Below are 55,899 nucleotides of genomic sequence, written 5' to 3'. Positions count from 1 at the left end.
TCGACGGCTGCGAGACGTCATCGGCCAGCACGTCACGGACCTCGCGCAGCACCTGCAGCGCGTCGCCGCGGCGGCCTGCCTGATCGAGACAGCGGGCCAGCGCGATCGCGACCAGCTCCTGCTCGTGCGGGTAGTGGTGGCCGAGATGCATGCCCTGCAGGCGTTCGACGTGTTCGGCGGCCGGGTCGTGCAGCGCGAGCGCCGCGGCCAGCACGCCGACCTGGTCGACCGCCGACACCCCGATCTTGCGCGGGAACAGCGATTCGGCGAACGGGCCCTCCGCGGCCACCGCCATCGACGCGGCGGTGCGGAACTTCTCCGCCGATTCGTCGTACTGCTCGATCCGCTCGAGCCGAAGGCCCCAGCCGAGCAGCATCTTGACCCGGTTCATCAGCTGCAGGGTGATTTCGTGCGGGCTCGCGCTTTCCCGGATCGCCTGGTGCGCGCGGCCGATCACCTCTTCGGCGGCCTCGTAGACGCCGAGCTGGTTGAGCACTATCCAGCAGTCGATGAGCGCCATCGACTGCATGCGGTTCCAGTTGCGGACGCCGACCTGGCGGTCCGGAATCGTGGAGTCGTCGAGGATCGCGAGCGCGCGGGCGATCTCGGTGAGCGCGGCGTCCTCCTGCGCGGCGAGCACGAGCCGGCGTCCGCGCAGCGCGTGCGCGTCCGCGCGAAGCAGCGACAGACCGTGCCGGCGGGTGTGCGCGAGCATCTCGTCGAGCCGGGGTTCGGCCTCGGCGGCGAGGCCGCGCGTGACGAGCCGGGAGAAAGCGGAGGCGCGCAGCAGTTGGGCGACGAGCGTGGGTTCTCCCCGGCGCAGGGTCTCCTCGAGCAGCTCGTCCATGATCTTGACGATCTCGAGCTGGTTTTCGTGCTCCTGGCGCTGAACGGCCGCGATGAGTTCCCGCGCGCGCCCCACCAGCCACGCGTCCGACATCTCGACCAGGGTCGGGCGACGGGCGCCCGCGGGGTCGCTCGGTTCCTCGCTCAGCCGCCCCCACTCCCATCGCCCTCGCCGGATGTGCAGCTCCGCCGCCAGGATTCGAACCTGAACTGTCAGAACCAAAATCTGAAGTGCTGCCGATTACACTACGGCGGATCGGTCCTGGTCAGGATAGCGATGATCGAGGACGGGGGCGCCAGGAGGGGGAGGCGTGCGCCACAAGGCCGTCCCGGGCACCGGGCAATCGGACTTTTCGGGCCTCCACAGCGCCGGAAACCTCCTGTACCGTAACTTACGACACCGTAGGTAAGGGCACCCTCTGTGCGGGTGTTGTCAGAGGAAGAAGTGTGCGTATGACGGCTACCCTCGACCGTTCCCAGTCAGCCGGAGGCCCGCCGAAGGGCCCCAAACCGATCACCGAGGGGCAGCGTTCAGTCGGCGTCCAGGTCTCGGTGTACCTCGGCGTCCTGATGCCGCTCGTGGCACTGCTGATCGCCGTGCCGTTCGCCTGGGGCTGGGGTCTGACCTGGCTGGACGTCGCGCTGTTCGTCGTCTTCTACGGCATCAGCGGGCTCGGCATCACCGTCGCCTACCACCGCTACTTCACCCACGGTTCGTTCAAGGCCAAGCCGTGGCTGCGCGTCGTGATGGCGATCGCGGGCAGCATCGCGTTGCAAGGCCCGGTGATCACCTGGGTGGCCGACCACCGGCGCCACCACGCGTTCTCCGATCGCGACGGGGATCCGCACTCGCCGTGGGCCTTCGGCACCTCGCCGCTGGCCATCGCCAAGGGTTTCTGGCACGCGCACATGGGCTGGCTGTTCGATCGCGACACGAGCAACCAGGCCCGGTTCGCCCCGGATCTGGTGAAGGACCCGGCGATCCGCAAGGTCGACGACCTGTTCTGGCTGTGGGCCGTGGTGAGCCTGTTCGGCCCGGCGCTGCTCGGCGGACTGATCTCGTGGTCGCTGTGGGGCGCGGTGACCGCGTTCTTCTGGGCGGGGCTGGTCCGCGTGTGCGTGCTGCACCACGTGACCTGGTCGGTCAACTCGATCTGCCACATGATCGGCGAGCGGCCGTTCGCCGCCCGCGACCGTTCGGCGAACTTCTGGCCGCTGGCGATCTTCTCCTTCGGCGAGTCCTGGCACAACCTGCACCACGCCGACCCGACCTCGGCCCGGCACGGCGTCAAACGAGGCCAGATCGACATGTCGGCGCGGCTGATCTGGATCTTCGAAAAGTTCGGCTGGGTGCACGACGTGCGGTGGCCGACCCCGCAGCGGCTGGCCCGGATCGCGGCTGAGGCCAAGTAGGTTTTCCTTTGCCGGGGCTGAGTATTCCCGGCGCACACACTCTCGAATGAACCCCGTCGTCCGGCGGGGTTTGTTCATGTTCGGGCCGAGCCGGCCGCGGCTCCCTGAAGCCCGCCGGAGCCAAGCCCGCTACCCTGCTGCGAATGGCGGCGAGACGACGGGCGAAACGAGAAGCGGCGGTCACCGGCGCGCGGCCGGCCGCACCGGTCGCCCGGGTGCGCATGACGGGCACCGAGCGCAGGCAGCAACTGCTCAACGTGGCGCGTGCGTTGTTCGCCGAGAAGGGTTTCGACGGCACCTCGGTCGAGGAGATCGCCGCGCGGGCGAACGTGTCCAAACCGGTTGTCTACGAGCACTTCGGCGGCAAGGAAGGCATTTACGCCGTCGTCGTCGACCGGGAGACGCAGCTGCTGCTCGACCGGATGATCTCGACGCTCCACGGCGGACATCCGCGGGTGATGCTGGAGCAGGCCGCCGTCGCGTTGCTGAGTTACGTCGAGGATTCCCACGACGGTTTCCGCATTCTCGTCCGCGATTCCCCGGTCGCCAGTTCCACCGGCACCTTTTCGACTGTCCTCAACGACATCGCCAGCCAGGTCGAGCACATCCTCGCGCAGCAGTTCGCCGCGCGCGGGTATGAGGAGAAGCTGTCCGCGCTCTACGCGCAGGCGCTCGTCGGCATGGTCGCGCTCACCGGGCAATGGTGGCTGGACGCGCGCAAACCGAAGCGCGACGAGGTCGCCGCGCATCTGGTGAATCTGGCCTGGAACGGGTTGTCGCACCTGGAAAACAAGCCCCGGCTGCTCGGCTGAATCCTTATCCGCCGGACGGCGCGTTGCTCAGATCGACTACGCAGAATAGGCTTTCGTCCGGGTCGGCGAGCACCACGAAGTCCGGCTCGGGCGGGTAATGCTCCGAGTCGACCCGTTGTGCTCCGAGTCCAAGTGCGTGCGCGCCGCCAGGGTCCGCCATGTCTCACTCGCCCATTCCGGGTCCTCGACGAGCCCGAGCGCTTCGGACCAGAACCCGCGTCGCGCGTTCGACGTCGGCGACTCCGGGCACCGTCGTCCCGAGGCGCGGCGTCAGACCAGTTTTCCTTGGGCGTGCAGGTCATCGAGGATCAGCTGGACTGTCGCCGACACCCGGTCGCGGTCGGCGTGGGCGAGCCAGCCGAACGACTCGATCTCGCTGCTCGGCTTCAGCTCGCCGGTGTAATCCGCGGTGTAGCAAGTCATTCGCACCACGACGCCGTCCGCCTTGCCGTGCGCCTGTGCTTCCCAAGCCCCGGCCAGCTGCGCGGACGCCAGATCCAGCGTGACGCTCAGTTCCTCGGCGATCTCCCGGACGAGCGTCTCGACGTCCGACTCGCCCTCCTCGCGTTTCCCGCCGGGCAGGTACCAGGTGTCCTTGCCCGCGGAACGCGCGGCGAGCAGCTGGCCGTCGACCACGTGCAGCCAGGCGACTTTGTCGATGGTGGGCATGTCAGCCACCTTACCTCCGCGCTCGCTGGTCCAGGTCCGCGAGCAGGATGCGCAGGAGATCGGCCAGCTGCTCGCGCTGCGCCAGGGACAGCGAAGACACCAAGTTTTCCTCGTGCTCCAGCAGATCTCCGACGGTTCGCTCGATCAGCTCGTGGCCGGCTTCGGTCAGTTCGACGTACACCCCGCGACGGTCCGAAGTGGACTTGACCCGGCGGACGTGGCCGTCACGTTCGGCGCGGGCGGTCTGCTGGGAGATCGCGCCAGGGCTGACCCGGCAGCGTTTCGCGAGTTCGCCCGCGCTGAGCCGGTACGGCGGCCCGGCCCGGCGCAGCGTGCTGAGCAGCGTGCGGGTGGAGGCGTCCATCCCGAGTTCCAGCATGGTCGCGCGCCGGTCGTCCTCCAGCAGTTTCGCGATGTGCCAGATCCGCGTGATCACGCCGATGGACGACACCGGCGTGCCCGGCCGCTCTCGCAGCCACGCCCGCTGAATCTCGTCCACCTCGTCGCTTGACGGGTTTTCCCCGCCGCCGGTACCGTCGTCCACAAGAGGTACTTTAGCAATAAAGGATGTGGGGATGAATCGGGACGTAGTAGTGACCGGGGGCGGTACCGGAATCGGATACGCGATCGCCGCGGCGTTTGCCCGGGACGGTGATCGGGTCACGATCACCGGACGGCGCGAGGACGTGCTCACCGAGGCGGCGACGCTGCTCGGCGCGCGTGCGGTGAGCTTCGACGCGAGCGATCCCGAGGCGGTCGAGGCGGCGTGCGACCAGTTGCCGGAACGGGTCGACGTGCTGGTGAACAACGCTGGCGGCAACACGGATTTCCTGCGTTCCGACGGCCGGGGGCTGAAAGCGCTCGACGCTGCCTGGACGGCCAACATCCGGGCGAATCTGTTCTCCGCCGCGTTCGTGACGTCGGCATTGGGGCAACGGCTGGCCGACAACGGCCGCATTGTCACCATCGGCTCGATCGCCGGGCACACCGGCGCGGAGTCGTACGGCTGGGCGAAAGCCGCGGTGGAGGTGTGGAATGCCGAAGCCGCGCGCCAATTCGGTCAGCGGGGGATCACCGCGAATATTGTCGCGCCGGGGCTGATCGTGGACACCGAATTCTTCCGCGGCAAGCTTTCCGCCGAACGCCAGGAGCGGCTGGTCGAGAACACGATGACGAAACGCGCGGGCAAACCGGACGATGTCGCCGAGGTGGTGCGCTTCCTGGCTTCCCCGGGGGCCGGACACGTCACCGGGCAGGTCGTGCACGTGAACGGCGGCGCGTACGTCGGCTGATCTCACCTCGGGGTCACGCGCAGGACTTTGTCGTTGCTGCCGTTGGAAGTCGTCACGTACAGCGAGCCGTCCGGGCCGCTCCGGGCGGCTCGCAACCGGCCGAATTTGTCGTTGAATTCCGCGGGCAGCGTGACTCCGGTGACCTTCGCGGCGGCGTCGAGGTGCAGCAGCAGGAGTTTCTGTCCCTTCAGTGCCACCACGACCAGCGCGCCTTCGTTCGCGCCCCATTGTCTGCCGGTGAGAAACGCGTCGCCGCTGGTCGCCTCGGTGATCTGGCCGGAGGTCCACAGTGGACGAATCGCGGCCGGGAACCGGGTGCTGTCGGTCATCGGCACGCTCTCGTCATAGCTGGGATCGGCGCCGCCCTTCGACGGATCCCAGCCGTAATTCCCGCCTGGCCGCAGGAGATTCACCTCGTCGTCGAACGCCGGTCCGTGTTCGGAGGTGACCACCTGCCCGGTGCCCGGCCGGATCGCGACGCCTTGCACGTTCCGGTGGCCGTAGGTGTAGATCCGGCGTTCGTTCGGGTCCGCGGACGACAGGAAAGGGTTGCCGGGCAACGGTTCCCCGGTCTTCGCGTCGATCCGCAGCACCTTGCCGCCGAGGCTGTGCCGGTCCTGCGCCACGGTGGACCGCGCCGTGTCGCCGGTGCCGACGAGCAGCGCGCAGTCGGGAGCGAGCGTCGGACGGCAGCCGGAATGCCGTCCGCTCGGGTTCACCGGCAGACCGGTCAGCAGATCGCGCACCTTGTCCGCGCTCGCTCCGTCGTCGGCGAGCCGCCAAGTGACGAGCCGGACATCCACCGCGCGTCCGTTCTCCTGGTGCGTCTGGCAGGTGGTGAACTCGCGCGACTTCGCGAAATCCGCCGCCAGGACCAAGCCCATCAGACCGCCTTCGCCCTGCACGAGGACATCGGAGAAATCGGCGCGCACGTCGGTCTTCCGGCCGTCGCGGATCAGCGCGAGCTTGCCGGGACGCTGCGGCACGAGCAGCGACCAGTCGGGCAGGAAGGCGATGTCCCAGCCGTGTTCGAGGCCGTCCGCGACCTCCTGCACGGTGAACCGGCCCGACTCCGGCTTCGCTGGGGCCGGGACACTCGCTGGCGCGGCCGAGCAGGCGGCGAGCACCAGAACGGCGGCGAGCAACGCGACGAGACGCATGGGTCCAGCATGCCCCGATTCAGCCGCCGGGACGTACCAATCCGGATTCATACGCGAACACGACCGCGTGCACCCGATCCCGCAGCCCGAGCTTGTTCAGCAACCGTCCGACGTGCGTCTTCACCGTCGTCTCGCCGATGAACAGCGTCCCGGCGATCTCGGTGTTCGACAATCCGCGGGCGATCAGGCCGAGCACGTCCTTCTCGCGTTCGGTCAGCGTCTCCAGTTTCTGCTCGTCCAGCGGCGTCCGGTGCGCGCTGAGATAGCGGTCGAGCAGGCGTTTCGTCACCGATGGCGACACCATCGCGTCGCCGCGCAGCACGCCGCGGATCGCCACCAGCATCTCGTCCGACGGCGCGTCCTTGACCAGGAATCCGCTGGCCCCGGCACGAAGCGCGGAGTAGGCGTACTCGTCGAGGTCGAACGTCGTGATCACCAGCACCGAGGTGTCCGGCAGCTCGGCGCAGATCTGCGCGGTGGCCGCGACGCCGTCGAGCACCGGCATCCGGACGTCCATCAGCACGAGGTCCGGCCGTCGCGCGCGGGCGAGTTCGACGGCTTCCGCACCGTCGCCCGCCTCGGCGACCACCTCCAGATCGGGCTGGCTGTCGACGATCATCCGCAGCCCGACGCGCACCAGTTCCTGGTCGTCGCAGATCAGCACGGACGTCATGCGGCGTCCGTCCGCAGCGTGGCCGAGACGCGGTAGCCGCCGTCCGGCAGCGCGCCGGTTTCGAGCTTGCCGTGGTACATCGTGACGCGCTGGGCCATGCCGGTGAGCCCGCGCCCGGATCCGGGCAGTCCCGCCGCGACCGGTTGGCGGCCGCCGGAGTTGGTGACCTCGACGTGGATTTCCGGACCGGCGAAGGTGACCCGGACGCGGCCGGTCGCGTCCGGCGGCGCGTGTTTGAGCATGTTGGTCAATGCCTCCTGGACGATGCGGTACGCCTGGAGCGCGACACCGGCGGGCAGGTCGGCGATGTCGCCGTTGACTTCGAGGGTGACTTCGCGGCCGGACTGCGCGACGAGTGTGCGCAACTGGTCGAGTGTCGGCTGCGGAGCGCGCGCGGGTTCGCCGGCGTGCATCACTTCCAGCAGTCGCCGAAGCTCGGCGAGTGCGGAACGGCCGGTTTTGCTGATGGTGTCGAGCGTACGGTCGACAGCGTCCGGGTCGTGGTGGCGCGCGAGCTTCGCTCCTTCAGCGTTCAGGACGATCACGCTCATGCTGTGCGCGAGTACGTCGTGAAGCTCGCGCGCGATCCTTGTGCGCTCTTCGGCGACTGAAGCACGACTGCGCGCTTGTTCCTCGGACGCTGCCAGTTCAGCTCTCAGTCGTTCTTCTTCGGCGAGTTGTTCCTTCGTGCGGAAGAATGCGCCGAGAGCCCAGGCCGCCAGGTAGAGCGGCAGTGCGCCGATAACGGTGAGCGTCGGGTTCAGGGTGTTGGTGCCCCAGGTGAATCCCCAGAAGGCGTCCAGGCCGGCGATAGCCACCGCGAAGCCGATGAACCATCTGTCGCCGGCTTTGACGAGCGTGTACAGCACCACCGCCATCGCGAGGTCGCTACGGCCACGGTCATACGCCCATACCTCGTTCGTATAGACGAGCGCTACTCCGATGAGGATCAGGAGCGCGACAGTGCGCGGGTAGCGGCGACGCACCAGCAGAGGGAGCAGAAACAGCATCGAAACCATGCGCAGCAGCCAGGTCTGCTGATCCGCGATGTTGGGTCCGAAGGTGATGAAGACGGCGTACAGCGGCAAGTCCAGCAACCAACGCTGCTTGCGCCCCCACATAACCAGTCTCCGCACGAAACGAACGTAACGCGAGATCGTCGTCGCGCGCGTCGTTCCGGAGGATGGCCGTGGTCCTCCGAGCGAACGACTTTTCCCGCCGCCCGAGCCGATCCGCGACGACCGAAGCGCTTCCTACGGTCGAAAACATGTCGATTACCAGGGAGTTCTTCCGACACCCGATGCGGACCGGCGCGATCGCCGCCAGCTCTGCACGGCTGGCCGGAGTGATGACGGCAGGGCTGGGCGTCGAGAGCGCGCACAGCGTGGTGGAACTGGGGGCGGGAACGGGAGTGTTCACCGAAGTACTGCTTCGCATGCTTCAGCGCGACGCGCACTTCACCGCGGTGGAAATCAATACGCACCTCGTACAGGAGCTACGCGAACGCTTCCCGTCGCTAAATCTTGCGGAGGGCTCTGCGGAACACGTCGCTGCGTACGTGACGATGCCGGTCGACGTGGTCGTCTCCGGCCTGCCGTGGACAGCCATGCACGCCGCGCCACAGGCTGCGGTACTGAACTCCGTCTGCGAGGTGCTTTCCCCGCAAGGCCGCTTCACCACCTTCGCGTACGCGCACACCTCCTGGACCCCGCCAGCACGTCGGTTCGCACGGTTGCTGCGAAGCCGCTTCGCGGTCGTCGAACGCACCAGTGTGGTTTGGCGGAACCTGCCGCCGGCGTACGTGTACCGCGCGGCTTTGCCGGTGCGGTCGGGACTGGACCGCTATGGACAGCCTGCTTCAGTCGCTTCTTGAGGCTCCCGCGCCGCTGGTCTACCTGATCTGCGCGCTGGTGATCATGGCCGAGACAGCGCTGTTGCCCGGCATCGTGTTGCCGACGCTGTCCACCTTGCTGCTCATGGGTTTCCTTGTGCAGCGCGGGACTTTACAGCTGTGGCCAGCGCTCACGGTCTGCGTCGCGTCGGCGCTCGCGGGGGATCAGCTTGCGTACTGGGAAGGTCGACTGTGGGGACCGAGGCTGCGTCGGTCCCGCGTAGGGCAGCGGATCGGCGAAGCGAAGTGGGACAAGGCCGAAGCGACCGTCGCGCGTTACGGCGTGCCAGCAGTCGTCCTAGGGCGGTGCCTCGCTGGCGTACGCACTCTCGTGCCGCGTGTCGCCGGTTCTGCTGGACTGTCGTACCGACGCTTCTTCATCGGAAGCCTGTGCGCGGCGGTGCTGTGGGCGGGCGTGGAGCTGACGATGGGTCAGGTCACCGGTTGGGTTGCGCCTTGAGCAGCTCCGCGGTCGAAGCGTCGGCGGGCAGGAAGGTTTCGAGACTCAGCTCGGCGACCGTTACGTCGACTGCGGTGGCGAACTGCGTGATCGCGGTGAGCAGCCGCAGTTCGCCCGCCGAGCTGGACAGTCGCAGCGGCACAGCGAAACCGAGGTGGTCGCCGGACGGTTCGCCAGGCGTCGGCAGGTAGCCGGTGAGTTCGTCCAGCAACGCCTGATGCCGTGGATCGGGCCCGTGAGCCAGACCTCGGCGCGGGCGTTCGAGCACGTGCTGCGCCCAATCGGCGAAGTTCTGGATCCGCGGTGCCATCCCGCGCGGGTGCAAGGCCAGCCGCAGCACGTTGATCGGCGGTTCGAGCAGCTCCGTCGCGACGTCCTCGGTGAGCAGATCGAAGCCGTCGTTCGCCGCGACGAGATCGCCGTAGCGATTCACGACCAGCGCCGGGTACGGCTCGTGCCCGGCGAGCAACGCGCGCAGCGACTCCAGCACCGGCGTCAACGCGGGGTCGTCCAGCCGCGTTTCGGGATAGACCGGCGCGTATCCGGCGGTCAGCAGCAAGGCGTTGCGCTCGCGCAGCGGCAGGCCGAGCGCCTCGGCGACGCGCACCACCATGCCGCGTCCGGGGAGCGAACGGCCGCGTTCCATGAAGCTGACGTGGCGTTGCGTCGTCCCGGCTTTCAGCGCGAGATCGAGCTGGCTGAGCCGGCGGCGGGAACGGGCGTCGCGCAAGGCGTCGGCGAACGAAGTGGGCACCTGCGCGATTCTTGTCGGTCTCCGCGTCCGCTTGCCATTCCCTCCAGGGAATTGCCGGTACACCGGGCTGAGCTGGATCGTCGACGGCGTGGAATTCGGACTTCTTCTTCCCGCCGGACAGGCGCAGCTCGAAGCAGGCGGCACCCCGCGTGCCCTCGTCGCGTTAGCCCGCGAAGCCGAACGGCTCGGCTTCGCGTCGATCTGGGCCGGTGACTCGCTTTCCCGGCCGCGGATCGAACCGCTCACCCTGCTCACCGCGGTCGCGCAGGCGACCGAGCGCGTCACCGTCGGGACCGCTGTGCTGCTGCCCGCACACCGCAACCCGGTGCAGACGGCGATGACGCTGGCCTCGGTCGACCTGATCTCCGAAGGACGGCTGGCAGTCGGCGTCGGCGCGGGTTTCCCCGGTTTCAGCGAGCGGGAGTTCGACCTGGCCGGGGTCGATTTCCGGACGAGGTTCTCGCATCTGGACGACGTCGTCACGCTCTGGCGTGAGCTGTGGACCGGGCAGCCGCGCTCGTTCCACGGCAAGGTGCTGAACTACGACTGGCTGCCGCCAGCCGTTCGGCCCGCGCGTGTTGGCGGCCCGCCGATCTGGCTGGGCGGCGCGACGCCAGCCGCGCTACGCCGCACCGCTCTGCGTTACGACGGCTGGCTCCCGTACCCGCCGGACCCTGCGGATTACGCGTCCGGCCTCGCGACGATCCGCGCCGCCACTGATCGCACGGTCACCCCATCGCTGTTCCTGACGGCCTACGTCGACCCCGATCCGCGCCGAGGTCAGCGCGTCCTGGAGGACTACGCGCAGGCGACTTATCAACGGTCGCTGGCGCAGATCAGCACCGTCCAGGCGACCGTGACCGGCCCGGTCTCGGAGGTCGCGGCGACCGTGCGCCGATACGCCGAGGCCGGAGCGGAGCACGTGCTGCTGCGCGTCGGCTCGCTGGAACCCGGTGCGGTCGAGCGGCAGCTGCCCCTGTTGGCGGAGGTGATCGCCGGGGAGCGGAAACCTGTCGGTGCCGCGACGTAGGCTGGGATGGTGACCGACGCTGTACTGTCCGGACTCCTCCAAACCATCCTTCCCGACCCGGCGCTGCGCGGCGTTGTCGAGCGCGCCGGCGCCCCGCTGCTCGAACTGCAAGGCGCTGTCGCCGTACGGCAGCTCGTGGCCGCCGCGCTGGCCGAAGACCCCGAGCGCGGCGGCGCGGGCCGTCCGGTGCTGGCCGTCACCGCCACCGGGCGGGAGGCCGACGAGCTGACCGCTTCGCTCAGCGCGCTGCTCGGGCCCGGCCGCGTGGCCGACTTCCCGTCCTGGGAGACGCTGCCGCACGAGCGCCTTTCGCCGCGCGCGGACACGGTCGGGCGGCGGCTGGAAGTGCTGCACCGCCTGCACGCCGGCGACGACGAGCTGCGGGTCGTGGTCTCGACTGTGCGCAGCCTCATCCAGCCGATGGCTCCCGGGCTCGGTTCGCTCGCGCCGATCGACCTGGTCGTCGGCGAGGAGCAGAGCTTCGAGGACCTGCTCGAACGGCTGGTCGAGCTGGCGTACACGCGCGTGGACATGGTCGAGAAGCGCGGCGAGTTCGCGGTCCGCGGCGGCATCCTCGACCTGTTCGGGCCCACCGCGCAGCATCCGGTCCGCGTCGAGTTCTGGGGCGACGAGGTCAGCGAGATCCGCGCGTTCGCGGTGTCCGACCAGCGCTCGCTCCCCGGCGAGATCCAGCGGGTCACCGCGCCGCCGTGCCGAGAGCTGCTGCTCACGCCGGAAGTCAAGACGCGCGCGGCCGAGCTGGCCACCACGTACGAGGCCGACGCGCACCTGGCCGAAATGCTCACCAAGCTGTCCGACGGCATCCCGGTCGAGGGCATGGAGGCGCTCATCCCGGTGCTCTGCGAGGGCGAGCTGGCCCTGCTCACCGACGCGATGCCGCAAGGCAGCCACGTGCTGCTGGCCGATCCGGAGAAGATCCGTGCCCGCGCGGCCGACCTCGTCCGAACCGGACAGGAGTTCCTCGAAGCCTCCTGGACCACCGCCGCGGCGGGCGGACAGGCCCCGATCGACCTCGGCGCGTCGGCGTACCGCGATCTGTCCGAGATCGCCGCGCACGCGCAGGACACCAAGCGCCCGTGGTGGACGCTCACCCAGCTGACCAGCGAAGACCCGGACGTCTACCGCGTAGCCATCGAGCCAGCCCCCGCCTACCGGGGCGAGCTGGAACGCGCGATGACCGACCTGCGCGCGCACCTCGCGTCCGGCGGCACCGGCGTGCTCGTCGTCGCCGGGCAGGGCACCGCCAGCCGCGCGGTCGAGCAGCTGATGGCGGCCGAGGTCCCGGCGAAGCACGCCGAAGTGCTCGCCGACGTGCCGCCCGCCGGGGTCGTCACGGTCACCTGCGGCGGGCTCGCGGAGGGCTTCGTCTCGCCGGAGCGCGCGCTCGTGGTGCTGTCCGAGGCGGACCTGACCGGCCGCGGCGCCACCGCTGGCTCGTCCACAAAGGACTTGAACGCCAAGATGCCGTCGCGCCGCCGCGGCGCGGTCGACCCGCTGGCGCTCAAGGCGGGCGACTACGTGGTGCACGACCAGCACGGCATCGGCCGGTTCGTGGAAATGGTGCAGCGCACGGTCGCCGGCGCCACCCGCGAGTACCTGCTGCTGGAGTACGCCTCGTCCAAGCGCGGCCAGCCCGGCGACCGGCTGTTCGTGCCCACCGACCAGCTCGACGAGGTGTCCCGCTACGTCGGCGGCGAGCTGCCCACGCTCAACAAGCTCGGCGGCTCGGACTGGAAGAACACCAAGGCGCGCGCCAAAAAAGCGGTCAAGGAGATCGCCGCCGAACTGGTGCAGCTCTACGCCGCCCGCCAGGCCGCGCCCGGCCACGCGTTCGGCCAGGACACGCCGTGGCAGTCCGAGCTGGAAGACGCCTTCCCGTTCACCGAGACCAACGACCAGCTCGCGGCCATCGACGAGGTCAAGTCGGACATGGAGCGCGGCGTCCCGATGGACCGCGTGATCTGCGGCGACGTCGGCTACGGCAAGACCGAGATCGCGGTGCGCGCGGCGTTCAAGGCGGTGCAGGACGGCAAACAGGTGGCCGTGCTCGTGCCGACCACGCTGCTCGCGCAGCAGCACCTGAACACCTTCACCGAGCGCATGCGGTCGTTCCCGGTCACCATCAAGGGCCTTTCGCGGTTCACGCACAAGGCCGAATCGGACCGGACCCTCGAACAGCTCGCCGAAGGCGAGGTCGACATCGTCATCGGCACGCACCGGCTGCTGCAGACCGGCATCCGCTACAAGGACCTCGGCCTCGTGATCGTGGACGAGGAACAGCGGTTCGGCGTGGAGCACAAGGAACACATCAAGGCGCTGCGCACGCACGTGGACGTGCTCACCATGTCCGCGACGCCGATCCCGCGCACGCTGGAGATGTCGCTGGCGGGCATCCGCGAGATGTCGACCATCCTCACCCCGCCGGAAGACCGGCACCCGATCCTGACCTATGTCGGCGCGTACGACGACAAGCAGGTCGGCGCCGCAGTCCGGCGCGAGCTGCTGCGCGACGGCCAGGTGTTCTACGTGCACAACCGGGTGTCGTCGATCGAGAAGGCGGCGAAACGGATCCGCGAGCTGGTGCCGGAGGCGCGCGTCGTCACCGCGCACGGGCAGATGAACGAGGACAAGCTCGAAAAGATCATCCAGGGTTTCTGGGAGAACGAGTACGACGTCCTCGTCTGCACCACGATCGTCGAGACCGGCCTGGACATCTCCAACGCCAACACGCTGATCGTGGAACGCGGCGACATGCTCGGGCTCGCGCAGTTGCACCAGCTGCGCGGCCGCGTCGGGCGTGGCCGCGAGCGCGGATACGCGTACTTCCTGTACCCGCCGGAAGCTCCGCTCACCGAGACCGCGCACGACCGGCTGGCCACCATCGCACAGAACACCGAACTCGGCGCGGGCATGGCGGTCGCGATGAAGGACCTGGAAATCCGCGGCGCGGGCAACATCCTCGGCGCGGAACAGTCCGGGCACATCGCGGGCGTCGGGTTCGACCTGTACGTGCGCCTCGTCGGCGAAGCGGTCGAAGCGTTCCGGCGGCACGCGGGTGCGGAGCCCTCGGAGGACGAGGAACTGGCCGAAGTCCGCGTCGACCTGCCGGTGGACGCGCACATCCCGCACGACTACGTCCCCGGCGAACGGCTGCGGCTGGAGGCGTACCGCAAGATCGCGTCGGCTCCGGACACGGCGGCCCTCGACGCGGTGCGCGAGGAACTGGTCGACCGCTACGGCCAGCCGCCCGCCCCGGTCACCCGGCTGCTCGCGGTCGCGGCGTTCCGGCACACTTGCCGGGCCGCCGGTGTCACGGAGGTCGCGGTGCAGGGCAACACGATCCGGTTCGCCCCGCTGCCGTTGATGGACTCGCAGCTGGTGCGGCTGAAACGCTTGTACCCCAAGGCGATGTACAAGGCGATCACCAACACGGTGTCAGTGCCGAAACCGACCGAAGGGCCGGCAGGCGGCCGGATGGGTGCGCCGGTGCTGCGGGATCAGGAACTGCTCGACTGGTGCACGAAGTTGTTGTCCCAGTTGACGAAAACCCCTGCGGCGGTGTGAGTGCTATTCCGTCACTAGCTTGGTGAACGCCTTGGCGGCGGCCCCGGGGGTGCGTCCCGCCGGGGTGGCCAGTGCGATGGGCCAGTCCAGGTCGGCGTCGGCGATCGGCAGTGCGACGAGGTCGTCGTCGGCCGGGAGGATCGCCCGGGGCAGCAGTGCCACGCCAAGCCCCTGCCGGACGAAATCGGTACCCGCGGTGATGTCGTTGATCTCGATGGCGAGGTGCCGTCGTACCCCGGCGGCGGCGAACGCGCGGTCGGTCACGGCGCGATTTCCGTAGCCGAGCGGGAAATCGATGAACGGTTCCTCCGCCAGGTCGGTCAGCGCCAGGTCGTTCCGGTGGGCGAACGGATGATCTCGGGGAACCACGAGATCGAGCGGCGTGGACGTCAGTGTCCGCAGCTGCACCGTGGCTGGCGGGCGAGATCGAGCCGCCCTTCGGCGATCGCCGCGATCAGCCCGGGCGATCCGCCTTCGGACGACGCGGTCGCGAGGTGAACCGACACGCGCGGGTGCTCGCGGTGGAAGCCGCCCAGCAACGCGGGCAAGTCGATCAGCCCGAGGGAACTCATCGTCCCGATGCGCAGCCCGCCCCGGACCGCGTGCACGGTGTCGCGAGCATTGGGCGGCATCGAGCGCGGCGCGTGCTTTCGGCAGAAGCGCGAGGCAGGCCTCGGTGAGGCTGACGCGCCTGGTCGTGCAGCTCTCGTTCCAGCGAAGCGATGGTCGCCGACACCGTGGCCCGCGCGAGGTGCAGCCGGGTCGCGGCACGGGTGAAGCTGGCTTCCTCCGCGATCGCGACGAAGCACTCGAGCTGCCGCAACTCTATGGCCGATTCATAGCACTGCTCGATCAATGCGACCACTAATCTTTGTTGGACTCGATCAGCGAGCGGGGGAAGGTGGGGCGCAGAACCGAATTCCCCGCGGAGGCACCCCTTGACGGTCCTGACCACCGGCGCTCGTGGCGGTATCGGCGCGATCCTGCTGCGCTGCTTGCCCGACGTCCGAGCTGCCAGCCGCGCCCCGGAACAGCATGTTCCTCTACGCCGAGCCGTCCGGCGTCGAGGAACTGCTGAACGCCGCCGTTTCGGCCGGAGTCCGCCGGCAGTGCTGCTCTCCTCGGACTCAGTGACCTTGCCCGACGCCGAGCACAATGCGTTGGCCCGCCACCATTCGCTGGTGGAACGGGCCCTCCTGTCCGCACCGCTGACCTCGCCGAACTAGCGCTGTCCACCGACGAATTAGCCAGCGAGACGATCAGCTTGGGCGGGCCGGAGGTGCTCAGTTTCCGGGACCAGGCAAAGATTTTGGCGGAAGCGCTCGGCCAGGAGATCGAGCTGCGCGATCACCGGACGCCCTGGCCGCATTTTCCGCCAGTGGGCGACGGAGAACCTCGCCGCGTTCCGATGACCGCCCTCAATTCGCCGGGCAGACCTCGAACCCCGGCGGTTGCGCGGTAGCCAGCCGCAACGACACTTCCTCCTGCGGCGTCGGCAACGCACCGCAGCCGGACATCGGCAACGGCCGGGGACGCCGCGGCACCCGGGCTCCCGAACCGCCGCCGCGACCCGGGTACACGAGCAGTCCGCGTTCTGGATCCGGTACCGCGTCGAGGGCGCCGGTCACGGCGGGCAGTTGCCGGAAGCGATCTCGTTCTTCTTCCGAGGAGAACTCGATCTCCAGCGTCACGCCCCAGCGGTGAACGTGCCACGTCCACTGCTCGGCGCCGTTGGTCAGCGCGGCCTCGGTCAGACGGTCGCCGTGAGCGCGTTGCCACGCGCTCGCCGCGAAGGCCCCGTCGAGGACTTCGATCGACAACCAAGAGTCCATATGTCGACAATAGCCCGCTGAATGCCTCGATGGTGTTGCGTTTCGAGGGCATGTGAGAGGGTAGGACCTGTGATGCGGATCATGGGGTGCCGTCGTGCGCTGGGCGCCGTTCTCGCCGGAGCTTTCCTTCTCGCCGGATGCGGTACCGGCTCCAGTCAGGTGGGCACCGCCGCGGTCGTCGACGGTCAGGTCACCACCATCGACCAGGTCCAGGCGCTGCTCGACCGCGCCGTGCAGGAGCAGCCGTACGCCCGGCAGCTCGCCACGCGGCACCAGCTCGACCTGGTCGGGCGCGAGATCGTCCGGCAGACGCTGCTGCACGAGGTCGTCGTAAAGGCCGCGCAGAAGGAAGGCATCTCGGTCGACGAGGCCACCGTCACCGAGGCCATGCAACAAGATCCGCTCGCGTCGCCGGTGCCCGAGTCCGTCACGCAGGACCAGTCGGCGGCCGTCACCCAGCTCGTCTGGCGGCTGCGCGATCACCGCGAAGCCGTCACCGATCAGTACTTGCAGCAGCGGATCGCGCTGAAGTACCTGCCGACGCTCGCGGTGAACTTCGACTACACCAGCATCGGCGCGCCGACCTCGGAGAGCCAGGCCCCGTCGATCGACCCGAAGGCCGCGCGCGGCCAGGCCATCGCCAAGGCCGAGGAGTACGCGGCCAACCCGGGTGCGATCCAGGCCGACATCCGCGGCGGCGCGCAGGGCAACGTCGGCCAGCAGGCTCCCGCGCTGTCGTCGCCGCAGGACGCCGCGACCGTGCTGTTCGGCGTGCCCGCGAACACCGCCATCGCGTTCCAGCCGAACCCGGCGAGCGCGCCGACCTGGTGGGTCACCGCCGTGGTGCGGAAGCGGACGACCGATTCGAAGGTCGCCACCGACCAGGTCCAGCAGCCGACGGCGGCCCAGCTGGGCGCGATCGGCGTGCGGATGCTTCAGCCGTATGTTGGCAAGGTGGACTTCAAGATCAACCCGCGCTACGGCGTGTGGGACCCGGTCGGCATGAACCTCGCTCCGAGCGCGGCCGAGGTCACGGGCGTGGCCGTGCCGCTGCGCGGCGGCGGTGCCCCGGCGCAGCAGTGACCGGCACCGTAGTCCTGGTCCACGGCGCGACGCTGCCCGCGGCCGCATTGCCCCTGCTTCGCACTAGTGCCGTGTATGCCGCGAGCGACGTCGATCCCGCGCAGTTCGGCGTCCCGCCAGTAGGCCAACCCTCCGCGGACATCGTGCTGCTCGCCGCCTCCCGCGCGGAACCGACCGCCGCAGCGATGCTCGCCGACGGTGCGCAGTTGATCGAAACGCCGGTGCCCCCGCTCGTGGAAGCGGTCGAGGTCATGGACCGCCTGCGCTCCCCGGGCGGCTGCCCGTGGGACGCCCGGCAGACGCACGAATCCCTGCGGCAGTACCTGGTCGAGGAAACGTACGAACTGCTGGAAGCCATCGAGGACAACGACCGGGCGGCGTTGCGCGAGGAACTGGGCGACGTCCTGCTGCAGGTCTTGTTCCACGCCCGCGTCGCCGCCGAACACGGCCGCGCCCCCTTCACCATCGACGACGTGGCCGGCGACCTGGTGGACAAACTGGTCGGCCGCCACCCGAACGTCTTCGCCGACGCGGCCCGCATCGCCACGGCCGAGCACCAGGAGCTGAAGTGGGAAGAACTGAAGCAGGCGGAGAAGCAACGTAAGTCCATTGTGGATGGTGTGGCGCTCGGTCAGCCCGCCGTCGCCCTTGCCGGAAAACTGGGCCAGCGCAGCGGCCGGGCCGGGATCCCGCTGGACCTGTTCCCGCAGGACTCCTCGGCCCCCGCCCAGCTGTTCCGGACGGCGGCGACCGCGCGCCGAGGCGGGTTGGACCCAGAGGGTGAGCTCCGCGCGGTAGCGAAGCAGTTCGCCCGCGACATCCGCGCGGCGGAGACGGCGGCACGGAAAGCCGGGGTGGAACCGGCGACCTTGGAGGCTGAGGGCTGGCGGAAGTTCTGGCCTTCGGCTTGAGCCGGTTTTGTTGCGCCGCTTAGGTTTCTGTGGCTTGTGGAGTTGACGGCTGTCGAGGGTTTAGTCTGGCCCCGCGCGGGTTCTGGCGTGCTGCTTGGTCTCTCGAGTCTGTGCTCGATTCTTGTGCTCTCGCTTGCCTTCCGCGAGTCGCTGCGCTTTCGTGTGCACTGGCCGATTTGCGGAGCGCGGAGCACCCGCGCTGGCCATCGTTCCTCGCAATGACGGGCACTTCGCGCTGGCGTTGATGGGCGCTCGCGCTGGCTGACGGGCACTTCGCGCTGGCGCTGATGGGCGCCCGCGCTGACCGACGGGCACTTCGCACAGGTTGGCATTGCCCTGCTCGCCACCCCGGCCGCACCTTCCTCCATCGACTCTCGCTGGCCGCTCTCACCCGATTGACGGAGCCGTCCCCCATCCGCCCCCGCCCCCTCCGTCCCCCGGGCACGATTGCGCCCGGCGTCCGGATCACCCCGGCTCCACAAATGTGACCCAAGTCACTCATTTTTGAGAACCGGAAGCGCGGAGGTGGCGTCTTGCCTGGTGTGAGACACAAGCCACCCAGGGAGCCGGACGAGGAGCATCTCCTCCGGCGCACCGCCCGCGGTGACCGTGCGGCGTTCGAAGAGCTCTATCGCCGCACGTCGCCGTGGCTCGCGATTCGCCTGCGGCACCGCTGTTCCGACGACCAGATGGTCTCGGAGGTGATGCAGGAGACCTACCTCGCCGTGTGGCGCGCCGCGGGTTCGTTCGCAGGCGTCGTCGCCGGTGGCTCAGCCGTGGGCTGGGTGTGGACGATCGCGGTGCGGCGGCTTATCGACGCCTACCGGCGGCGTGCGCACCACGCGCATCCTCCGCCCGCGGCGCAGGAGGCGCTGTCCGCACCGGCCGCCGAGGAAGAGGCGCTGGCCGGCACGGTCGGCGATTCGGTGGGCGAGGCCTTGCGGAGTCTCGCGCCGGAGCTGCGCGAGGTCCTGCAGGCCATGGTGCTCGACGGATTGTCGGTCCGGGAGACCGCGATCCTGCTGGACCTGCCGGAGGGCACGGTCAAAACCCGGGCCCGCCGTGCCCGGATCGCGATGCGGGAGGCGTTGTCGTGAAACCAGGACTCGCCGAAGGAGGTCAAGCCGTGAACCACGTATCCGACCGGATGCTCGCCGGTTACGTCGCCGGTCGCGAACTGCCGGGGGACGAGGCATGGGCGATCGAAGGGCACCTGGAAAAGTGCGCGCAATGCCGGGCGCGGCTCGCCGGCGCGTCCACCGCCGAGGTGGCCGGTCTGCTCGGCACCGTCTGGGCCGGGCTGGAGCCGGACCTCGCCCGCGCGCCGCAGCCGATGCCGCGGCGGGCCGCCGGGTGGCTGCGGTGCTGGGCGACCCCGGTGATGGTCCCGTGGCTGGTGATGGTCCTCGTGGTCGGCGCGCTGTCGGTCTACCTCGACCGGTCGCTTCGCGACGGGCTGTCGTTCGTGCAGCTGCTTTCCCCCGTGCTGCCGGTCTTCGGGGTGGCGGCGGCGTGGTCGCGCGGGCTGGATCCGTCGTACGAACTCACCGCGGCGACCCCGCGGGCCGGGCTGGAGCTGATCCTGCGGCGGACCACGGCGGTCGTGGTGCCGGTGCTGGCGGTGCTGCTCCTCGCCGGCTGGCTGGTCGGCGCGCGGATGGGGTTCGGGCTGCTGCCGAGTCTCGCGTTCACCACGGGGACCCTCGCGCTCGGCACGTTCATCGGCGTCGCCTGGGCGGCGTCGATCCTGATCGGCCTGTGGCTCGGCGCGCTGGTGGTGCCGAGCATCGCGTTCGGGGGCTCGGTACTGCTGGAGGCCGCCGCCTGGCCGGGCTGGCTGGCGGCCGCCGTCGTCGCGGCCGTGTTCGTAGTGCTTCGCCGGAACACCTTCACGCGGCTCGCCGCGCATCACTGACGGAAACGAGAGGGGACACCGATGCGGGCTATGGAAGCCGCCGAGGTCGCTCCGGCGACCTACGCCTGGGAAATCCAGGCACAGGGACTGAAAGTGCGGGTCGGCCGCAACCGGATGGCGGTCGACGGCCTCGACCTCACGCTCGGCACGGGGGTGCACGGGCTGCTGGGGCCGAACGGCGCGGGCAAGACCACGTTGATCCGCACGCTGGCCACAGTGCTGCGGCCGACGGAAGGCGAGCTGGCGCTGCTCGGGGCGCCGATCGGGGGGCGCTTCGACCAGCGCGCACTGCGCCGCCGGATCGGGTACCTGCCGCAGACCTTCGGGTACTACAAGCGGTTCACCGTCCGTGAGTTCGTCGAATATATGGCGTGGCTCAAGGAAATGCCGAAACAGGAGGTGCCGGGGGCGGTACAGCGCGCGATCGAGCGCGTCGGTCTCGCCGAGCGCGCCGAGGACAAGATGAAGACCCTGTCCGGCGGAATGGTCCGCCGCGTCGGCATCGCGCAGGCGATCGTGAACGATCCGGTGCTCCTGTTGCTCGACGAACCCACGGCCGGGCTCGATCCGGCGCAACGGCTGCGATTTCGGGAGCTGCTGCAGGAAATCGGCCGGGACGCGTGCGTCGTCGTGTCCACCCATCTGGTCGAGGACGTCGCCGCGGCCTGCTCGGACGTCGTCCTGTTCGCCGCCGGGAAGCTGGTTTTCCAAGGCACGCCGGCCGATCTGGCCGGGGCGGGCAGTGAGGCGGACGTCGGCGACAGTGCGATCGAGCGCGGCTATTCGGCGCTGCTCGGGCACGCCAAGGGGAAGGGAGCCTGGTGATGAGCGCGTTCCGGATCGAACTCCGGCGCACCGTCGCCCCGTGGCTGCCCGTCGTGTTCCTGGTGGTGGGGCTGGGGTTTCTGCTGTTCTCCCGAGGGCCGTGGAGCCACGGTTCCGCGGCCTGGGACGCCACCTGGCTGACCGCGGTCGGCTGGTCTCGCTACCTGCTGGTGCTGTTGTGGCCGATCATCGTCGGGACCGCGGCGATCCAGGGGATGCGGGACGCCCGCGCCGGCGTCGGCGAGCTGTTCCGTTCCACGCCAAGGCCCGCCGGGCAGCGGGGCAGGACGCTCGCGTCCGCCGTCGGGCTCGCCGCGGTGGCCGGCTATCTGGTGCTGGTCGCCGCCGGGGGCGGGCAGGCCGTAGCCGACGGCGGGATGTTCACCGCGGCGTGGATGACGCAACTGCTGCTCGGAGTGCTGTCCGTGGTCGCCGGGGTGGCGCTGGGGCTTGGCCTCGGGCGGCTGCTGCCGTATCCGATCACCGCTCCGGCGCTCGCGGTGCTGGCCCTGGTCGGCGGGCTGGTGCTGCAGGTGTCGGGCGAGACCGAACGGGTCCCGAATCCGGCCGCGTTGCTGGGGATCGGGCAGTTGCAGCCGCGAGGTCCGTTCGACGTGCCAGCGCCGGCGGTGCAGATCGGGCAGCTGGCCTGGTTGCTCGGGCTCTCCGCGGCCGGATTCCTGGTGCTGTTCGCCAGTTCGGCGCGAGTCAAGGTGCTCGCGCTGCTCCCGGTGGCGGCCGGGCTGGCTGTGGCCTTGCCGTTGTTCCCCGCAGCGCCGGAGAACAACTACACCGTCGACAAGACGGCCGCCGCTCTCGTGTGCGACGGCCCTGTGTGCGTCACGCGGCTGCACGAGGATTGGCTGTCCACTGTGGCCGGACCGGGCAAGGAAGCCTTGCGGCTGCTGGAGAAACTGCCGCAACGTCCGAGCCGGGTCGAGGAATCGACAGTGTCGTTCCGGAACACCAAAGTGGGTCCGCGAGATCCATCCCGGCTGCTGATGCAGCAGGACTCCTATGCGTTGTATGACAAAAACGGTCACCGCCTCACCATGGCGCTGCTGAATGGTGCCGGGACGCTGCCCTGCCACGCCCCGTCCTACGGCGGCGAGAAGAACGACCGGGAGGACGCCGCGCGCTGGGTCATGGCGCAGTGGCTGGCAGGCTCGTACGCGCCGCCGACCTCGTACTCGCAGCCTCCGCTGCGGACTCGAACGGACCCGGCGTGGTCCGCGCTCAAGGTCGTGCCCGAGGCGGAGCAGACCGCTCGGGTCGCTGCGGCCCGGCAGTTGGAGCTGTCCTGCACTGGTGACCCGCTGAAGGTCCTGATGGAAGGTGCGCGCTAATGCGGTGGATAGCGCTGTACGCGCGTTCTCGCCACCTCACGGCGGCATTGGCAGCGGTGTTGCTCTGTGCCGTCGTTCTCCCGCTGCTGCTGGGAGACGGCTGGTCGATGATCTTCGCGACAATCACCCTCGGCGCCGCGGTCGCGGTGGCGGGCGTGGGCCTCAGCGGACAGGACCTCGATCTGGACCGCACGGCCTCCTTCCTCTGGCCGCCCCGGAGGCTGTCGCACCTCTTGTTGATCGGTGTGGTGGGCAGCGGAGTAATGCTCGCGGCACAAGGCCTCGCCGACCTCTCGACGGACACCGCCTGGACCCTCCGCACCACGGCCGGGCTTCTCGGTCTGACCGGTCTGGCGGCCACGCTGTTCGGCGGACAATTCGGCTGGACGCTGCCGATGGGCTGGGCGATGACGGCGGTGTTCGTCCCGAGTGCCGTTGGCCGGGCCTACGACGTCGTGGCGTGGCCGATGGCGACGGCGGACGCCGAGGCGGCGTGGTGGACGGCCGGGTTGCTGTTCGTGGCGGGCACGACGGCGTACGCGATGGTGGGTGCTCGGCGTTGAGAGCCCGTGGACCGGTGAAGCGAGCCGCAGCCCCGTCCCTCCCCCGGGCAGGGGCGGGACTGCGGACTGGCGCGGCTTCAAACGTTCCGGTTGTTCGGCTTCACCTCGAGCGGTTCGCGGTCGGGGTCGTCGATGCCCATGCTGATGATGCGCTGCGGGTGGATGCGGATGACGGCGCCGTCGAGGTGGCCGTCCGGTGCGAAGGCGTCCGGCACGGCTTCCGCCCGGCCGCGGATCTCCAAGCAGCGGATGCGCATCGGCGTCGTCGAGGGCTGGTCGTCGATCACGATGGCGACCTGGCCGTTGGCCTCGACGTTGCGGTATTTCCGGCTCTTGGTCAGGTGGTACCCGGTCACGTCGATGGTCCGCGTCTCCGGATTCCAGGCGAACGCGACCGGGCTGACCTGCAGGGTTCCGTTCGGCTGCTGCGTGGCGACCCGGGCGAGGGGCTGGTCGGCCAGGTAGCTGAGTTCTGCGTCGGTGAACATGCACCTACTGTGCAAGTTCAAGTTTGCTTGAAGTCAAGCGCACGCGGGGGATCACCTGCTCGGCGAACCGTCGCATCTCCGCTTCGAAGGGCTGAAATTGCAGCATAAACGTCTCGATTCCCAGGTCAGCCCACTCGCGGATCCGCTGTGCGACGGTGTCGTAACTGCCCACCAGCCCGGCCGCGGTGCCGCCGTTCGTGCCTATGTGCGGGTACTTCGCGAACGTCTGGAACATCACCGCTTTCGGATCGGCGTCCGCCACCAGCGCTTCCCAGCGCGCCTTGCCCGCCTCGGCCAGTTCCCACAGCGTCGCCAGTTCCGCTTCGGCCTCGGCGTCGGTTTCGCGGGCGACCACGAACGCCGACAGTCCAAATCGGACCGGCGGGCCGACCCTCGGGCGCGCGGCGACGTCGTCGATCAGCCGGGCGACGTTCTCCCGCGGCTGCCCGTTGATGAACCACACGTCGGCCTTGTCCGCCACCAGCGCTCGCGCCGGGTCCGACTCGCCGCCGACATACACCGTCGGCGAAGAACCAGCGGGCCGCAGCTGGTACCCGTCGACCTGGAAATGCCTGCCCTCGAACGAAACCCGCTCACCGGCCAGCAAACCGCGCACGACGCTGATCCACTCGCGGCCGTACTCGTACCGTTCGTCGTGCTCGGCGAACGGAATGCCGGCTCGCGCCAATTCCGGCTTGTACCAGGCGTTGACCAGGTTCAGCCCGAACCGGCCGCCACTGATCTCCTGGATCTGCAGCGCCTGCTTGGCCAGCACCACCGGATGCACGAGATACGGCTTGATCGCCGCGATGATCTCGATCCGCTCAGTGAGCGCGGCGAGCGCCGCTGCGGACGTCCACGTTTCCAGCTGATCCAGCTCGTCGCCGAACGGGTTCACCACGTGCTGCGCGATGAGCGTCGAATCGAAACCGAGCCGGTCGGCCTCGACGATCAGCCGCCGGTTGCGTTCCCAGCTCGCGTCCACCGGATCGTCCGGATGATCGAACGGGCCCCACGACCCGTAGACGACCGCCCACACCCCGAACCGCGGCTGTGCCACAGCGACCACGACCGAACTCCTCACCTCGCACGGATGAACGCGGTCACCGTCGCTTGCCCGGAAGGCGCCGGCAACCGGTCCCACGCAGTGGCGGGGCGGCGAGGTTTGTACTGGTCAGGAGAAGAGCCCGGTACCCCAGTCGCTGGTCGGGGTAAGGCCCGGCGGGATCGCGAAGTGTGCGGAACCGGTGTGCTGCAGGTACTCCATCATCGCGTCCTTCGACGACAGCACCTGCTGCATCGGGACGTACTGCGTGCGCGTATCCCGGTTGAACGCCAGGAAGAACAGCCCCGCCTCGAGGTGGCCGACACCGTCGGAGCCGTCGACGAAGTTGTAGCCGCGGCGCAGGATCTGCACGCCCTCGCGGGTCTGGCGCGAGGCCAGCCGGATGTGCGCGTCCTCGGCGATCAGCGGGGTCCCGCCCGCGCCGCCGACCTGCAGGTCGACCTGGTCGAACTCGCCGGTCTGCCCCAGCGGCGCACCAGTTCCCTTGGTGCGCCCGACAATCTGCTCCTGTCCGGCGAGCGTTTCGCGGTCCCACGTTTCGATGTGCATCCGGATCCGGCGCGCCACCAGGTAGGTGCCGCCAGCCATCCACGCCTGTCCGTCGCCGGCCTGCGCCCACACCTGGTCGCGGAGCACGTCGGTGTCCTCGGCCTTGACGTTGTTGGTGCCGTCCTTGAATCCGAACAGGTTGCGCGGCGTCTGCTGCGAGCGCGACGTCGACGAACTGCGGCCGAACCCGAGCTGCGACCAGCGCACCTCGGTGACGCCGAAGCCCAGCCGCACCAGGTTGCGCACCGCGTGCACCGCGACCTGCGGATCGTTCGCGCAGGCCTGGATGCACAGGTCGCCGCCGCTGCGAGCCGGGTCGAGCTTGTCCTTCGGGAACGCGGGCAGGTCGATCAGCTGCGGCGGACGTTTCGCGGCGAGGCCGAACCGGTCGTCGAAGAGCGAGGGGCCGAAGCCGATCGTCAGCGTCAAATCGGAGGCGGGCAGGTCGAGCGCCTCGCCGGTGTCGTCCGGCGGGGCCTGCGCGGACCCGGCGAGCGCGCCGTTCGGGCCGACCTCCTGGCCCGCCGTCATCCGCCTTGCCGCGGCCGTCCAGGTGCGCAGCAGTTCGCGGAGCTTCTTGGCGTCCTTCGTGGTCACGTCGAGCGCGGCGAAATGCAGGTTCGGCTGTGCCGGGGTGACGATGCCCGCCTGGTGCTCGCCGTGGAAGTCGACCTTGGACGTCGCGGCCGCGGCAGGGGTGTCGCCGCCGAGCCGGTCGAAGCCGACACCGGCCGCCGCGCCCGCGCCGGCCAGCGCGACTCCGGCGCCGGCCAGCCCGAACAGCTTCCGGCGGGAAACCTGGGTTCCCTCCTCAGTCACTTGGCCACGACCTCCGCGACCTTGCTGAGCGGCTCGCTCAGCGCGTCGACCGCCGAGGCGAACGCCTTGATCTGGTCCTGGGAGAGCTCGTTGTAGTACTTGAAACCGTCCCCGGAGCGGGTCTTGTCCAGCAGCCCCTGCACGTTCGCGAACTCCTTGTCCAAAGTGGACACCAGAGTCGCGTCGCGCTCCTGCAGGATCGGCCGCAGCGCAGCGATCGCGCCCTTGGAACCGTCGAGGTTGGCCTGGAAGTCCCACAGGTCGGTGTGCGAGAAGGTCTCCTCCTCGCCGGTGATCTTCTTCGTCGCGACCTCGTCGAGCAGGCCCTTCGCGCCGTTGGCCAGGTCCAGCACGCTCAGCTGCAGCGTCTTGGTCTTGGCGACGAGTGCCTTGACGTCGGTGAGCAGCTTGTCCGCGATCTGCGGGCTGTCCGGCTTCAGGCCGGTGGTCCACAGGTCCTTCTCCAGCCGGTGGAAGCCGGTGAACTGCTGGCCCGGCTCGACGTCGGCCTCGCGGGCGTCGATCGACGGGTCGAGATCGCCGAACTTCTCCGCGACCGGCTCGATCCGCTCGTAGAACACGCGGGTGCGCGCGTACTCGGCCTTCGCTTCGTCAGTCTTGCCTGCCTTCACCGCGGCGACGAACTTCGCCGTTTCGGCCTCCAGCGCCGAGCTGTTGTTCTCGACGTAGGCGGCGTAACCCTTGGTAGCAGCGGCTTTCTGCGCGTTGGCGTTGCTCGCGCCCTGCGCGCCGCCGGTGACGGTGAAGTCGCCGCGGATGCCGTTGCCGACCATGCCGGGCTTGCAAGCGGTCTGGTACTTGCCCGCGTCCGGGACCTCGACGATGAGCCGCCGGTTCAGTCCTGGCGCGATGTTCTCGACCTCGCCCATGATCCGGTCGCCCTCGGCGTAGAGGTAGAACTCGGTGACCTTGCTGCCCTTGTTGGCGATCTCGAAGGTCAGGTTGCCCGCGGCCGCGGTCGTCGCCGACACCGAGCAGGCGGTGTCGGACGCCTCGACCTTGATCGGCCCGCCCGAGGCCGCGCCGGAGGGACCGGACGCGGAGTTCGTGCTGTCGCAGGCGGTCAGCGCGACGAGGGCGCCGAGGCCGGTGAGCACAGCCGTCGAGGTTTTGCGGAACTGGGGCACGGTCACTCCTTGACGGCGGCCGGGGCGGCGGGTGCCGCTTCGGTCTTGTTCTTGCGGGCAGGCTTGAGGAACAGCGGAAGCACGATCGCCACGTACGCGACCCACGCGATCGCTTGCAGCACAGTGGTTTGCTGCGAATAGTTGAAGATCCCCTTGAGCAGCGCGCCGTACCACGAGGTTTCCGGCAGCGTGCTCGACGCGTCGAAGGCGAGCGTGGTCAGGCCGGGAATGAAGCCGGCTTCCTGCAGGTCGTGCAGGCCGTAGCCGAGGACACCGGCGGCGACGAACACGAGCAGCACGCCGGTGATCGTGAAGAACTTCGCCAGGTTGAACCGCACCGCGCCGCGGTAGAGCAGGTAGGCGAGCACGATCGCGGCGGCGATCCCGATCACGAACCCGATCAGCGGCTGCAGGGTGTCGGACTGCGCGGTCTGCACGGCCGAGTAGAAGAAGACGGCGGTTTCGAGCCCTTCGCGGCCCACCGCGAGGAACGACAGCAGCAGCACCGCCGCCGGACCGACCTTGAGCGCGTCCTCCATCTTGCCGCGCAGTTCGGCCGCGATGTGCCGGGAAGCCTTGCGCATCCAGAAGATCATCGCGGTGACGAAGATGACCGCGACGATGGAAAGCGTGCCGCCGAGCAGTTCCTGATGCTCGAAACTCAGCTGCGCGGTGCTGTAGGTGAGGATCGCGCCGACGCTGACCGACAGCAATACGGCCGCGCCGACCCCCGGCCACACGAACCGCAGCGCGTGCCGTCGCTCCGTTTTGACCAGGAAGGCGACCAGGATGCTCACCACAAGCGCGGCTTCGAGGCCTTCGCGCAGCCCGATGAGCGCGCTTGAAAACACCACTGTTCAGCCCTCCTTCGACTACCTGACCTGATGTTTTTAGGTAAGGCTTGCCTGTAAGTCCAGAGGGAGTTTCGCTGAACGGGTCCGGCAAAACGGGCAAAACGACGTTCTGCGGGGAGTTAGGTTAGGGTAACCGCAGGTCAGGGCGTCGCCGAGGAGTCACGTAACGAATTGTGTGACCTGGGCGGCTCAAGTGCCGAGTTAACCATCCGCTTGCCATTCGCCCAGTCCAGCGTCCCTCAGCCGGGTTCATCAGTAACCTGTCCGGGTGGCCGATACCACTCAGCCGACCATCGCCCCGTCTCCGGCGGGCCCGCCGCGCCGCTACCCGAGCCGCATCGCGTTTGCGCTGGGCCTGGTGCTGACCGGGGTCGTGCTGGTGGTGACCATCGGAATCCAGAATCCGAACCCGCCCGCCCCTCCCGCCGCGGCCGGTCCGCCCCCCGTTTCGGCCAAGCCGGAACCGCGTCCGCAGCCCGGCACCGAAGCTCCCCGGGTCGGCTTGGCCGCCCCGCCGGACCGCCCGCTGGTGTCCGATCAAGCGGAACTGGACGCGTGGGCGACCCGGGTCGCCGGAAAAACGCGATTGGACGCGCGAGTGCTCGCCGCGTACGGCCGCGCGGAAATGTGGATGCAGCGGCAGAAACCGTCGTGCCACCTGTCGTGGGCGACGCTGGCGGCGATCGGAAACCTGGCCTTCGGAACGGAAAAACCCGGCGAGGACGGCACCATGGCGGTGAACCCCGGCCCGGCGGAAGGCCCGGACACCGACCAGGGAAAACTCGACGGCGACCGCACCGCCGACCACCGCGTCGGCCCGCTGCGGATCATGCCCGCCGCCTGGCACAAACACACCCAGCGAGCAAACGGCGACGGCAAACCCGCCGACCCCCGCAACCTCGACGACGCGGCCTTCACGGCCGCCCGCTACCTCTGCTCCGGCGACGACGACCTGGGCGCTCCGGGGGGTTGGTGGAAAGCGATGCTGTTGTACAACCCGGCGGTGAACTACGTGCAGGACGTCTTCATCGCGGCGGATTCGTTCGCGGCGGAAAGCGTGGCACCCTGAGCGGGGTTGGTCGGGCTGGCCAGCGGTTGGCCAGCGGCTGGTCGGCGAGATGGCCTCACCTGGCTGACGGCACGGCTTGACCTGCTCGGTGGTCGGCGAGATGGCCTGACCTGGCCGGTTGGCGACGGCGGCTTGGCTCGATCTTCGGCCGCGTTGATTTTTGCGGCTGTACTTGGCTTTTTCGATGTGCAGCTAGCGATGTGCCGTTACGGCTCGCCAGTGCGGCGGACTGGGTCGATGGCTTGCCAGGGGTCTGGTCGCCTCGAAGTCCGGTCCGCCCGGGTGAGCGGCTGAATCCGCAACCCGTTTCCAGCCTGACCAACGGCCCGACCCGGCCCGATCCAACGAGGTCAGCAGTCAGTGGGTCGTCAGCGCGGCGCTCACTCGCACCGGCTTCTGCGGCAAACCCTCGGCGCGCACCGGCTGCTTGCGCGGCTGGACCGGGTGGCGTTCGTTCAGTTCCACGAGCGTCGGCGCCAGCGCCATCAGCACCAGCACAATCAGCCCGGCGGTCGCTCCGATCACGGTCAGCGCGGTCATGTCGGCCTCCTCTAATCGCTCTCTGTGATGACACCAAGGATCGCGCTTCGCCCGGTCTGCCCGGATCGGCCGACCGGCCGAGCCGAGGCGCCGGATGGCCAGGCTTCCCCGCTGCCCTGTTCACTTCAGAAGACGCGCCGGAGCCGTGCTGGATCCGGCGGTTGCCCGGGAGTGCCTCCGCGCGTGCACATTCGGGAGACGCGGGCTCAGCGGTCGCTCAGCGTGATCCTCGCCCTGACCTCGCTGATCGCCTCGAGATACTCCGGCACCGGGTTCATCGCCGACGCCATCCGCAGTTGTGCGAGCGCCTCGGCCAAACGGCCGAGGCGCTGGAGGGTGCGGCCGAGCACGAACCTGGCGTAATGATCAGTGGGGTCCAGTTCCAGCACGCGGGTGAAGGCTCGTTCGGCGCGGCGCAGCTGGGCGGAATGGAAGTACGCACGCCCGGCGAGCAGTTGCACACTCGGCTTGTCCGGCTCGTCGACGAGCAGGGGTTCGAGCTCTTTGAGCGCGTCGAGCGGACGTCGCCGCGCGACCAGATGCTCGGCGTTGCGGAACCTGCGGAAGCGCGATTCGCCGTCGGGTTCGGGGGCTGCTGCGGCGTCCGTCATGGTCGCCTCACGATACCGGCGCGGAGGGCGTTGCACGACCGTCAGGCGAGTCGTGATGGACTGTTCCGCCATGAGCAGCGATCAGGAACCCGACTACCTGGGACTGGCGCCGTACCTCTACTACAGCGATGCGACCGCCGCGCTCGCGTGGCTGACCAGGGTGTTCGGCTTCACCGAGGAAGTCCGCTTCGAGGACGGGGCCGGCGAGGTCTTCCAGGCGACGCTCCGCGCGGGCGGCGCGCGCCTCCAGCTGGCCGGGGTCGGTCCCGAATACTGGGAGGCCAAGGGGGTCGAGGGGCCGGTCGGGCAGTTGAACGTCGTCTACGTGACCGACGTCGACGCGCAGCACGAGCGCGTGTCCGCGGCGCTCGGCGAGGACGCCGCGCCGGAACCGCCGCAGGACCAGCCTTACGGCGCGCGGATCTTCACCGTGGCCGATCCCGGCGGCAACAGCTGGACGTTCTGGCAGCAGGTGACCGATCAGGTCGAGCTGCCGTCGGGGTGGCGCGAAGTCCGGCCGGACGACCAGGCCGCCGACGAGACCGGCGAAGTGCCCGGCTGAGCTGGAGAACACGCAGCGGAACGGCCCGGTACCGGCCTGGCCTCCAACGGGTGAACCCGCTGGGCGGTTACTCTGGGCGGCGTCACCGCAGGCACGACCCACCAAGGAGCAGAGCGTGGCTCTCATCGAGCAGGTAGGCGCGCGCGAGATTCTCGATTCGCGCGGGAACCCGACCGTCGAGGTGGAGGTGGCGCTCGACGACGGCACTCTGGCCAGGGCGGCGGTCCCGTCCGGCGCGTCGACCGGCGAGCACGAAGCGGTCGAGCTGCGCGACGGGGACACCGGTCGCTACAACGGCAAGGGCGTGGAGCGCGCGGTCGCCGCGGTGCTCGACGAGATCGGGCCGGACCTGGTCGGCGTCGAAGCGGTCGACCAGCGGATCGTCGACCAGAAGCTGGTGGACCTCGACGGCACGCCGGCGAAGTCGCGGCTGGGCGCGAACGCCATCCTCGGCGTTTCGCTGGCCGTCGCGAAGGCCGCCGCGGAATCGGCCGAGCTGGAGCTGTTCCGCTACCTGGGCGGGCCGAACGCGCACGTGCTGCCGGTGCCGATGCTGAACATCCTCAACGGCGGCGCGCACGCCGACACCGACGTCGACATCCAGGAATTCATGATCGCGCCGATCGGCGCGGAGTCGTTCCGGGAGGCGCTGCGCTGGGGCACCGAGGTGTACCACGCGCTGAAGTCCGTGCTGAAGGGCCGCGGCCTGGCCACCGGCCTCGGCGACGAGGGCGGTTTCGCGCCGAGCCTCGCCAACAACCGCGAGGCGCTCGACCTGATCCTCGCCGCGATCGAGAAGGCGGGCTACGCGCCGGGCCGCGACGTCGCGCTCGCACTGGACGTCGCCGCGACTGAGTTCTACTCCGACGGCGCCTACACCTTCGAGGGCTCGAAGCGCAGCGCCGAGCAGATGTCCGCGTACTACGGCGAACTGCTGCGCGACTACCCGCTGGTCTCCATCGAGGACCCGCTGAGCGAGGACGACTGGGACGGCTGGGTCCAGCTGACCTCCGAGATCGGCGACAAGGTCCAGCTCGTCGGCGACGACCTGTTCGTCACCAACCCGGACCGTCTCGAGGAGGGCATCACCCGCCGCGCGGCGAACGCGCTGCTGGTGAAGGTCAACCAGATCGGCACCCTGTCGGAGACGCTGGACGCGGTGTCGCTGGCCACCTCGTACGGCTACAAGTCGATGATGAGCCACCGGTCCGGCGAGACCGAGGACACCTTCATCGCCGACCTCGCGGTCGCCACCGGCGTTGGCCAGATCAAGACCGGGGCCCCGGCGCGCGGCGAGCGGATCGCGAAGTACAACCAGCTCCTGCGCATCGAGGAAACCCTCGCGGACGCCGCGCGCTACGCCGGCGACCTCGCCTTCCCGCGGTTCAGCGCGGAGGCCTGAGGGGCACATGGCCGACCGGGGGAGGGCGCGCAGCCGCCGCGGCGGCCGGGCGGCGGGAAGCGGGTCCAGCAGGGCCCGCCGTCCCGCGTCGGCCCGGCGCCGCACCGGCGCGGGCACGACGGAGACGACCAGGGCCCGGCTGCGCCGCGGCCTGGCGGCGAAACGCGCCTCCGGTGCGGCCAAGGTGCTCGGCATGTCGACCACCCGGCGCGCCGCCGTGGTGGCGATCGTCGTGTGCGCGCTGGCGTTCACCGTCGCGGTCCCGTTGCGCACCTACCTTTCCCAGCGTTCCGAGGTCCGTGACCAGGAAGCGCAGCTCGCCCAGCTCCAGCACGAGGTCGCTCAGCTGCGCGACCGCAAAGCCCAGCTGAGCGACCCGGCCCAGATCGAGGCGGAAGCCCGCCGCCGGCTCCGGTACGTGAAGCCTGGCGAGACCCCGTGGATGGTCCAGCTGCCCGAGGACCAGCCCGGTTCGCCGACGGCCGCTCAGCCGGGGCAGCAGCCCGCTCCGCAGGCGCCTTGGTACGAGAACCTTTGGGCGCAGGTTTCCGGGGGCTGAGGTTTCCGGCCGGTTGGTTCTTGGTTCGTTGGGCACGCTCCTTGATGTCGTGGGTGCTGGTCGTTCTCTCGCGGCTGGGATGGGCTGTTCCGGTGTCTTGATTTCGTGGCGAAGCTTCGACTGCCATCCACGTTAAACACTTCGGAAGCGCGGCGGAGGCGGCTGAGCCGAGTTGTCCACACGGTGTGCCGGTTGTGGACAACCCGGCCGTTTCGGCAGAGGTCTCGACGGGTCGGACGGACGGCGGCATTAGCCTGGAGAGCGTGAACAGCAGCACGGAGACACCCCGATTCGAGCCCGTCACCGATGCCGACCGGGAGGTCATCGCGCAGCAGCTGGGACGGCCGCCGCGGGCCTTGCGGGCGGTGGCCGCGCGGTGCCCCAGCGGGCATCCCTCGGTGGTCCAGACCAGTCCGCGGCTGGAGAACGGAACGCCGTTCCCGACGTTGTACTACCTGACCTGCCCGCGGCTGACGTCGATGGTGGGCACGCTGGAGGCGTCCGGCGTGATGAAGGCGATGACCGAACGCCTCACCACCGATCCCGAACTCGCGGAGACTTACCAGCGCACGCACGAGACGTACCTCGCCGAGCGGGACGCCATCGAATCGCTCGGCACCCAGGTGACCGCGGGCGGGATGCCCGGACGGGTGAAATGCCTGCACGTCCATCTCGCGCACACACTCGCGGCCGGCCCGGGAGTGAACCCGTTCGGCGACGAGACCCTCGCCTGGGTCCGCGAACAGGGCTGGCCGACGGGCGACTGCGCCGGGTAACGCTCCGGTCTCGGGCGCGGATAGGCACAGCAGAGGCCGGTGCCCGCCCGGGTGGGAATGCTTCGCGGCGCGCACCGGAGTGTCACACCGAGCAGGCGGGCCTGGGCGCACCGCCGGGCGTGCCGGGGAGGGGCGGAAATTGCGGGTGCCACGCAGATCTCGGCGGTCGGTGCGCGCTGAGGCGTCTCCTGGTGCGGAGACTCGGGCGGAACCGGCGGCGGACGGTGCGGGTGAGCGGGTTGCCGGTGGTGAGTTGGGTGCTGGCGGCGAAGTAGCTGGCGACGCGACGATCGGTGAGTCCGGGGCCGGTGGTGGTGCGGACGGTGGCGGGGCTGCGGACGGGATTGCCGTTGGTGGCGAGGCCAGTGCTGATGGCGGGGCTGCTGATGCAACCAGTGATGGGGGCACCGACGGGACTGCTGGTGGTGGTGAGGTCGGCGAGCGCGGGGTTGTTGGTGCAGCTGACGGGATCGCTGCTGACGGCGATGCAGCTCGCGGCGTGGACGGCGCTGGCGGCGATGTAGTTGGCGATGCGGCGGCTGGTGAGTCCGAGGCCGATGGTGGAGCGGTCGATGACGAGGCTGCGGACGGGATCGCTGCTGGTGGTGAGGTCCGTGCTGACGGCGGGATCGCTGATGCCACCGGTGACGGAGTCGCTGACGGGACTGTGGTTGGCGGCGAGGCTGCGGACGGGATTGCCGTTGGTGGCGGGGTTGCCGATGCGCTCGGTGGCTCGGCTGATGGGATCGCTGCGGGTGGCGAAGCCAGTGCTGATGGCGGGGCTGCCGATGCCGCCGGTGAAGGGGTCGCCGACGGGACTCTGGTTGGCGGCGAGAACGTCGGCGAGCGCCGGGTCGCCCCTGTAGCTACCCCTGCCGGTGGCGATGCAGCCGGTGGCGACGGGACCGGCGAGGGTGGCACCGATGGCGAAACCACTAGCACAACAGCCGACGGAGGCCGCACCGACGATGAGGTAGCTGGCGCTGAAGGAGACGAACCCACCGAAAGCAAGAAGCGAACAGCCGTGCTTGTCGGGCCGCCGCCGGATAAGCCTCGGTGGATGGGCCGGGTGCGGGTTCGGGCGCGGCGGGGGCGTTATCGGGCTCGGCGGGTGGCTTCGCGGCATCGGACGGTGGTCGCGGTGCTTGCGGGAGTTCTCGGAGTACTCCCGGCGACCGTCGGTGCTGGAGTGGTCGTCGGGTGGGTCGGGCGGATGCCGGTGGTGCACACGGCGGACGTTATGCCTGATCAGGGCTACGACCCAGGGATCCGCGGAGTCGCCGTAGACGGGCGGTTGCCTGATGCGCCCGCACCGATTCCCCTTCCTGCGTATGACCTTCCGGACGGGCCGCTCGGGATTCCGGCTACCGCGCTCGTCGCGTATCGGCACGCGGCTGACGTTTTGGGGAAAGAGCAGCCGGGGTGTCATATCGACTGGGCGCTTATCGCGAGCATCGGGCGGATCGAGTCGAATCACGCGCGGGGCGGATACGTTGACCCCGCGGGAACGACGCTTCAGCCGATTCTCGGGCCGCAGCTCAACGGAACTGGCCCGTACGCGGCGATCCCGGACACCGACCACGGCGTGCTCGACCACGACCCGGTCTGGGACCGCGCGGTCGGGCCGTTCCAGTTCATCCCGGCGACCTGGCAAACGTACGCGGCGGACGGCAACGGCGACGGCAAGGCCGACCCCAGCAATCTCTTCGACGCCTCGCTCGCGGCGGCGCGTTATCTCTGCTCCGGCGGGCTCGACCTGGCCAATCCGGACCAGTTGCGGACTGCGATCTACCGCTACAACAACTCCGACGCGTACGTGACCACGGTCATTCTCTGGGCGGAGGCCTACCGCAAGGGCGTCGCGCAGGTGCCGGACAGTCCGGTTCCGGTCGGGGCTCCCGGGCCGGCGACGTCCAGCGCCGCGCCGCCAGCGAATCCGGGGAATGGGCCGAGGCCGCCGGGGACTACTGGGGTGTCGTTGCCGCCGGTCTCTACTGGGGCTCCGTCAGTGACGCCTACCGGGACGACGCTGCCGGGCAGCTCGTCCGGGGCTCCGTCGGGCAGTCCGACCGATACGCCGACCAGTCCGACGTGCGGGTCCACCACCACCACGACTACTACGACGACGACTGCGCCGACGACTCCGACCTGCACCTCGTCGAGCAGCAGTCAGGCGAGCAGCGGGGCGTCGGCTGCCGGTTGACCAGCGAAACCGGCAATGAGATCTTCTCCGGTAACCTCGCTTACACCATTACAAACCCTCGCCACCGCAGGGGAGCCGATGAGTCTTCGTCAGTTCGAGTACGCCTTGGCGGTCGCCGAGGCGGGGTCGGTGACCGCTGCGGCCGAGCTGCTTCACGTCGCCCAGCCGTCGGTGTCTCAGCAGATCCGCGGGCTTGAGCGGGAACTCGGCGTGCAGCTTTTCTCCCGCACGCCTACCGGACTGGTGCCGACCGTCGTGGGGCGGGCGTTTCTCAAGGACGCCGAAGTCGCAGTGCGGGCGGCGCGGCGGGCGCAGGCCACGGCGCGGGCGGGCGCGGACGAGCTGGTCGGCGAGTTGCTCGTCGCGGCGCAGATGGGGTTGGGGACCCGGCAGCTGCCGGGCGCGCTGGCTGCTTTGCGGAGGCGGTTTCCGCGGTTGGCGGTGACCGTTTTCGAGGAGCCGAACCCCGCTGAGCTGGAGCAGCTGGCCCGGCGTGGGGTGCTGGATCTCGCGTTGCTGGGGTCGGCGTGCGACGAGGGGCTTTACGAGGGGCATCATCTTGGCGACGAGGAGTTCGTCGTCGTCCTTGGCACCGGGCACCGCTTGCTCAAGAAGGACCGGATCGCCTTGCGGGAGCTGGAACAAGAACACTGGATCCGGTTCGATCCGGACAGCGCGCTCGACGGTCATCTGACAGAAGTGTTGCGCGACAACGGATTGGAGCCGACCGCGGTCGCGCGGGTGTCGCAGACCTCGACGGCGGTGCGGTGGGCCGCGCACGGGCTGGGCGTGACGCTCGTTCCGGCGTCGGCGGTGCCGGAGGGCCATGAGCACCTCGTCCGGCCGGTGTTTCCGGTCGTGGCCCAGCCCGTCGTCGCGGCGGTGCGGCCCGGGGCTGGGCCCGCGGAGATGGCGTTGCTCGAGTTCCTGCGGCAGGAGACTTGGTATCAGTCGGTGGCACCTGCCGCACAACTTCAGAGTTGCGTGTCGCCTCCGTCTACGACCAGTTCGATGCCGGTGGTGAAGGTGGCGTCGAAGGCCAGGAAGGCGACGGCGCGGGCGATCTCGTCCGGGGTGCCCAGCCGTTTCATCGGGTTGGCCGCGGCCCGGGCTGCCTTGAACTGCGCGGCTTCCTCCTCCGACATCCCGGCTTCCAGGATGTCGGTGTCGATGGGGCCGGGGCTGATCGCGTTCACCCGGATGCCGCGCGGGAGCAGTTCGGAGGCGAGCGTGCGGGCCATCGACCGCAGGGCGGCCTTGCTCGCGGAGTAGACGCTGGTTTCGGCCAGGCCCATGACGTTCGCGGTCGAGGTGGTCAGGACGACGCCCGCCCCGGAGCGCAGCAGTGGCGCGAGCTTCTGCACGGTGAAGTACGCGCCCTTGACGTTGACCGCGAACTGCTCGTCGAACTGCTCCTCGGTGACCGACTCGAACGGTGTCGTCCGGGCCATCCCGGCGTTGACGAACAGGGCGTCGACCGGGCCGGGTACCTGGGCCGCCAGCGCGTTCAGGTCGGAGAGCGACGCCACATCGCCGCGGACGGCTGTCGCGCCGTTACCGAGTCGGGTTAACGCCGCCTCGAGGCGTGGCTGCGAACGGCCGGTGATGATTACCCGAGCGCCGCCGTCGGTGAACAATTTCGCGGTGGCGAAACCCATTCCGGTGCTGCCGCCAGTAATGACGACAATTTTGTCCTGATAAGCATTCATCGCGGGTATTCGCCTCCGTCGACGGCCAGACCGCTTCCGGTCAGCCAGTTCGCTTGGTCGGACAACAGGAACAGCACGGCGTTGGCGATGTCGTCGGGTTCGCCGTCCCGGCCCAGCGGGACACCGGGGAGTTCAAGGCCGCCGGACGACAGGCTCGCCCACTGCTCCCGGGTCGCTACGCCGCCGGGGGTGGCGGTCCGGCCGGGGGACACGGTGTTGACCCGGACGCCGGCGGGCGCCAGTTCGGCGGCCAGGCCTTGGCTGTACGCCTCCAGGGCCGTCTTCGCCGCGACGTAGTGCAGGAATGGCGGGAACGGCGGGCGGACCGCGGCGGTGGAGATGTGCACGATCGCGCCCGAGCGGCGGTCCCGCATGCCCGGGGCCAGCAGCGCGTCCAGGCGGACCGCGGCCAGGAGGTTCACCGACAGCGCGTCCTGCCATTCGTCGTCGGGGATGGCCAGGGCGTTGGGGTGCGGACGCGCGCCGCCGGCGTTGTGGACCAGCAGGTCGACGCCGCCGAGGACCTCCTGCGCGGCGGAGGCGATCGTCTGGGCGCCGTCCGGCGTGCGGACGTCGGCCTCGACGAAGGACGCGCCTTCCGGCACCGGGCCGGCCGACCGGGCCGTGGTGAGCACGGAAGCGCCCGCCTCCAGCAATTGCCGCACGATTGCCGCGCCGATTCCGCGGGAACCGCCGGTGACGACCGCGCGCTTTCCCGCTATCCCGTAATCGGGCATGCTGCTAAACCTCTCGATAAAAGAAGAAGAAAACCGCCGCGAAACCGAAAGCGGCGAACACGGCAACCGTACGTGCGGAAAAGAGCGGAAAGCAAAGACCAAATGTCGGTGAGGGGGCATAGGACCCGCCTATGCCCGGCTTGCCCGCGAAGCGCCGGAGACCAAGTAAAGTCGGGGCCATGCCTCGGGTAGCTGCGATCGACTGTGGGACCAACTCCATCCGTCTGCTCGTCGCCGAGTTGACGCCGCGCCACGACGGCACGGTCGACCTGCGCGACCTGCACCGCGAGATGCGCATCGTGCGGCTCGGCCAGGGAGTCGACGCCACCGGCAGGCTCGCGCCGGAAGCGCTCGAACGCACCCGCGCGGCGCTCGCGGACTACACCGTCGCCGCGCGGCGCAAGGGCGTGGAGAAGGTGCGCATGGTCGCCACCTCGGCTACTCGCGACGCGAGCAACCGCGACGAGTTCTTCGCGATGACCCGCGAGACGCTCGGCGTTGAGGCCGAGGTGATCAGCGGCGACGAGGAAGCCCGGCTGTCCTTCACCGGCGCGGTCGGCGAGCAGGACCCCGAGGACGGCCCGTTCGTGGTCGTCGACGTCGGCGGCGGCTCCACCGAACTCGTCCTGGGCACCTGGAACGGCCGCGAGGCCGAGGTGATCGCCGCGAAATCGGTCGACATCGGCTGCGTCCGGATCACCGAGCGCGCGCTGAAGGGCGACCCGCCGACCGCCGACGAGGTCGCCACCGCCCGCGAACTGGCCCGCGGCATCCTCGCCGAGGCGTTCGACGTCGTGGACGTCGCGAAGGCCCGCACCTGGATCGGCGTGGCCGGCACCGTGACCACGTTGTCAGCGGTTTCGCTGGCGCTGCCCGAGTACGACTCCGAGCGCATCCACCTGTCGAAGCTGACCCACGGCGAGATCGACCGGGTCGCGCAGAACCTCCTCGCGGCCGACCGCGAGACCCGTGCCGCGAACCCGGTGATCCATCCCGGGCGGGTCGACGTGATCGGCGGCGGCGCGGTCGTCGTCCAGGTGCTCGCCGAGGAACTCGCCGCGCGCGGTGGTCCGGACCAGTTGGTCGTCAGCGAGCACGACATCCTGGACGGGATCGCTTTGTCGCTCGCCTGAACGCTCCGCAGTGCCCCGGTAACCACGCGCGCACCCCGCGTCCGAACCCGTACCAAAATGACCGAACGTCATCAACCGCAGTTCGTTGTGAGCTGTCTGGGTGACGGGCGGCGTTGTTATTCATGTGCAACCCGGTGATCCGGTTACGAAGGGCCGATCACGCTAGCCTCCATCTCGCTATTCGGACGCTAGAAACGGAGGGGACATGCGGGGTTCATCCAGGCTCTGGAGCGCGGCCGCAGTCGTGACAACCTTGTCACTGCTCCTGACTGCCTGTGGGGGCGGCGGATCCAGCAGCGGGTCGTCGGGAGAGGCGGATCCGAACGGGACCTTCACGGTCTACGGAACGGAGCCGCAGAACACGCTGATCCCCACGAATACCAACGAACTCGGCGGTTCCAAGGCCGTCGACCCGATGTTCGCGGGACTCGTCGTCTACAAGGGCGAGAACGGCGAGCCGTCGAACTTGATGGCGGAATCGATCACCACGAGCGATTCCAAGGTCTACGACATCAAGATCAAGCACGGCTGGAAGTTCCACGACGGGACCGAGGTCAAGGCGAAGAACTTCGTCGACGCCTGGAACTACGGGGCCAATTCGGCGAACGGCCAGATCAACAGCACGTTCTTCGAGAACATCCAGGGCTACTCCGACGTCCACCCCGCCGACAAGACGGCGAAGCCGACCAAGGACACCATGTCCGGCCTGGTCGTCAAGGGCGACTACGAGTTCCAGGTGACCCTCGAGGCCCCGTTCTCCGTTTTCGCCACGAAGATCGGCTACACCGCCTTCGACCCGCTGCCGGACTCCTTCTTCAAGGACCCCGCGGCCTTCGCGAAGCACCCGATCGGCAACGGCCCGATGAAGTTCGTCAGCCGCACGCCGAACGTCGAGATCAAGCTGACCCGCTTCGACGACTACCAGGGCGCGGACAAGGTCAAGTTCAAGGACCTGGACATCAAGATCTACGCCAGCCAGGAAACCGCGTACCAGGACCTGCTGAGCAACAAACTCGACTTCATCGAGACGCTGCCGCCGTCCGCCCTCACCGCGGAGAAGTACAAGACCGACCTCAAGGACAACCTGGTCACCGGGCACCTGCTGGGAATCAGCACGATCGCGGTGCCGTACTACGTTCCCGGCTACAACAACCTCGACCTGCGCCGGGCGATCTCGATGGCGATCGACCGCGCGCAGATCACCAAGACGGTCATGCACGACACCTACGTGCCGGCGGACAGCTATGTCTCGCAAGGCATTCCGGGCTACCGGCCGGGCGTGTGCGGCGAGTACTGCAAGTTCGACCCGGCGAAGGCGAAGGAACTCTTCGCGAAGTCCGGGTTCAAGGGCAAGCTCACCATCGCCTCGAACGCCGACGGCGGCCGCAAGGAGCCGTTGGTGGCCGCGTGCAACAGCATCAAGAACACCCTCGGCGTCGAATGCGATTTCGTCCCGGCGACCGACTTCGGCCAGTGGCGCAGCATCGTGACCGGCCACAAGCTGACCGGCATGGGCCGTTCCGACTGGTCGGCGGACTATCCGTCCATTGAGGACTTCCTCAACCCGCTTTACCGGACCGGGGCCTCATCGAACGACTCGACGTACTCCAACCCGCAGGTCGACGCTCTGCTGAAGCAGGCCGACTCGACGGCGGACAAGGACGCCGCGGTCAAGCTGTACCAGCAGGCCGAGGACCTGATCGCGAAGGACCTGCCCTCGATCCCGGTGTGGGACGAGAAGGGCGTCGCAGCCAAGTCCAAGCACACCAAGACCGTGGTCCTCGACTTCCGCCGCCGCGCGGACTACTCCTCGGTCGAGGTCCTCAAGAAGTGATGCGCTGACTCGTCCGTTCCCACCACGCGGCTCGTGAGCGGCGATCCCGGTTAGAACCGCGATCGCCGCTCGCGAGTCCGGCGCGCACTCCTAGGAACCACGCATGATTCGTTACGTCCTGCGTCGCCTGCTCCAGCTGATCCCGGTGTTCTTCGGCACCACGTTCCTGATCTACGCACTGGTGTGGGCCGTGCCCGGGGACCCGTTCTCCGGCAAATGCGGTCAGCAGGCCTGCCCGCAGGCCTACATCGACCTGATGACCGAGAAGTTCCACCTGAACGACAATCTGATCGTCCAGTATTTCAAATACCTCGGGAGCCTGTTCAGCGGCGACTGGGGCGAGACGTTCAACGGCTCCTCGGTCGGCGAACTGATCTCCACCTCCTACCCGATCACGCTGCGCCTAGCGCTTGTCGCGGTGCTCATCGAGGCGATCATCGGCCTGACCGCCGGGGTGCTGACCGGCTTGCGCGGCAAGGGTTTCCTCGACAACCTGGTGCTGGTCTCGACCACGTTCCTGATCTCGCTGCCGGTGTTCGTCACCGCGATCGTGCTGCAGATCGTGCTCGGCGTGAACCTGGGCATCATCGACGCGAGCGTTTCGGACGATCCGAGTTTCGGCGAGCTGATCGTGCCGGGCATCGCGCTCGGCAGCCTCTCGATGGCTTATGTGGCCCGGTTGACGAGAACGTCGATCGCGGAGAACCGGCACGCCGATTACATCCGCACCGCCATCGCCAAGGGGCAGCCCAACAGCCGCGTCATCGGCATCCATTTGCTGCGCAATTCGGTGATCCCGGTGCTGACCTTCCTCGGCACCGACCTCGGCTCGCTCATGGGCGGGGCGATCGTGACCGAGGGCGTGTTCAACATCAACGGTCTCGGCGGGCTGATCTTCCGCGGCCTCCAGAACCGGGAAAGCGCGACCGTCGTCGGCGTCGTCGTGCTGCTGGTGCTGGTGTATCTGCTGATGAGCCTGATCGTGGACCTGCTCTACGCCGTTCTCGACCCGAGGATCCGTTATGACTGACCCGAATCTCGTCGGTGGCGGAGGGATCGACGCGGCGCAGCTGTCGCATGTGGACAGCTCGGCCGACGCCGGTCCGAAGAAGCCGCGCAGCCTGTGGGGCGACGCGTGGCGGCAGCTGCGCCGCAAGCCGGCGTTCGTGATCTCCGCGTTGATCATCCTGCTGGTAGTGCTGATCGCGATCGCGCCGGGGCTGTTCTCGCATCGCGACGCCGGCTACAGCGATCTGACGCACGCCAACGAAGGCCCGTCCGCGGACGCCTGGTTCGGCTACGACAACCAGGGCTACGACGTCTACGCGCGGACCATCTACGGCACCAGGGCCTCGCTGCTGGTCGGTGTTTTCGCGACGCTGCTGACCGTCCTTTTCGGATCGTTGATCGGCATCGTCGCGGGCTACTACGGCCGGCTCATCGACAGCCTGCTGTCCCGCCTCGGCGACGTTTTCGCCGGACTTCCGTTCGTGCTCGGCGCGATCGTCATCCTCACTACGTTCAACGCGCCGGGCACGAATCCCGGGCAGGTCACCATCATCGTGCAGGTGGTGTGCTCGATCGCGGTGCTGACCTGGCCGGTGGCGATGCGCATCATGCGGTCCGCGACGCTGGTGGCCAAACAGCTGGACTACGTGAAGGCGGCCCGCGCGCTCGGGGCCAGCACTCCGCGAATCGTGTTCCGGCACCTGCTGCCGAACACGATCGCGCCGGTGCTCGTGTATGCCACGATCGCGCTCGGCGCGGCCATCGGAGCCGAGGCGACGCTGGCGTACCTCGGCATCGGCGTGCGACCGCCGGTGGTGTCGTGGGGCGTCATGATCAGCGACGCGCGCGACTATTTCCGCGCGGTCCCGCACATGCTCCTGTTCCCCGGTGCGTTCGTCACCGTCACCGTGCTCGCGTTCGTGATGCTCGGCGACGGTATCCGCGACGCGCTCGACCCGAAGTCGAGGTAGCCGCAATGTCCACAGTGTCCAGTTCACCTGGTCCGACGGCGGAGAACGAGCTGCTGCTCGAGGTCGAAGACCTGCACGTGGAGTTCCGCACCTCCGACGGCGTGGCCAATGTGCTCAACGGCGTCGGGTACTCGGTGCACGCCGGGGAAACCCTTGCCGTGCTGGGCGAATCGGGCTCCGGCAAGAGCGTCACCGCGCAGACCGTCATGGGAATTCTCGACACTCCGCCGGGCGTGATCACCGGCGGGTCGATCCGCTATCGCGGCGAGGATCTGCTCACCGCGTCGGCGGACCGGCGCCGTCAGGTGCGCGGTGCGGAGATCGCGATGATCTTCCAGGACGCGCTTTCGGCGCTGAACCCGGTGTTCACCGTCGGGTTCCAGATCGAAGAGCAGCTGCGGGTCCGGCTGGGGATGTCCAAAAAGGACGCGCGCAAGCGGGCGGTCGAACTGCTCGACCTGGTGCGGATCCCGGCCGCGCAGCGGCGGATGAAGGACTATCCGCACCAGTTCTCCGGCGGGATGCGGCAGCGCGCGATGATCGCGATGTCTCTTGCTCTCGACCCGGATCTGCTCATCGCGGACGAGCCGACGACCGCGCTGGACGTGACCGTGCAGGCGCAGATCATGGACCTGCTCGCGGACATCCAGCGGGAACGGCGGATGGGGCTCGTCCTCATCACGCACGACCTCGGCGTGGTCGCGGAGGTCGCGGACCGGATCGCGGTGATGTACGCCGGGCGGATCGTGGAACAGGCCGACGTGCGGGAATTGTTCAGCTCGCCGGGGCATCCCTACACCGCCGCGCTGATGGATTCGCTGCCCCGGCTGGACCTCAAGGGACAGACCCTGGAGACCATCAAGGGCCTGCCGCCGAGCCTGCTCGACATTCCGGCCGGATGCCCGTTCCATCCGCGGTGCAAGCGGGCCGTGGGGCGGTGCCGCGACGAGCGGCCGTCCTCGCACTCGCTCGGGTTCGGCCGGGTCAGTGCGTGTCACTTCGCCGAGGAGGTGGTGGAGAGCCGTGGGTGAGCCGATTCTCAGCGTGCGCGATCTGGTCAAGCACTTCCCGGTGCGCGACGGCGTGCTGTTCAAGCGGACGATCGCACACGTGAAAGCCGTTGACGGCGTGTCCTTCGACCTGCAGCCCGGCGAAACGCTCGGCGTGGTCGGCGAATCCGGCTGCGGCAAGTCGACGCTCGCCCAGGTGCTGATGCGCCTGGAAGAGCCGACGAGCGGGGCGGCGACGTTCGAAGGCCGCGATCTGTTCAAGCTGCGCGGTGCGGAACTGCGGCGGATGCGCCGGCAGATCCAGATCGTGCTGCAGGACCCGTACACGTCGCTGAATCCGCGGATGACCGTCGGCGACATCGTCGGCGAGCCGTTCGAGATCCACACCGACGTCGCGCCGAAGGGTTCGCGGGCGAAGAAGGTGCAGGAACTGCTGGAGGTGGTCGGGCTCAATCCCGAGCACGTGAACCGGTATCCGCACCAGTTCTCCGGCGGGCAGCGGCAGCGCATCGGCATCGCGCGGGCGCTGGCGTTGCGGCCCAAGGTGATCATCTGCGACGAGCCGGTGTCCGCTTTGGACGTTTCGATCCAGGCGCAGGTGATGAACCTGCTCGGGGAGCTGCAGGGCGAGTTCGGACTGTCCTATGTGTTCATCGCGCACGACCTGTCGGTGGTGCGGCATCTGTCCACCCGGGTCGCGGTGATGTACCTGGGCAAGATCGTCGAGATCGGTACCGAGGACGAGATTTACGAGCGACCGTCCCATCCGTACACCCAGGCGCTGCTGTCGGCGGTGCCGGTCGCGGATCCGGCGGTGCGCGGGCAGCGGCAGGTGATCCGGCTGGAAGGCGACGTGCCGAGCCCGATCGATCCGCCGTCGGGCTGTCGTTTTCGCACGCGGTGCTGGAAGGCCGCGGACATTTGCGCATCCGAGGCTCCGAAGCTGGAACCGCGGACGGACGGGCATCTGTCGGCTTGTCACTTCGCCGAGGTGAAGTCGGTGGTTCCGTAACAAGACGATTCCTCCGGTTTGCCGATTGCCGCACTCAGTGTCCGCTATGTACGTTGCATTGTCGGTTTTCGTGAGGAGGACTCGTGAAAAGACCAAGATTGCTCGCTGTGGCACTCGCGGTGCCATTGTTCGGTGCGTTGTCCGGCGTCGCCGTTCCGGCGGCGTCGGCCCAACCGTCCGGGCCGGTAACGGAATTCAGTGTCCTGGCGCGGGACGGTCAGAGCGTAGCCGCCGCGCAGCAGGCCGTGCGTGACGCCGGCGGGACGGTCGTCGAGACCAATACCGCCGTCGGGCTCATCACCGCCACCGCGCCCGCTACTGGCTTCACTGAGCGGGTTTCGGCCAACCGCGCGGTGTTCGGTGCGGCCAAGGCGAAAGCGATCGGCAGCGCGCCGAAGGCGGGCAAGAAGGAGAAGCCGGACGGGGTCGAGAAGGAAGGCCGCGGCAGCGTTTCGCGCAAGGCCGCGGCGAACAAGGCGGTCGGCACCGATCCGCTGGACGACCAGCTCTGGGGCCTCAAATCGACCCGCTCCGACCTCGCGCGCACCAAGCAGGCGGGCGACAAGCGGGTGAAGGTCGGCATCATCGACACCGGCGTCGACGGCAGTCACCCGGATATCGCGCCGAACTTCGACAAAGCCGATTCGCGCAACTTCACCAAGGACATCGTCGCGGACGTCAACGGCACCGTGGTCGACGGGCCGTGCGAGTTCCGCGGTTGCGTCGACCCGGTCGACCACGACGACAACGGCCACGGCACGCACGTCGCGGGCACGATCGCCGCTGCTGCCAACGGATTCGGCGTTTCCGGCGTGGCGCCGAACGTGACGCTGGTGAACATCCGCGCCGGACAGGACGCCGGATTCTTCTTCCTGCAGCCGACCGTGGACGCGCTGACGTATTCCGGCGACGCGGGAATCGACGTCGTCAACATGAGCTTCTACGTGGACCCGTGGCTGTACAACTGCCGCTCGAACCCGGCGGATTCCGCCGCGGAGCAAGCGGAACAGCGCACGATCATCGAGGCGACCACGCGGGCGTTGAACTACGCGCACCGCAAGGGCGTGACGATGGTGGTCGCACTCGGCAACCAGCACGACGAGCTGGCCGCGCCGCACGATGACGTCACGAGCCCGGACTACCCGGCGAACGGGCCGCATCCGCGCAAGATCGACAATGCTTCGTGCTTCTCGCTGCCGGTCGAAGGCCCGCACACGATCGGTGTCGGCTCGTTCGGTCCGACGCAGGCGAAGGCGGATTACTCCAACTACGGGACCGAGCAGATCTCCGTTTCCGCGCCGGGCGGGTTCTTCCGGGATGGCTACGGCACGCCTTGGTACCGGACGGTGGAGAACGAAATCCTCTCTACCTACCCGCGCAACGTCGGGGTAGCGGCCGGAAACATCGACGCGGCAGGCAATGTGACCCCGGCTGGGGTCGCGCTCGGCGTGCAGAAGGTGACCGCGGCCGACGGTCGGGTCGGCTATTACCAATGGCTGCAAGGGACTTCGATGGCCGCGCCGCACGCGACCGGTGTCGCGGCGCTGATCATTTCCCAGTATGGCAAGAAGACCGGGCATTCGGTCTCGATGGATCCGGACGTCGTGCAACGGGTGCTGGAAGGCACTGCGGCACCGATCGCGTGTCCGGTGCCGCGGACGGTCGATTACCTGAAGGAAGGCCGGGACGCTTCGTTCACGGCTACCTGCTTGGGTGACGCGTCGTTCAACGGGTTCTACGGACATGGCTCGGTGGACGCTTACTCCGCGGTGACGCGGGGCTCGGCGTTCCTGCGCTGAACGAGCGGCGGTGGGGCGGGAATCCCCCCCCACCGCCGGTTTCAGGAGCGCCGCAGCCGGTCCATGATCTTATCGGTTGCCTGTTGTTGTTGCGGGGTAAGCGATCGCGTGGCATTCGCTTCGGCAGCACAGAATTTGTCGGTCGCTGGCCGGGTGCCGTTCACCAGATAGTCGATGACGGCGTTGAAACCGCAGCTGTTCAGGAACGGAAGGGCGGCACCGTGCCCGCCTTGGTCCACAGTGACCATTCGGGCCCGGCCGCCGAACGCTTCGCGGGTGTCCTGCGCGCCGGACAGCGGTGTCGCCGGGTCTCGCAAGTTCTGTACTAGCAACAGATTCGACGGTCCCTGGTCGCTGAACTGCACTGGCGACTCGACCGGCTGGTACGGCCAGGACGCGCACGGCCAGACGTTCGCTGTCGCGCCGCCGAGCATCGGGTACGCGACCCGGTCGTGCGCGACATTGCGCTGGTAGGTGGAAATCGATCGCGGCCACGCGTGGTCCCCGCACACGATCGAGAGCATTGTGGTCACCTGGCTCTGGATCGGGCCGGTGATACTCGGCAGCGAATCGCCCGGGGGTGCCTGGTCCGTGCGGATGGCCTGCCAGAGCTGCGCCAACTGGGGGAACCACGAGGTCTGGTAGAGCAGGCCGTGCGTTGCCGAGCGGAAGAGCGAACCGTCGTATCGCCCGGCGAGATGCCGGTCGAGTTTGTCCGCGAGCTTGAAGAAAGTCGCGGTGACTTCGGCCGGTGTGGCACCGAGCCCGTAGCTCGAATGGCGGATGGCGGCCCACTTGGCGAAGTCCGGGAAGCGGTCCTGCATTCCTTCGGCGAACCGACGTGACGCGGTGATGTCGTAGCCGTCCGGGCCGAGAATGCTGTCGAGCACTACGCGATCGGCCTGCTCCGGGAACAGTGACGCGTAGGTCCCGCCGAGGTAGGTGCCGTACGACAAACCGAAATAGGAAATCTTCGACTCGCCGAGCGCGGCCCGGATCCGGTCCATGTCCCGGGCGGTGTTCGCGGTGGTGATGTAGGGCAGGATCGACGCGGACGCCGAACTGGTGCACTGCTGCGAAATCCGCTTGGAGGACGCCGCGGCCGCGGTGACTTCGGCGGGGTTGTGCGCGTAGTTCGGCACGATGGCGAGGATCTGCTCTGGTTTCAGGTCGCAGCTGACCGGGCTGCTGTGGTCGACCCCGCGCGGGTCGAAGCCGATCAGGTCGTACTCGGCGAGCAGGCTCGCGGGCAGTCCGGATTGAGCCATCTCCAGTGGGTACGTGAGGCCGGTGCCGCCGGGGCCGCCCGGGTTGAACAGCAGGACCCCGCGTCTTTTCGCCGGGTTGGTGCTGGGCAGGCGGGAGATTGCGACGCTGATCTTCTTGCCGTCCGGATTGCGGTAGTCGAGCGGTACTTCGATGGACGCGCATTGCAGTACTGGAGACGTGACGTCGGCAGGGCACTTGCCCCAGTCCACTTCAGACTTAGCCGCTGCGGCGGAGGCTGGAACCGCGGTCGCCGTCAATGCGGCGGCGGCGAGTACGACGAGCAATTGTTTGCGCACTGGTTTCCTTTCCGCGTGGAGAGCCCGAACTCGGGGAACCGGGGTGAGGGGCATAAAACCAAGCGGGCAAACGGCGGTGGGGCGGGAAGCCCGCCCCACCGCCGATCATCGTCCCACCCATCGTCTGTTCAGTGCCGCACCATCCGGTCGAGAATCTTGTTCGCCGCTTGCTGTTGCTGCGGGCTGAGCCCTCGTGCGCTCGCTTCGGCGCCGCAGAACTTGTCGGTGTCCGGACGTGTTCCGTTCACCAGGAAGTCGGTGGCGGTGTTGAAGCCGCAGCTGTTCAGGAACGGGAGTGCCGCACCGTGGCCGCCCTGGTCCACGGTGACCATCCGGGCCCGGTCGCCGAACTGTGCGCGGGTTTCCATCGCGCCGGACAGCGGGGTCGCCGGGTCACGGGTGTTCTGGACCAGCAACAGGTTCGACGGTCCCTGGTCGCTGAACTGCACTGGCGTTTCGATCGGCTGCTTCGGCCAGTGCGCGCACGGCCAGACGTTCGCCGTCGCGCCGCCGATCAGCGGGTACGCGGCTCGGTCTCGCACGACGTTGTCCTGATACGTCGAAATCGTCCGCGGCCACGCGTTGTCCCCGCACAGAACCGAAACCATGGTGCCGACCTGGCTCTGTTCGGCGGGCGTCGGGGCAGGCGGCACGGCACCCGACGGGACCTGGTTCGCGAGGAGGGCCTGCCACGCCTGGGCCAGCCTCGGGAACGAATTGTTCTGGTAGATCAGGCTATGCGTCGCCAGCCGGAAGTACGAGCCGTCGATGCCTGCCACGGGGGTTTCGTCGAGTTTGTCCGCGAGCTTCGTGAAGGTCGCGGTGACCGCGGCCGGGGTGGTGCCGAGACCGTAGGAAGAATTGCGTACGGCGGCCCATTTCGCGAAGTCCGGGAAGCGGTCCTGCATGCCTTCGGCGAACCGCCGGGCCGCGGTGATGTCGTAACCGCCCGGCCCGAGAACGCTGTCGAGCACCACTCGGTCGGTCTGGTCCGGGAACAGCGTCGCGTACGCCCCGCCGAGATAGGTGCCGTAGGAGTAGCCGACATAGGAGATCTTCGACTCTCCGAGGGCGGCCCGGATCTGGTCCATGTCCCGCGCGGTGTTCGCGGTCGTCAGATACGGCAGCACTGAAGCGGATTCCGAGGCCGCGCACTGCTGCGCGATCCCCTTGGCGAACGCGGACGCGTCGACGACGTCAGCCTCGTTGTGCGCGTACTTCGGGCCGATCACCGTCTGGTCCGCGGTCAGGTTGCAGTTCACCGGGCTGCTGTGCGCGACTCCGCGGGGGTCGAAGCCGATCAGGTCGTAATGGGCGAGCACGCTCGTCGGGAGGCCGGCCCGGACCAGGTCCAGCGGGAACGTCAGGCCGGGACTTCCGGGGCCGCCCGGGTTGAACAGCAGCACCCCGCGCCGAGCGGCCGGCTCGATGCTCTGCAGCCGGGAGATCTCGATGCTGATCTTCTTTCCGTCCGGCTGCCGGTAGTCCAGCGGCACCTCGAGCGACGCGCACTGCACTTGCGCTGGCGCGCCGACGTCGGCCGGACAGGCTCCCCAGTTCACCGTGGCCTTCGGGGGAGCCGCGTACGCCGGTACAGCGGTCACCGTCAACGCGGCGGCCGCCAGTACGACGAATAGTTGTTTTCGCACTGTCTTCCATCCTTTGCCGAGATCAATCGAACTCAGGAAACCGACGGGAAAGTGCACGAAATAAAGTTCTGTTCGCGAACGCTGCGGTTCGGCCGCCGGTCGGGGCCGACTTCCGGCCGCGTCGCCGCGGACACGTCGACGATCGAGAGCGTCGCCGAGGTTACTCCGATCTCCTCGGTGCCGGAAGGGGTTTCAGCGACGCGGTTCCCAGCGGAATAGTCGGGTCGCCAGGGTGACGCTGAGAATCAGCCACGCCGCGATCGGGCCGAGCAGGACGAGTGAGTCGGCGGCCGAAGTTCCGCCATTCCAGGAATTCAACACGAGTTCGGTGGCCGCCCCGCCGGGAAGAAGGCGTTTCAGGAGGGAAAGCTGTTCCGTTCCGGTGATTCCGATCCAACTCGCCGCGGCGAGGACGGCGAGGGTGATCGGCAGCGTGGTGACCTGGGCGTGCTCCGGGGAGTTCGTGAGACCGGCGGTGGCCAGGCCGAGGGCGAGCATCATGGCGACGGTCGCGACGACCGCGACCACCAGCAGCAGCGGGTTCTTCGGCAGTCCGGTGACCGCGGCGAGCACGGCGAGGATCACGGAGACCTGGATCGTGGTGATCACCGTGATCGGCAGGAGCAGGCCGACGAGAATGCCGGAGTCGCTCGCCGCGGTGGAGCGCAATCGCTTGAGGAACAGGTTCTGCCGCCGGGCGGCGAGAGTGGTGACGGTGGTCGTGTACAGGCCGATCGCAGTAATGAAGGAAAGCGTCAGTGCCGCGATATAGCCGAGGCTGCCGAGTTTCGCGAAGGTCTCGTGTCGGGAGATGAAGAAAGCGCTGAATGCGACCGGCAGGATCAGTGAAGTGACCAGTACTAATCGATTGCGGAAGAGCTGGATGAGTTCGCCGCGGGCGATTGAGAGCATGGGAAAGCCTTTCGAGAATGGATTAGGCGTTGCTGATGGCGCGGAAGACGTCGTCGAGGCGGGTCGGACCAGCCTCCAATTCGGCCAGTTCCACCGCGCTGTCCTGTGCCCAGCCGAGCAGGGTGTGCAGGTCTTTCTGCAGTCCGAAGGTCTCGATGAGGAACCGGCCGTCCTCCTCGCGGGTCGCTTGCAACGGCGGCATCGGCGCGTGTGGCGGAAGGCCGAAACGGATGGTCGCGGGCAGTGTCCGGGTCAGTTCGGCGACGGTGCCTTCGCGGTTGAGCGTGCCCTGGTGCATCAGCCCGATGCGGTCGGCGCGCTGCTGCGCTTCCTCGAGGTAATGCGTGGTGAGGACGATGGTGGTGCCGTCCTCGCGGAGCCGGTCTACCGAGTTCCACAGCGCGTCGCGCGACTGGATGTCCAGACCAGTGGTCGGCTCGTCGAGGAACACCAGGTCCGGCGTCCCGTACACGGCGGTCGCGAAGTCCAGCCGGCGCTTTTCGCCGCCGGAGAGCTGCGACACCCTCGTCGTGGCTTTGCGGGTGAGATCAGTGATGCCGAGCAGTCGTTCGACGTTGTCGCTGCGCTGGGTCAGGCTGCCGATCAGCCGGATCGACTCGCGTACGGTCAGGTCCGGCGAGAAGCCGCTTTCCTGCAGCATGATCCCCATCCGCGGGCGGATGGCGGCGCGGTCGCGGGGGTTCTTTCCGAACACCCGCACGGTGCCTGAGCTGGGTGCCCGGTGGCCCTCGACGGTCTCCAGCGTCGAGGTCTTCCCCGCGCCGTTCGTGCCGAGCAGCGCGTACAGTTCGCCGCGGCCGACCTGGAACGACAGGTCGCGCACGGCCTGGAAAACGCCGTAGGTGAGGTTCAGGTGGTCGACGTCGATGACTGGGGTCGTGGACATGCTCAGATTCCAGCCGGTTCTCACCGTCCTGGAGTAGTGCGGCCACGTCAGGCGAAGACATGACGCTGCGTCACTGGTGGGCCTTCGGCGGCTGCGGCATGCTGGGGTCGCAATCCGTGGCCGAAGCTGGAGCACCATGACCGAGATCCGTCCCCTGTGGACTCGTCGCGCGGCGTGGACCAGCGACGCGGTCCAGGACCGGCTCCGACGGCTCAACCTCATCACGGTGATGCCGCCGCTGCTGGTGGTCGGCGTTCTGCTGATCGTTCTCAGCAGCCGGACCTGGTGGCACGTCGTCGTCCAGGTGATCGGGCTGCTGGCCGCGACCGCCACCGCCGAACGCTGGACCGCGGGTGACTTCGTCCGGGTCGCGCGCCCCTGCCTGGTGCTCACCGCGCTCGTCTGGTTCGCCGGTGCGCTCAGCGACATCACCATGGCGTTCTACGGGCTGAGCATGGTCGGGTCGTTCCTCATCCCGCCGCTGCCGCGGCACCGGTTCGCCGCGCTGGTCGGCTTCGCCGTCCTGACCGGCGTGATCGGCGCGGCCAATATGCTGCTGCACCACGACCATCTCGGCGCGCGCGTGGTGGTCTATGTGGTGACTCCCGCGGTCGGCTCGGCGCTGTCGACCTTGTTGATGTTCGCCAGCCAGCGGCTCTACGACCTCGTGGCGGAGCTGGAAGAATCGCGGGAGAAAGAGGCAGAGCTGGCGGTGGTCCGGGAGCGCGTCCGGTTCGCCAGCGAACTTCATGACATCCAGGGGCACACGCTGCACGTGGTGAAGCTGAAGGTCGCGCTCGCGGAGAAGCTGCTGCACCGGGATCTCGAACGGGCACAAGAGGAACTGCGCGAGGTGCACACCCTGGTCGGCGAAACCATCGTGCAGACCAAGGAACTCGCCTACGCGCAGCGGCGGCTCAATCTGTCGGCCGAACTGGAGAACGCGAAGAACCTCTTCGAGGCGGCCGGGATCCATGTGCGGATCGACCGGCACGCGGAAGCTCGTTCCGGCGTGGACGAACTGCTCGGGCAGGTGCTGCGCGAGACCACCACCAACATTCTCCGGCACGCGCAAGCCCGGCAGGTGCGGATCACGCTGAACGAAACCGGGATCAGCATCGTCAACGACGGTGCCGCGGACGGCGCTCCGGAGCTGAGTGGACTGTCCACCTTGGCGGACCGGCTGGCGGATCAGGGCGGAGAATTGACAGTGGAGCAGAAGGACGGCCGATTCGTGACGGCGGCGGCCTTCCCGGAGAAGGTGTCGAGATGACGACGGTGGTGCTTGCCGACGACGAAGCCCTGCTCCGCAAGGCGATGGCCGCGTTGCTGCCGATGGAAGGCGAGATCACTGTGCTCGCCGAGGCCGAAGACGGCGAGGCGGCGGTGCGGGCCACTGTGGAGCATCGGCCGGACGTGCTGGTGATCGACCTGGAGATGCCCAATGTGGACGGACTGGGCGCGGTCGCGCGGATCCGGCGGGAACGGCCGGAACAGGTGATCCTGATGCTGACCCGGCACGCGCGGCCGGGTGTGCTGCGCAAGGCGTTGAAACTCGGCGTGCAGGGATTTGTCAGCAAATCAGCGGAACCGGCGCACATCGCGTCGGTGATCCGGACCCTGGACGAGGGCAAACGCTGGATCGACCCGGACGTCTCGGCGCTCGCGGTCGTGGACGACTGTCCGTTGACCGTGCGGGAAATCGACGTGCTGCGCGCGACGCGGGAGGGGTACTCGGTCGCCGACATCGCGGCGCAGCTGCACCTGGCGGAGGGGACTGTGCGGAACTACTTGTCGAACGCGATGCAGAAGACGCAGACGCGGACCCGGCACGAGGCGGCTCGGTACGCCCGGGAGCACGACTGGTTGTGAGTGCCTGTCGCGGTTCTCGCCGCGACAGGCACTCACGAGGTCAGCGGTTGGACGCCTTCTTCACGAACTTGCCCAGGTCCTTCGACTGCTGCACCCGCGACGGTTCGTGCACGTACATCATGTGCCCGGCCGGGTAGTAAGCCGTGTCGATGTTCTCCCGCAGTTCCTCCGGGATCTTGAGCTGCGAGAGCACGTACTCGGACGCGTAGTACGCGGTCGCGCCGTCGTAGTGCCCGAAGGCGACGTGGACCTGCAGGTGCGGGTTAGACCGCATCGCCGCGCTCAGGGTGTCCACAACGGACACTGAACGGCCCTCGAACTCCTTGTAGGACCAGGCCTTGAACACGTCGGTGGACAGGATCTCGTACGGCAGGTCGTTCTCGTACCCGAGTTCGGCGCGCACGTAGTGGTTGAACCCGGCCGAGTAGGCGCCGATGATCCGCGACACCGACGGGTCGTCGCTCATGTGCTCGACGCCGCCGTCCGGCTCCCACGTGGTGAACCGGCCGTCCATCCGGCCGACAGCCTTCCCCTGGTCGCGCAGCAGCTCGGTGAAGAACCGGATGTGCTCGATCCGCAGGTTCACGCGATCCACATAGGACTCGCTGAGCCCGGTGAGCGACGCGAGCGTCTGCACCGCCTCGGTGCGGTCCTGAGTGGACAGCCGCGCGCCGCGGGAAAGCGCCCACGGCAGCTCCTTCGAGGCGAAGTCCTCGGCGTCGGCGAGCACGTCGTCGAGCGGACGGTCGCCGTGGTGCCCGTGGTAGTGCGCGATCGCCGCGTACGTGGGCAGGTACAGCGAGTACGGCAGGTCGTTGCCCTCGTGGAAACGCAGCGTGCCGAGGTCTAGAACGGACGAGATGAGCATCAAGCCGTTGAGGTACAGGCCGTAGCGCTCCTGCAGGTGCCCGGCCAGCGCGGCGGCGCGCAGCGTGCCGTACGACTCGCCGGCGAGGAACTTCGGCGACAGCCAGCGCTCGTTGCGCGAAACCCACAGCCGGATGATCTCCGCGATCGATTCGACGTCGCCCTGGAATCCGGTGTACGGCTGGGATTCGCCGCCTTCGGTCACCCGCGAGTAGCCGGTCTGGACCGGGTCGATGAACACCAGGTCGCTGTGCGCGAGCAGGCTTTCCGGGTTGTCCTCGAGCCCGTACGGCGGCGGCACCGGGTCGTCGACGTCGCCGGACAGCACCCGGCGCGGTCCGAGCAGGCCCATGTGCAGCCAGATGCTGGAGGAACCGGGGCCGCCGTTGAAGGCGAAGGTGACCGGCCGCGAGCCCGGGTCCGCGTCGTCCAGGGTGTAGGCGGTGAGGAAAACCTCGGCCTTGGCCTGGTGGCCCTCGGACTTGCCGTCCTTTTTGACCTCTTGGCGGAGCACGATCCGGCCGGTCTGGGCGGTGTAGGCGAGCTTGCGCCGCTTGACGGTGAGCGTGTGCTGCGTCGTGACGAGGTCGTCGACGGGCTCGGCCGCCTTCGTCTCCTCGTCCTTGGTCTTCTCGGCGGTCTCGTCCGCGGTGGTGTCGGCCATGGCCCCAACCTATCCCGCGTTACCGTGGCAGCACACCGACGCGGAGGAGATCGATGCGCACGTTCGCCGACCTCGACGCGCAGCTGGTGCAGTGCCGCGCGTGCCCGCGGCTGGTCGAATGGCGCGAAGGCGTGGCCGGAACGAAGGCCGCGTTCGCGGGCGAGCGCTACTGGGCGCGTCCGGTCCCCGGTTTCGGCGCAGAGGACGCCTCGCTGGCCGTGGTCGGGCTCGCCCCGTCCGCGCACGGCGCCAACCGCACCGGGCGGATGTTCACCGGCGATCCGTCCGGAGACTTCCTCTTCTGCGTGCTGTACGAGGTCGGTCTCGCGTCGCAGCCGGTGTCCACCGCCATCGGCGACGGGCTCACGCTGCGCGGCACCCGGCTCGTGTCGCCGGTCCGCTGCGCGCCTCCGGAGAACCGGCCGACCCCCGGCGAGCGGGACAACTGCCGGCACTGGCTGGCCGACGAACTGGACCTGCTGCGGCCGACCCTGCGCGCGATCGTCGTGCTCGGGGCGTTCGGCTGGCAGGCGCTGCTGCCCGT

General features: G+C 68.7%; 55 protein-coding genes, 1 tRNA gene and 2 pseudogenes (2 of these 58 running past the window's edge). 31 read left to right on the top strand and 27 right to left on the bottom strand.

Annotated features, from left to right (window positions below; genetic code table 11):
- A protein-coding gene (locus tag ACZ7SW_RS37845; protein WP_470235163.1) for a GGDEF domain-containing protein crosses the window boundary here: on the bottom strand, positions 1-940 show its 5' portion. 740 nt of this gene lie to the left of the window's left edge; 940 of the gene's 1,680 nt are visible here — the first part of the coding sequence; it begins with the start codon at positions 938-940; its stop codon lies beyond the left edge, outside the window.
- A gap of 90 nt (positions 941-1,030) precedes the next feature.
- Positions 1,031-1,102: transfer RNA gene (locus ACZ7SW_RS37840), tRNA-Gln, on the bottom strand.
- A 197-nt stretch (positions 1,103-1,299) separates the two neighbouring features.
- Between ACZ7SW_RS37840 and ACZ7SW_RS37835 the strand changes: the two genes are divergently transcribed.
- Together ACZ7SW_RS37835 and ACZ7SW_RS37830 are read left to right on the top strand one after the other, a co-directional pair.
- Positions 1,300-2,259, top strand: a complete 960-nt coding sequence (locus tag ACZ7SW_RS37835) for an acyl-CoA desaturase (RefSeq protein ID WP_470235162.1) — start codon at positions 1,300-1,302, stop codon at positions 2,257-2,259.
- Between the two features lie 221 nt (positions 2,260-2,480).
- Positions 2,481-3,071, top strand: a complete 591-nt coding sequence (locus ACZ7SW_RS37830) for a TetR/AcrR family transcriptional regulator (RefSeq protein ID WP_162834135.1) — start codon at positions 2,481-2,483, stop codon at positions 3,069-3,071.
- A gap of 4 nt (positions 3,072-3,075) precedes the next feature.
- Here ACZ7SW_RS37830 and ACZ7SW_RS37825 read toward each other — a convergent pair whose 3' ends face one another.
- From ACZ7SW_RS37825 to ACZ7SW_RS37815, 3 genes are all read right to left on the bottom strand, one after another.
- Positions 3,076-3,231: a VOC family protein gene (locus tag ACZ7SW_RS37825; RefSeq protein ID WP_470235161.1), complete on the bottom strand. Its 156-nt coding sequence runs from the start codon at positions 3,229-3,231 to the stop codon at positions 3,076-3,078.
- 110 nt (positions 3,232-3,341) lie between these two features.
- The gene (locus ACZ7SW_RS37820; RefSeq protein ID WP_470235160.1) at positions 3,342-3,740 is read right to left on the bottom strand and encodes an NUDIX hydrolase; all 399 of its coding nucleotides are present in this window, start codon (positions 3,738-3,740) and stop codon (positions 3,342-3,344) included.
- Between the two features lie 10 nt (positions 3,741-3,750).
- Positions 3,751-4,284, bottom strand: a complete 534-nt coding sequence (locus tag ACZ7SW_RS37815; RefSeq protein ID WP_470235159.1) for a MarR family winged helix-turn-helix transcriptional regulator — start codon at positions 4,282-4,284, stop codon at positions 3,751-3,753.
- A gap of 25 nt (positions 4,285-4,309) precedes the next feature.
- Here ACZ7SW_RS37815 and ACZ7SW_RS37810 point away from each other — a divergent pair, with 25 nt between their 5' ends.
- Positions 4,310-5,032, top strand: a complete 723-nt coding sequence (locus ACZ7SW_RS37810) for an SDR family NAD(P)-dependent oxidoreductase (protein ID WP_470235158.1) — start codon at positions 4,310-4,312, stop codon at positions 5,030-5,032.
- A gap of 2 nt (positions 5,033-5,034) precedes the next feature.
- Here the strand turns inward: ACZ7SW_RS37810 and ACZ7SW_RS37805 are convergent, their stop codons facing one another.
- From ACZ7SW_RS37805 to ACZ7SW_RS37795, 3 genes are read right to left on the bottom strand one after another with little or no spacing between them, the layout of a single operon-like run.
- Positions 5,035-6,192, bottom strand: coding sequence for a PQQ-dependent sugar dehydrogenase (locus tag ACZ7SW_RS37805; RefSeq protein WP_470235157.1), 1,158 nt, complete (start codon positions 6,190-6,192; stop codon positions 5,035-5,037).
- Positions 6,193-6,211: 19 nt separating this feature from the next.
- Complete coding sequence (locus ACZ7SW_RS37800) at positions 6,212-6,865, bottom strand: response regulator (protein ID WP_037820214.1); 654 nt, start codon at positions 6,863-6,865, stop codon at positions 6,212-6,214.
- Positions 6,862-7,986 (bottom strand): sensor histidine kinase, encoded by a 1,125-nt coding sequence (locus ACZ7SW_RS37795; RefSeq protein WP_470235184.1) that lies wholly within the window; start codon positions 7,984-7,986, stop codon positions 6,862-6,864. Before ACZ7SW_RS37795 ends, ACZ7SW_RS37800 begins: the two co-directional genes overlap by 4 nt.
- 146 nt (positions 7,987-8,132) lie before the next feature.
- On the opposite strand from ACZ7SW_RS37795, the gene ACZ7SW_RS37790 reads away from it, so the two are divergent.
- Together ACZ7SW_RS37790 and ACZ7SW_RS37785 are read left to right on the top strand one after the other, a co-directional pair.
- Positions 8,133-8,738 (top strand): class I SAM-dependent methyltransferase, encoded by a 606-nt coding sequence (locus ACZ7SW_RS37790; protein ID WP_470235156.1) that lies wholly within the window; start codon positions 8,133-8,135, stop codon positions 8,736-8,738.
- Entirely contained in the window at positions 8,710-9,216 is a 507-nt protein-coding gene (locus ACZ7SW_RS37785) for a DedA family protein (protein WP_470235155.1), read from the top strand. Before ACZ7SW_RS37790 ends, ACZ7SW_RS37785 begins: the two co-directional genes overlap by 29 nt.
- Here the strand turns inward: ACZ7SW_RS37785 and ACZ7SW_RS37780 are convergent.
- On the bottom strand, positions 9,194-9,970 hold the full coding sequence (locus tag ACZ7SW_RS37780; RefSeq protein ID WP_470235154.1) for an MmyB family transcriptional regulator: 777 nt from the start codon (positions 9,968-9,970) through the stop codon (positions 9,194-9,196). The two genes, ACZ7SW_RS37785 and ACZ7SW_RS37780, sit on opposite strands and share 23 nt — an antisense overlap.
- A gap of 88 nt (positions 9,971-10,058) precedes the next feature.
- On the opposite strand from ACZ7SW_RS37780, the gene ACZ7SW_RS37775 reads away from it, so the two are divergent.
- Together ACZ7SW_RS37775 and mfd are read left to right on the top strand one after the other, a co-directional pair.
- Complete coding sequence (locus ACZ7SW_RS37775; protein WP_470235153.1) at positions 10,059-11,000, top strand: LLM class flavin-dependent oxidoreductase; 942 nt, start codon at positions 10,059-10,061, stop codon at positions 10,998-11,000.
- A gap of 6 nt (positions 11,001-11,006) precedes the next feature.
- Positions 11,007-14,585 carry a transcription-repair coupling factor gene (gene mfd / locus ACZ7SW_RS37770; RefSeq protein ID WP_470235152.1) on the top strand — a complete coding sequence of 1,193 codons (3,579 nt, stop codon included), beginning with the start codon at positions 11,007-11,009 and terminating at the stop codon, positions 14,583-14,585.
- 3 nt (positions 14,586-14,588) lie between these two features.
- Here mfd and ACZ7SW_RS37765 read toward each other — a convergent pair.
- The 3 genes and pseudogenes from ACZ7SW_RS37765 to ACZ7SW_RS37755 form a co-directional block, all read right to left on the bottom strand.
- Positions 14,589-15,157, bottom strand: a pseudogene (locus ACZ7SW_RS37765) (LysR substrate-binding domain-containing protein).
- A complete protein-coding gene (locus tag ACZ7SW_RS37760) occupies positions 15,154-15,450 on the bottom strand; it encodes a LysR family transcriptional regulator (RefSeq protein WP_470235151.1) in 297 nt (98 codons plus the stop codon). Before ACZ7SW_RS37760 ends, ACZ7SW_RS37765 begins: the two are co-directional and overlap by 4 nt.
- Positions 15,451-16,003: 553 nt before the next feature.
- Positions 16,004-16,417: a hypothetical protein gene (locus ACZ7SW_RS37755; protein ID WP_470235150.1), complete on the bottom strand. Its 414-nt coding sequence runs from the start codon at positions 16,415-16,417 to the stop codon at positions 16,004-16,006.
- A gap of 72 nt (positions 16,418-16,489) precedes the next feature.
- Between ACZ7SW_RS37755 and ACZ7SW_RS37750 the strand changes: the two genes are divergently transcribed.
- From ACZ7SW_RS37750 to ACZ7SW_RS37720, 7 genes are all read left to right on the top strand, one after another.
- Entirely contained in the window at positions 16,490-17,500 is a 1,011-nt protein-coding gene (locus ACZ7SW_RS37750) for a hypothetical protein (RefSeq protein WP_470235149.1), read from the top strand.
- The gene (locus tag ACZ7SW_RS37745; protein WP_470235148.1) at positions 17,497-18,411 is read left to right on the top strand and encodes a nucleoside triphosphate pyrophosphohydrolase; all 915 of its coding nucleotides are present in this window, start codon (positions 17,497-17,499) and stop codon (positions 18,409-18,411) included. The genes ACZ7SW_RS37750 and ACZ7SW_RS37745 overlap by 4 nt, the downstream gene beginning before the upstream one ends.
- Positions 18,412-18,953: 542 nt before the next feature.
- Positions 18,954-19,508, top strand: a complete 555-nt coding sequence (locus ACZ7SW_RS37740) for an RNA polymerase sigma factor (protein WP_470235183.1) — start codon at positions 18,954-18,956, stop codon at positions 19,506-19,508.
- A gap of 29 nt (positions 19,509-19,537) precedes the next feature.
- Positions 19,538-20,326, top strand: a complete 789-nt coding sequence (locus tag ACZ7SW_RS37735) for a zf-HC2 domain-containing protein (RefSeq protein WP_470235147.1) — start codon at positions 19,538-19,540, stop codon at positions 20,324-20,326.
- Positions 20,327-20,347: 21 nt separating this feature from the next.
- Entirely contained in the window at positions 20,348-21,151 is an 804-nt protein-coding gene (locus ACZ7SW_RS37730; RefSeq protein WP_470235146.1) for an ABC transporter ATP-binding protein, read from the top strand.
- Entirely contained in the window at positions 21,151-22,497 is a 1,347-nt protein-coding gene (locus ACZ7SW_RS37725) for a hypothetical protein (RefSeq protein WP_470235145.1), read from the top strand. The genes ACZ7SW_RS37730 and ACZ7SW_RS37725 overlap by 1 nt, the downstream gene beginning before the upstream one ends.
- Positions 22,497-23,060, top strand: a complete 564-nt coding sequence (locus tag ACZ7SW_RS37720; RefSeq protein ID WP_470235144.1) for a hypothetical protein — start codon at positions 22,497-22,499, stop codon at positions 23,058-23,060. The genes ACZ7SW_RS37725 and ACZ7SW_RS37720 overlap by 1 nt, the downstream gene beginning before the upstream one ends.
- A 77-nt stretch (positions 23,061-23,137) precedes the next feature.
- On the opposite strand, the gene ACZ7SW_RS37715 is transcribed toward ACZ7SW_RS37720, so the two are convergent.
- The 5 genes from ACZ7SW_RS37715 to efeU form a co-directional block, all read right to left on the bottom strand.
- Positions 23,138-23,548: a PPOX class F420-dependent oxidoreductase gene (locus ACZ7SW_RS37715; protein WP_470235143.1), complete on the bottom strand. Its 411-nt coding sequence runs from the start codon at positions 23,546-23,548 to the stop codon at positions 23,138-23,140.
- 4 nt (positions 23,549-23,552) lie between these two features.
- Complete coding sequence (locus ACZ7SW_RS37710; protein WP_470235142.1) at positions 23,553-24,617, bottom strand: LLM class flavin-dependent oxidoreductase; 1,065 nt, start codon at positions 24,615-24,617, stop codon at positions 23,553-23,555.
- Positions 24,618-24,722: 105 nt separating this feature from the next.
- Positions 24,723-25,982 (bottom strand): iron uptake transporter deferrochelatase/peroxidase subunit, encoded by a 1,260-nt coding sequence (efeB, locus tag ACZ7SW_RS37705; RefSeq protein WP_470235141.1) that lies wholly within the window; start codon positions 25,980-25,982, stop codon positions 24,723-24,725.
- Positions 25,979-27,130: an iron uptake system protein EfeO gene (gene efeO / locus ACZ7SW_RS37700; RefSeq protein ID WP_470235140.1), complete on the bottom strand. Its 1,152-nt coding sequence runs from the start codon at positions 27,128-27,130 to the stop codon at positions 25,979-25,981. The genes efeB and efeO overlap by 4 nt, the downstream gene beginning before the upstream one ends.
- 2 nt (positions 27,131-27,132) lie before the next feature.
- Positions 27,133-27,984, bottom strand: coding sequence for an iron uptake transporter permease EfeU (efeU, locus tag ACZ7SW_RS37695; protein ID WP_470235139.1), 852 nt, complete (start codon positions 27,982-27,984; stop codon positions 27,133-27,135).
- A 268-nt stretch (positions 27,985-28,252) separates the two neighbouring features.
- Here efeU and ACZ7SW_RS37690 point away from each other — a divergent pair, with 268 nt between their 5' ends.
- Positions 28,253-29,053, top strand: a complete 801-nt coding sequence (locus ACZ7SW_RS37690) for a lysozyme family protein (protein ID WP_470235138.1) — start codon at positions 28,253-28,255, stop codon at positions 29,051-29,053.
- Positions 29,054-29,410: 357 nt separating this feature from the next.
- Here the strand turns inward: ACZ7SW_RS37690 and ACZ7SW_RS37685 are convergent, their stop codons facing one another.
- Both ACZ7SW_RS37685 and ACZ7SW_RS37680 read right to left on the bottom strand, forming a co-directional pair.
- Positions 29,411-29,593 carry a hypothetical protein gene (locus tag ACZ7SW_RS37685; protein ID WP_470235137.1) on the bottom strand — a complete coding sequence of 61 codons (183 nt, stop codon included), beginning with the start codon at positions 29,591-29,593 and terminating at the stop codon, positions 29,411-29,413.
- Positions 29,594-29,799: 206 nt separating this feature from the next.
- A complete protein-coding gene (locus tag ACZ7SW_RS37680; protein WP_470235136.1) occupies positions 29,800-30,204 on the bottom strand; it encodes a tetratricopeptide repeat protein in 405 nt (134 codons plus the stop codon).
- Positions 30,205-30,274: 70 nt separating this feature from the next.
- On the opposite strand from ACZ7SW_RS37680, the gene ACZ7SW_RS37675 reads away from it, so the two are divergent.
- From ACZ7SW_RS37675 to ACZ7SW_RS37660, 4 genes are all read left to right on the top strand, one after another.
- Positions 30,275-30,766, top strand: coding sequence for a VOC family protein (locus ACZ7SW_RS37675; protein WP_470235135.1), 492 nt, complete (start codon positions 30,275-30,277; stop codon positions 30,764-30,766).
- Between the two features lie 115 nt (positions 30,767-30,881).
- On the top strand, positions 30,882-32,168 hold the full coding sequence (eno, locus tag ACZ7SW_RS37670; RefSeq protein WP_344280197.1) for a phosphopyruvate hydratase: 1,287 nt from the start codon (positions 30,882-30,884) through the stop codon (positions 32,166-32,168).
- A 193-nt stretch (positions 32,169-32,361) separates the two neighbouring features.
- Positions 32,362-32,727, top strand: coding sequence for a septum formation initiator family protein (locus tag ACZ7SW_RS37665; protein WP_078870811.1), 366 nt, complete (start codon positions 32,362-32,364; stop codon positions 32,725-32,727).
- A gap of 254 nt (positions 32,728-32,981) precedes the next feature.
- The gene (locus tag ACZ7SW_RS37660; protein ID WP_470235182.1) at positions 32,982-33,503 is read left to right on the top strand and encodes a DUF501 domain-containing protein; all 522 of its coding nucleotides are present in this window, start codon (positions 32,982-32,984) and stop codon (positions 33,501-33,503) included.
- 82 nt (positions 33,504-33,585) lie between these two features.
- Here ACZ7SW_RS37660 and ACZ7SW_RS37655 read toward each other — a convergent pair whose 3' ends face one another.
- Entirely contained in the window at positions 33,586-34,731 is a 1,146-nt protein-coding gene (locus ACZ7SW_RS37655) for a hypothetical protein (RefSeq protein ID WP_470235134.1), read from the bottom strand.
- Positions 34,732-34,743: 12 nt separating this feature from the next.
- Between ACZ7SW_RS37655 and ACZ7SW_RS37650 the strand changes: the two genes are divergently transcribed.
- Both ACZ7SW_RS37650 and ACZ7SW_RS37645 read left to right on the top strand, forming a co-directional pair.
- Positions 34,744-35,706: a lytic transglycosylase domain-containing protein gene (locus ACZ7SW_RS37650; RefSeq protein ID WP_470235133.1), complete on the top strand. Its 963-nt coding sequence runs from the start codon at positions 34,744-34,746 to the stop codon at positions 35,704-35,706.
- A 15-nt stretch (positions 35,707-35,721) separates the two neighbouring features.
- Positions 35,722-36,633, top strand: a pseudogene (locus tag ACZ7SW_RS37645) (LysR family transcriptional regulator); the annotation flags it as partial.
- A gap of 47 nt (positions 36,634-36,680) precedes the next feature.
- On the opposite strand, the gene ACZ7SW_RS37640 reads toward ACZ7SW_RS37645, so the two are convergent.
- Together ACZ7SW_RS37640 and ACZ7SW_RS37635 are read right to left on the bottom strand one after the other, a co-directional pair.
- A complete protein-coding gene (locus tag ACZ7SW_RS37640) occupies positions 36,681-37,364 on the bottom strand; it encodes an SDR family oxidoreductase (protein WP_470235181.1) in 684 nt (227 codons plus the stop codon).
- A gap of 47 nt (positions 37,365-37,411) precedes the next feature.
- Positions 37,412-38,152 carry an SDR family oxidoreductase gene (locus ACZ7SW_RS37635; protein ID WP_470235132.1) on the bottom strand — a complete coding sequence of 247 codons (741 nt, stop codon included), beginning with the start codon at positions 38,150-38,152 and terminating at the stop codon, positions 37,412-37,414.
- Between the two features lie 179 nt (positions 38,153-38,331).
- Between ACZ7SW_RS37635 and ACZ7SW_RS37630 the strand changes: the two genes are divergently transcribed.
- The 7 genes from ACZ7SW_RS37630 to ACZ7SW_RS37600 all read left to right on the top strand — a co-directional run bounded on the left by ACZ7SW_RS37630 (position 38,332) and on the right by ACZ7SW_RS37600 (position 46,919).
- Entirely contained in the window at positions 38,332-39,285 is a 954-nt protein-coding gene (locus ACZ7SW_RS37630) for a Ppx/GppA phosphatase family protein (RefSeq protein WP_470235131.1), read from the top strand.
- 205 nt (positions 39,286-39,490) lie between these two features.
- The gene (locus ACZ7SW_RS37625) at positions 39,491-41,119 is read left to right on the top strand and encodes a peptide ABC transporter substrate-binding protein (RefSeq protein ID WP_470235130.1); all 1,629 of its coding nucleotides are present in this window, start codon (positions 39,491-39,493) and stop codon (positions 41,117-41,119) included.
- Positions 41,120-41,222: 103 nt separating this feature from the next.
- Positions 41,223-42,149, top strand: a complete 927-nt coding sequence (locus ACZ7SW_RS37620; RefSeq protein ID WP_354743731.1) for an ABC transporter permease — start codon at positions 41,223-41,225, stop codon at positions 42,147-42,149.
- Positions 42,142-43,098 carry an ABC transporter permease gene (locus tag ACZ7SW_RS37615; RefSeq protein ID WP_470235129.1) on the top strand — a complete coding sequence of 319 codons (957 nt, stop codon included), beginning with the start codon at positions 42,142-42,144 and terminating at the stop codon, positions 43,096-43,098. Before ACZ7SW_RS37620 ends, ACZ7SW_RS37615 begins: the two co-directional genes overlap by 8 nt.
- 5 nt (positions 43,099-43,103) lie before the next feature.
- Positions 43,104-44,129, top strand: coding sequence for an ABC transporter ATP-binding protein (locus ACZ7SW_RS37610; RefSeq protein ID WP_470235128.1), 1,026 nt, complete (start codon positions 43,104-43,106; stop codon positions 44,127-44,129).
- Positions 44,122-45,120, top strand: a complete 999-nt coding sequence (locus ACZ7SW_RS37605; RefSeq protein ID WP_470235127.1) for an ABC transporter ATP-binding protein — start codon at positions 44,122-44,124, stop codon at positions 45,118-45,120. Before ACZ7SW_RS37610 ends, ACZ7SW_RS37605 begins: the two co-directional genes overlap by 8 nt.
- An 83-nt stretch (positions 45,121-45,203) precedes the next feature.
- The gene (locus tag ACZ7SW_RS37600) at positions 45,204-46,919 is read left to right on the top strand and encodes a S8 family serine peptidase (RefSeq protein WP_470235126.1); all 1,716 of its coding nucleotides are present in this window, start codon (positions 45,204-45,206) and stop codon (positions 46,917-46,919) included.
- A gap of 41 nt (positions 46,920-46,960) precedes the next feature.
- Here ACZ7SW_RS37600 and ACZ7SW_RS37595 read toward each other — a convergent pair whose 3' ends face one another.
- From ACZ7SW_RS37595 to ACZ7SW_RS37580, 4 genes are all read right to left on the bottom strand, one after another.
- Positions 46,961-48,484 (bottom strand): alpha/beta hydrolase, encoded by a 1,524-nt coding sequence (locus tag ACZ7SW_RS37595; protein WP_470235125.1) that lies wholly within the window; start codon positions 48,482-48,484, stop codon positions 46,961-46,963.
- Between the two features lie 128 nt (positions 48,485-48,612).
- Positions 48,613-50,133, bottom strand: coding sequence for an alpha/beta hydrolase (locus ACZ7SW_RS37590; RefSeq protein WP_470235124.1), 1,521 nt, complete (start codon positions 50,131-50,133; stop codon positions 48,613-48,615).
- Positions 50,134-50,325: 192 nt separating this feature from the next.
- Positions 50,326-51,045 (bottom strand): ABC transporter permease, encoded by a 720-nt coding sequence (locus ACZ7SW_RS37585; protein WP_470235123.1) that lies wholly within the window; start codon positions 51,043-51,045, stop codon positions 50,326-50,328.
- A 22-nt stretch (positions 51,046-51,067) separates the two neighbouring features.
- On the bottom strand, positions 51,068-51,952 hold the full coding sequence (locus tag ACZ7SW_RS37580; RefSeq protein ID WP_470235122.1) for an ABC transporter ATP-binding protein: 885 nt from the start codon (positions 51,950-51,952) through the stop codon (positions 51,068-51,070).
- 136 nt (positions 51,953-52,088) lie between these two features.
- Here ACZ7SW_RS37580 and ACZ7SW_RS37575 point away from each other — a divergent pair, with 136 nt between their 5' ends.
- The gene (locus tag ACZ7SW_RS37575; RefSeq protein WP_470235121.1) at positions 52,089-53,225 is read left to right on the top strand and encodes a sensor histidine kinase; all 1,137 of its coding nucleotides are present in this window, start codon (positions 52,089-52,091) and stop codon (positions 53,223-53,225) included.
- The gene (locus ACZ7SW_RS37570; protein WP_116203600.1) at positions 53,222-53,824 is read left to right on the top strand and encodes a response regulator transcription factor; all 603 of its coding nucleotides are present in this window, start codon (positions 53,222-53,224) and stop codon (positions 53,822-53,824) included. Before ACZ7SW_RS37575 ends, ACZ7SW_RS37570 begins: the two co-directional genes overlap by 4 nt.
- A gap of 40 nt (positions 53,825-53,864) precedes the next feature.
- Here the strand turns inward: ACZ7SW_RS37570 and ACZ7SW_RS37565 are convergent, their stop codons facing one another.
- Entirely contained in the window at positions 53,865-55,355 is a 1,491-nt protein-coding gene (locus ACZ7SW_RS37565; RefSeq protein WP_470235120.1) for a S10 family peptidase, read from the bottom strand.
- Between the two features lie 53 nt (positions 55,356-55,408).
- On the opposite strand from ACZ7SW_RS37565, the gene ACZ7SW_RS37560 reads away from it, so the two are divergent.
- Positions 55,409-55,899 carry the 5' portion of a uracil-DNA glycosylase gene (locus tag ACZ7SW_RS37560; protein WP_470235119.1) on the top strand. Its footprint extends 193 nt past the window's final position, so only the first 491 of its 684 coding nucleotides appear in the window; its start codon is at positions 55,409-55,411; its stop codon lies beyond the right edge, outside the window.

This window comes from Amycolatopsis sp. NPDC114484 (assembly GCF_055633755.1).
This window is presented reverse-complemented; position numbering and strand designations above follow the sequence as displayed.

Coding starts and splice junctions, on each gene's coding strand:
- ACZ7SW_RS37820 (WP_470235160.1), bottom strand. CDS start 3,740: ATGCCCACCATCGACAAAGTCGCCTGGCTGCACGTGGTCGACGGCCAG.
- ACZ7SW_RS37685 (WP_470235137.1), bottom strand. CDS start 29,593: ATGACCGCGCTGACCGTGATCGGAGCGACCGCCGGGCTGATTGTGCTG.
- ACZ7SW_RS37565 (WP_470235120.1), bottom strand. CDS start 55,355: ATGGCCGACACCACCGCGGACGAGACCGCCGAGAAGACCAAGGACGAG.
- ACZ7SW_RS37585 (WP_470235123.1), bottom strand. CDS start 51,045: ATGCTCTCAATCGCCCGCGGCGAACTCATCCAGCTCTTCCGCAATCGA.
- ACZ7SW_RS37800 (WP_037820214.1), bottom strand. CDS start 6,865: ATGACGTCCGTGCTGATCTGCGACGACCAGGAACTGGTGCGCGTCGGG.
- ACZ7SW_RS37580 (WP_470235122.1), bottom strand. CDS start 51,952: ATGTCCACGACCCCAGTCATCGACGTCGACCACCTGAACCTCACCTAC.
- ACZ7SW_RS37650 (WP_470235133.1), top strand. CDS start 34,744: ATGCCTGATCAGGGCTACGACCCAGGGATCCGCGGAGTCGCCGTAGAC.
- ACZ7SW_RS37725 (WP_470235145.1), top strand. CDS start 21,151: ATGAGCGCGTTCCGGATCGAACTCCGGCGCACCGTCGCCCCGTGGCTG.
- ACZ7SW_RS37665 (WP_078870811.1), top strand. CDS start 32,362: ATGTCGACCACCCGGCGCGCCGCCGTGGTGGCGATCGTCGTGTGCGCG.
- ACZ7SW_RS37675 (WP_470235135.1), top strand. CDS start 30,275: ATGAGCAGCGATCAGGAACCCGACTACCTGGGACTGGCGCCGTACCTC.
- ACZ7SW_RS37750 (WP_470235149.1), top strand. CDS start 16,490: ATGCGGATCATGGGGTGCCGTCGTGCGCTGGGCGCCGTTCTCGCCGGA.
- mfd (WP_470235152.1), top strand. CDS start 11,007: ATGGTGACCGACGCTGTACTGTCCGGACTCCTCCAAACCATCCTTCCC.
- ACZ7SW_RS37615 (WP_470235129.1), top strand. CDS start 42,142: ATGACTGACCCGAATCTCGTCGGTGGCGGAGGGATCGACGCGGCGCAG.
- ACZ7SW_RS37830 (WP_162834135.1), top strand. CDS start 2,481: ATGACGGGCACCGAGCGCAGGCAGCAACTGCTCAACGTGGCGCGTGCG.
- ACZ7SW_RS37805 (WP_470235157.1), bottom strand. CDS start 6,192: ATGCGTCTCGTCGCGTTGCTCGCCGCCGTTCTGGTGCTCGCCGCCTGC.
- ACZ7SW_RS37680 (WP_470235136.1), bottom strand. CDS start 30,204: ATGACGGACGCCGCAGCAGCCCCCGAACCCGACGGCGAATCGCGCTTC.
- ACZ7SW_RS37640 (WP_470235181.1), bottom strand. CDS start 37,364: ATGGGTTTCGCCACCGCGAAATTGTTCACCGACGGCGGCGCTCGGGTA.
- ACZ7SW_RS37790 (WP_470235156.1), top strand. CDS start 8,133: ATGTCGATTACCAGGGAGTTCTTCCGACACCCGATGCGGACCGGCGCG.
- ACZ7SW_RS37570 (WP_116203600.1), top strand. CDS start 53,222: ATGACGACGGTGGTGCTTGCCGACGACGAAGCCCTGCTCCGCAAGGCG.
- ACZ7SW_RS37835 (WP_470235162.1), top strand. CDS start 1,300: ATGACGGCTACCCTCGACCGTTCCCAGTCAGCCGGAGGCCCGCCGAAG.
- ACZ7SW_RS37625 (WP_470235130.1), top strand. CDS start 39,491: ATGCGGGGTTCATCCAGGCTCTGGAGCGCGGCCGCAGTCGTGACAACC.
- ACZ7SW_RS37635 (WP_470235132.1), bottom strand. CDS start 38,152: ATGCCCGATTACGGGATAGCGGGAAAGCGCGCGGTCGTCACCGGCGGT.
- ACZ7SW_RS37610 (WP_470235128.1), top strand. CDS start 43,104: ATGTCCACAGTGTCCAGTTCACCTGGTCCGACGGCGGAGAACGAGCTG.
- ACZ7SW_RS37715 (WP_470235143.1), bottom strand. CDS start 23,548: ATGTTCACCGACGCAGAACTCAGCTACCTGGCCGACCAGCCCCTCGCC.
- ACZ7SW_RS37755 (WP_470235150.1), bottom strand. CDS start 16,417: ATGGACTCTTGGTTGTCGATCGAAGTCCTCGACGGGGCCTTCGCGGCG.
- ACZ7SW_RS37620 (WP_354743731.1), top strand. CDS start 41,223: ATGATTCGTTACGTCCTGCGTCGCCTGCTCCAGCTGATCCCGGTGTTC.
- ACZ7SW_RS37575 (WP_470235121.1), top strand. CDS start 52,089: ATGACCGAGATCCGTCCCCTGTGGACTCGTCGCGCGGCGTGGACCAGC.
- ACZ7SW_RS37720 (WP_470235144.1), top strand. CDS start 22,497: ATGCGGTGGATAGCGCTGTACGCGCGTTCTCGCCACCTCACGGCGGCA.
- ACZ7SW_RS37630 (WP_470235131.1), top strand. CDS start 38,332: ATGCCTCGGGTAGCTGCGATCGACTGTGGGACCAACTCCATCCGTCTG.
- ACZ7SW_RS37730 (WP_470235146.1), top strand. CDS start 20,348: ATGCGGGCTATGGAAGCCGCCGAGGTCGCTCCGGCGACCTACGCCTGG.
- ACZ7SW_RS37825 (WP_470235161.1), bottom strand. CDS start 3,231: ATGGCGGACCCTGGCGGCGCGCACGCACTTGGACTCGGAGCACAACGG.
- ACZ7SW_RS37795 (WP_470235184.1), bottom strand. CDS start 7,986: ATGTGGGGGCGCAAGCAGCGTTGGTTGCTGGACTTGCCGCTGTACGCC.
- ACZ7SW_RS37785 (WP_470235155.1), top strand. CDS start 8,710: ATGGACAGCCTGCTTCAGTCGCTTCTTGAGGCTCCCGCGCCGCTGGTC.